Origin of the sequence: Kocuria sp. WN036 (genome assembly GCF_002287015.1) — a bacterium.
GTDB lineage: Bacteria > Actinomycetota > Actinomycetes > Actinomycetales > Micrococcaceae > Kocuria > Kocuria rosea.
On the sequence record NZ_NSKF01000020.1, the window covers coordinates 1 to 57,237 of the forward strand.

Annotated in this window: 48 protein-coding genes and 1 tRNA gene (1 of these 49 only partly in view); 31 read left to right on the top strand and 18 right to left on the bottom strand. The window is 74.2% G+C overall.

The window, feature by feature from the left end; all coding sequences use genetic code 11:
• From CK505_RS12745 to CK505_RS12765, 5 genes are all read left to right on the top strand, one after another.
• Positions 1–1,100: GTP 3',8-cyclase MoaA (locus CK505_RS12745; RefSeq protein WP_141246822.1), on the top strand; the 1,100-nt coding region annotated here is incomplete at its 5' end.
• 6 nt (positions 1,101–1,106) lie between these two features.
• A complete protein-coding gene (locus CK505_RS12750) occupies positions 1,107–1,376 on the top strand; it encodes a MoaD/ThiS family protein (protein WP_017834396.1) in 270 nt (89 codons plus the stop codon).
• A 4-nt stretch (positions 1,377–1,380) separates the two neighbouring features.
• The gene (locus CK505_RS12755; protein WP_035925839.1) at positions 1,381–1,974 is read left to right on the top strand and encodes a molybdenum cofactor guanylyltransferase; all 594 of its coding nucleotides are present in this window, start codon (positions 1,381–1,383) and stop codon (positions 1,972–1,974) included.
• 39 nt (positions 1,975–2,013) lie between these two features.
• On the top strand, positions 2,014–2,310 hold the full coding sequence (locus CK505_RS12760; protein WP_051063815.1) for a DUF6457 domain-containing protein: 297 nt from the start codon (positions 2,014–2,016) through the stop codon (positions 2,308–2,310).
• A complete protein-coding gene (locus CK505_RS12765; RefSeq protein WP_017834393.1) occupies positions 2,310–3,677 on the top strand; it encodes a molybdopterin molybdotransferase MoeA in 1,368 nt (455 codons plus the stop codon). Before CK505_RS12760 ends, CK505_RS12765 begins: the two co-directional genes overlap by 1 nt.
• A gap of 70 nt (positions 3,678–3,747) precedes the next feature.
• Here CK505_RS12765 and CK505_RS12770 read toward each other — a convergent pair whose 3' ends face one another.
• Complete coding sequence (locus CK505_RS12770; protein WP_095651299.1) at positions 3,748–4,248, bottom strand: DUF456 domain-containing protein; 501 nt, start codon at positions 4,246–4,248, stop codon at positions 3,748–3,750.
• 156 nt (positions 4,249–4,404) lie between these two features.
• On the opposite strand from CK505_RS12770, the gene CK505_RS12775 reads away from it, so the two are divergent.
• Positions 4,405–7,041 (top strand): multicopper oxidase domain-containing protein, encoded by a 2,637-nt coding sequence (locus tag CK505_RS12775; RefSeq protein WP_095651300.1) that lies wholly within the window; start codon positions 4,405–4,407, stop codon positions 7,039–7,041.
• 85 nt (positions 7,042–7,126) lie between these two features.
• Complete coding sequence (locus tag CK505_RS12780) at positions 7,127–7,735, top strand: lytic transglycosylase domain-containing protein (protein WP_035925826.1); 609 nt, start codon at positions 7,127–7,129, stop codon at positions 7,733–7,735.
• Between the two features lie 7 nt (positions 7,736–7,742).
• On the opposite strand, the gene CK505_RS12785 is transcribed toward CK505_RS12780, so the two are convergent.
• The 3 genes from CK505_RS12785 to CK505_RS12795 all read right to left on the bottom strand — a co-directional run bounded on the left by CK505_RS12785 (position 7,743) and on the right by CK505_RS12795 (position 14,830).
• Positions 7,743–9,185 carry an NAD(P)/FAD-dependent oxidoreductase gene (locus CK505_RS12785; RefSeq protein ID WP_035925823.1) on the bottom strand — a complete coding sequence of 481 codons (1,443 nt, stop codon included), beginning with the start codon at positions 9,183–9,185 and terminating at the stop codon, positions 7,743–7,745.
• An 8-nt stretch (positions 9,186–9,193) separates the two neighbouring features.
• Positions 9,194–14,116 carry an NAD-glutamate dehydrogenase gene (locus CK505_RS12790; protein WP_017834388.1) on the bottom strand — a complete coding sequence of 1,641 codons (4,923 nt, stop codon included), beginning with the start codon at positions 14,114–14,116 and terminating at the stop codon, positions 9,194–9,196.
• A 135-nt stretch (positions 14,117–14,251) separates the two neighbouring features.
• Complete coding sequence (locus CK505_RS12795; RefSeq protein ID WP_017834387.1) at positions 14,252–14,830, bottom strand: histidine phosphatase family protein; 579 nt, start codon at positions 14,828–14,830, stop codon at positions 14,252–14,254.
• 177 nt (positions 14,831–15,007) lie between these two features.
• Between CK505_RS12795 and CK505_RS12800 the strand changes: the two genes are divergently transcribed.
• Positions 15,008–16,390, top strand: a complete 1,383-nt coding sequence (locus CK505_RS12800) for a TIGR01777 family oxidoreductase (protein WP_095651301.1) — start codon at positions 15,008–15,010, stop codon at positions 16,388–16,390.
• A 107-nt stretch (positions 16,391–16,497) separates the two neighbouring features.
• Here the strand turns inward: CK505_RS12800 and CK505_RS12805 are convergent, their stop codons facing one another.
• Together CK505_RS12805 and CK505_RS18690 are read right to left on the bottom strand one after the other, a co-directional pair.
• A complete protein-coding gene (locus CK505_RS12805) occupies positions 16,498–18,693 on the bottom strand; it encodes a catalase (RefSeq protein WP_095651302.1) in 2,196 nt (731 codons plus the stop codon).
• Between the two features lie 280 nt (positions 18,694–18,973).
• Positions 18,974–20,044, bottom strand: coding sequence for a YsnF/AvaK domain-containing protein (locus tag CK505_RS18690; protein ID WP_217987553.1), 1,071 nt, complete (start codon positions 20,042–20,044; stop codon positions 18,974–18,976).
• A gap of 146 nt (positions 20,045–20,190) precedes the next feature.
• On the opposite strand from CK505_RS18690, the gene CK505_RS12815 reads away from it, so the two are divergent.
• From CK505_RS12815 to CK505_RS12825, 3 genes are read left to right on the top strand one after another with little or no spacing between them, the layout of a single operon-like run.
• Complete coding sequence (locus tag CK505_RS12815) at positions 20,191–20,454, top strand: PLDc N-terminal domain-containing protein (protein ID WP_035925812.1); 264 nt, start codon at positions 20,191–20,193, stop codon at positions 20,452–20,454.
• A gap of 43 nt (positions 20,455–20,497) precedes the next feature.
• Entirely contained in the window at positions 20,498–21,181 is a 684-nt protein-coding gene (locus CK505_RS12820; protein WP_095651303.1) for a tetratricopeptide repeat protein, read from the top strand.
• On the top strand, positions 21,178–22,134 hold the full coding sequence (locus CK505_RS12825; RefSeq protein WP_017834381.1) for an aldo/keto reductase family oxidoreductase: 957 nt from the start codon (positions 21,178–21,180) through the stop codon (positions 22,132–22,134). Before CK505_RS12820 ends, CK505_RS12825 begins: the two co-directional genes overlap by 4 nt.
• Before the next feature lie 15 nt (positions 22,135–22,149).
• On the opposite strand, the gene CK505_RS12830 is transcribed toward CK505_RS12825, so the two are convergent.
• Positions 22,150–22,920 carry an IclR family transcriptional regulator gene (locus CK505_RS12830; RefSeq protein ID WP_176475343.1) on the bottom strand — a complete coding sequence of 257 codons (771 nt, stop codon included), beginning with the start codon at positions 22,918–22,920 and terminating at the stop codon, positions 22,150–22,152.
• Positions 22,921–23,092: 172 nt separating this feature from the next.
• On the opposite strand from CK505_RS12830, the gene CK505_RS12835 reads away from it, so the two are divergent.
• Together CK505_RS12835 and CK505_RS12840 are read left to right on the top strand one after the other, a co-directional pair.
• The gene (locus tag CK505_RS12835) at positions 23,093–24,535 is read left to right on the top strand and encodes an MFS transporter (RefSeq protein ID WP_095651304.1); all 1,443 of its coding nucleotides are present in this window, start codon (positions 23,093–23,095) and stop codon (positions 24,533–24,535) included.
• Positions 24,535–26,400, top strand: a complete 1,866-nt coding sequence (locus CK505_RS12840) for a bifunctional sugar phosphate isomerase/epimerase/4-hydroxyphenylpyruvate dioxygenase family protein (RefSeq protein WP_095651305.1) — start codon at positions 24,535–24,537, stop codon at positions 26,398–26,400. Before CK505_RS12835 ends, CK505_RS12840 begins: the two co-directional genes overlap by 1 nt.
• Positions 26,401–26,424: 24 nt before the next feature.
• Here CK505_RS12840 and CK505_RS12845 read toward each other — a convergent pair whose 3' ends face one another.
• The gene (locus tag CK505_RS12845) at positions 26,425–26,898 is read right to left on the bottom strand and encodes a thioesterase family protein (protein ID WP_095651306.1); all 474 of its coding nucleotides are present in this window, start codon (positions 26,896–26,898) and stop codon (positions 26,425–26,427) included.
• A 211-nt stretch (positions 26,899–27,109) separates the two neighbouring features.
• Between CK505_RS12845 and CK505_RS12850 the strand changes: the two genes are divergently transcribed.
• Positions 27,110–27,757, top strand: a complete 648-nt coding sequence (locus CK505_RS12850; RefSeq protein ID WP_095651307.1) for an S-adenosyl-L-methionine-binding protein — start codon at positions 27,110–27,112, stop codon at positions 27,755–27,757.
• A gap of 77 nt (positions 27,758–27,834) precedes the next feature.
• Positions 27,835–28,122 (top strand): hypothetical protein, encoded by a 288-nt coding sequence (locus CK505_RS12855; protein WP_035925795.1) that lies wholly within the window; start codon positions 27,835–27,837, stop codon positions 28,120–28,122.
• Positions 28,123–28,147: 25 nt separating this feature from the next.
• Here the strand turns inward: CK505_RS12855 and CK505_RS12860 are convergent, their stop codons facing one another.
• The gene (locus tag CK505_RS12860) at positions 28,148–28,906 is read right to left on the bottom strand and encodes an alpha/beta fold hydrolase (RefSeq protein ID WP_095651308.1); all 759 of its coding nucleotides are present in this window, start codon (positions 28,904–28,906) and stop codon (positions 28,148–28,150) included.
• A 181-nt stretch (positions 28,907–29,087) separates the two neighbouring features.
• On the opposite strand from CK505_RS12860, the gene CK505_RS12865 reads away from it, so the two are divergent.
• On the top strand, positions 29,088–29,870 hold the full coding sequence (locus CK505_RS12865; protein ID WP_017834072.1) for a metal-dependent hydrolase: 783 nt from the start codon (positions 29,088–29,090) through the stop codon (positions 29,868–29,870).
• Positions 29,871–29,873: 3 nt separating this feature from the next.
• Here the strand turns inward: CK505_RS12865 and CK505_RS12870 are convergent, their stop codons facing one another.
• Entirely contained in the window at positions 29,874–30,731 is an 858-nt protein-coding gene (locus CK505_RS12870) for a formate/nitrite transporter family protein (protein WP_095651309.1), read from the bottom strand.
• Positions 30,732–30,878: 147 nt separating this feature from the next.
• On the opposite strand from CK505_RS12870, the gene CK505_RS12875 reads away from it, so the two are divergent.
• Positions 30,879–30,965, top strand: a tRNA-Leu gene (locus CK505_RS12875).
• A 91-nt stretch (positions 30,966–31,056) separates the two neighbouring features.
• On the opposite strand, the gene CK505_RS12880 is transcribed toward CK505_RS12875, so the two are convergent.
• Positions 31,057–32,247 (bottom strand): M14 family zinc carboxypeptidase, encoded by a 1,191-nt coding sequence (locus CK505_RS12880; RefSeq protein WP_095651310.1) that lies wholly within the window; start codon positions 32,245–32,247, stop codon positions 31,057–31,059.
• A 273-nt stretch (positions 32,248–32,520) separates the two neighbouring features.
• Between CK505_RS12880 and serA the strand changes: the two genes are divergently transcribed.
• The 3 genes from serA (at position 32,521) to CK505_RS12895 (ending at position 37,824) form a co-directional block, all read left to right on the top strand.
• Positions 32,521–33,717 carry a phosphoglycerate dehydrogenase gene (gene serA, locus CK505_RS12885; RefSeq protein WP_095651311.1) on the top strand — a complete coding sequence of 399 codons (1,197 nt, stop codon included), beginning with the start codon at positions 32,521–32,523 and terminating at the stop codon, positions 33,715–33,717.
• 50 nt (positions 33,718–33,767) lie between these two features.
• Positions 33,768–36,779 carry a glycosyl hydrolase family 65 protein gene (locus CK505_RS12890; RefSeq protein WP_095651312.1) on the top strand — a complete coding sequence of 1,004 codons (3,012 nt, stop codon included), beginning with the start codon at positions 33,768–33,770 and terminating at the stop codon, positions 36,777–36,779.
• Positions 36,780–36,936: 157 nt separating this feature from the next.
• A complete protein-coding gene (locus tag CK505_RS12895; RefSeq protein ID WP_017834077.1) occupies positions 36,937–37,824 on the top strand; it encodes an endonuclease/exonuclease/phosphatase family protein in 888 nt (295 codons plus the stop codon).
• Between the two features lie 3 nt (positions 37,825–37,827).
• Here CK505_RS12895 and CK505_RS12900 read toward each other — a convergent pair whose 3' ends face one another.
• The 4 genes from CK505_RS12900 to CK505_RS12915 form a co-directional block, all read right to left on the bottom strand.
• Complete coding sequence (locus CK505_RS12900; RefSeq protein ID WP_255250954.1) at positions 37,828–39,027, bottom strand: CapA family protein; 1,200 nt, start codon at positions 39,025–39,027, stop codon at positions 37,828–37,830.
• Positions 39,028–39,074: 47 nt separating this feature from the next.
• The gene (locus tag CK505_RS12905) at positions 39,075–39,800 is read right to left on the bottom strand and encodes a DUF1028 domain-containing protein (protein ID WP_017834079.1); all 726 of its coding nucleotides are present in this window, start codon (positions 39,798–39,800) and stop codon (positions 39,075–39,077) included.
• Positions 39,801–40,107: 307 nt separating this feature from the next.
• A complete protein-coding gene (locus tag CK505_RS12910; protein ID WP_176475344.1) occupies positions 40,108–40,875 on the bottom strand; it encodes an endonuclease/exonuclease/phosphatase family protein in 768 nt (255 codons plus the stop codon).
• Between the two features lie 83 nt (positions 40,876–40,958).
• Positions 40,959–41,522, bottom strand: coding sequence for a Dps family protein (locus CK505_RS12915; RefSeq protein WP_095651315.1), 564 nt, complete (start codon positions 41,520–41,522; stop codon positions 40,959–40,961).
• A 224-nt stretch (positions 41,523–41,746) separates the two neighbouring features.
• Here CK505_RS12915 and CK505_RS12920 point away from each other — a divergent pair, with 224 nt between their 5' ends.
• From CK505_RS12920 to CK505_RS12935, 4 genes are all read left to right on the top strand, one after another.
• Positions 41,747–41,971 (top strand): hypothetical protein, encoded by a 225-nt coding sequence (locus tag CK505_RS12920; protein ID WP_017834082.1) that lies wholly within the window; start codon positions 41,747–41,749, stop codon positions 41,969–41,971.
• Positions 41,972–42,000: 29 nt separating this feature from the next.
• On the top strand, positions 42,001–42,549 hold the full coding sequence (locus tag CK505_RS12925) for a hypothetical protein (protein WP_017834083.1): 549 nt from the start codon (positions 42,001–42,003) through the stop codon (positions 42,547–42,549).
• Between the two features lie 72 nt (positions 42,550–42,621).
• Positions 42,622–44,658, top strand: coding sequence for an NADPH-dependent 2,4-dienoyl-CoA reductase (locus CK505_RS12930; RefSeq protein ID WP_095651316.1), 2,037 nt, complete (start codon positions 42,622–42,624; stop codon positions 44,656–44,658).
• A 125-nt stretch (positions 44,659–44,783) separates the two neighbouring features.
• Complete coding sequence (locus tag CK505_RS12935; RefSeq protein WP_035930231.1) at positions 44,784–46,412, top strand: amidohydrolase; 1,629 nt, start codon at positions 44,784–44,786, stop codon at positions 46,410–46,412.
• 26 nt (positions 46,413–46,438) lie between these two features.
• Here the strand turns inward: CK505_RS12935 and rraA are convergent, their stop codons facing one another.
• From rraA to CK505_RS12950, 3 genes are read right to left on the bottom strand one after another with little or no spacing between them, the layout of a single operon-like run.
• On the bottom strand, positions 46,439–46,918 hold the full coding sequence (gene rraA / locus CK505_RS12940; protein WP_017834086.1) for a ribonuclease E activity regulator RraA: 480 nt from the start codon (positions 46,916–46,918) through the stop codon (positions 46,439–46,441).
• A gap of 41 nt (positions 46,919–46,959) precedes the next feature.
• A complete protein-coding gene (locus CK505_RS12945) occupies positions 46,960–48,522 on the bottom strand; it encodes an MDR family MFS transporter (protein WP_095651317.1) in 1,563 nt (520 codons plus the stop codon).
• A 4-nt stretch (positions 48,523–48,526) separates the two neighbouring features.
• Positions 48,527–49,273, bottom strand: a complete 747-nt coding sequence (locus CK505_RS12950) for a PepSY domain-containing protein (protein ID WP_095651318.1) — start codon at positions 49,271–49,273, stop codon at positions 48,527–48,529.
• A 172-nt stretch (positions 49,274–49,445) separates the two neighbouring features.
• Between CK505_RS12950 and CK505_RS12955 the strand changes: the two genes are divergently transcribed.
• The 7 genes in view from CK505_RS12955 to pknB are tightly spaced (at most 3 nt apart) and all read left to right on the top strand, a layout consistent with a single transcriptional unit that may run on beyond the window.
• Positions 49,446–50,222 carry a DUF3662 and FHA domain-containing protein gene (locus CK505_RS12955; protein WP_095651319.1) on the top strand — a complete coding sequence of 259 codons (777 nt, stop codon included), beginning with the start codon at positions 49,446–49,448 and terminating at the stop codon, positions 50,220–50,222.
• The gene (locus CK505_RS12960) at positions 50,223–50,720 is read left to right on the top strand and encodes an FHA domain-containing protein (RefSeq protein ID WP_095651320.1); all 498 of its coding nucleotides are present in this window, start codon (positions 50,223–50,225) and stop codon (positions 50,718–50,720) included.
• Between the two features lie 3 nt (positions 50,721–50,723).
• Positions 50,724–52,232 carry a PP2C family serine/threonine-protein phosphatase gene (locus CK505_RS12965; RefSeq protein WP_095651321.1) on the top strand — a complete coding sequence of 503 codons (1,509 nt, stop codon included), beginning with the start codon at positions 50,724–50,726 and terminating at the stop codon, positions 52,230–52,232.
• Positions 52,229–53,989, top strand: a complete 1,761-nt coding sequence (locus tag CK505_RS12970) for an FtsW/RodA/SpoVE family cell cycle protein (RefSeq protein WP_095651322.1) — start codon at positions 52,229–52,231, stop codon at positions 53,987–53,989. Before CK505_RS12965 ends, CK505_RS12970 begins: the two co-directional genes overlap by 4 nt.
• Positions 53,986–55,431 (top strand): penicillin-binding protein 2, encoded by a 1,446-nt coding sequence (locus CK505_RS12975; protein WP_095651323.1) that lies wholly within the window; start codon positions 53,986–53,988, stop codon positions 55,429–55,431. The genes CK505_RS12970 and CK505_RS12975 overlap by 4 nt, the downstream gene beginning before the upstream one ends.
• Entirely contained in the window at positions 55,428–57,173 is a 1,746-nt protein-coding gene (locus CK505_RS12980; protein ID WP_095651324.1) for a protein kinase, read from the top strand. The genes CK505_RS12975 and CK505_RS12980 overlap by 4 nt, the downstream gene beginning before the upstream one ends.
• Positions 57,174–57,176: 3 nt before the next feature.
• Positions 57,177–57,237, top strand: the beginning of a protein-coding gene (gene pknB / locus CK505_RS12985) for a Stk1 family PASTA domain-containing Ser/Thr kinase (protein WP_095651325.1). 1,982 nt of this gene lie beyond the right edge of the window; the window shows 61 of its 2,043 coding nt (coding positions 1–61); the start codon lies at positions 57,177–57,179; its stop codon lies beyond the right edge, outside the window.

Consider the following 57,237-nt stretch of genomic DNA (forward strand, 5'->3'; position numbering starts at 1 on the left):
TGGACCGCCACGGCCGCCGCGCCACCGACCTGCGCCTGTCGGTGATCGACAAGTGCAACCTGCGCTGCACCTACTGCATGCCCGCCGGCGGCCTGCCCTGGCTGCCCGCCGCCCAGCTGATGACCCCCGCCGAGATCACCCGCATCGTGCGCGTGGGCGTCGAGCAGCTCGGGGTCACCGAGCTGCGCCTGACCGGCGGGGAGCCCCTGGTGCGGGCCGACCTCGAGGAGATCGTGGCCGGGGTGCGGACCGCCCACCCCGAGCTGCCGGTCTCGCTGACCACCAACGGCATCGGTCTGGCCGCCCGCGCCCAGGGCCTGGCCGAGGCCGGGCTGACCCGGATCAACATCTCCCTGGACTCCCTGGACGCGGCGACCTTCCGCACCCTGGCCCGCCGGGACCGCCTCGCCGACGTGCTGGCCGGGGCCGAGGCGGCGGCCGCCGCCGGGCTGACCCCGGTGAAGATCAACGCGGTGCTGATGCGCGGGGTCAACGACCACGAGGCCCCCGACCTGCTCGCCTGGGCGCTCGAGCGCGGCTTCGCGCTGCGGTTCATCGAGCAGATGCCCCTGGACGCCGACCACGGCTGGACCCGGGCGGACATGGTCACCGCCGCCGAGATCCGCCACCGGCTCGCCGGCCGGTTCCGGCTGGCCCCGCACCCGGGGCCGCGCGAGGGCGCCCCGGCCGAGCTGTGGGACGTCCACCCCCGCACGGCCAGCGCCGCCCCCGTGGACTCCGGCGCGACCTCGGACGCGACGTCCGCGGCGCCCCCCGCCGCGTCCTCCGCTCTGCGCCCCGGCGCCCAGGACCCGCCGCTGGGCACGGTGGGCGTCATCGCCTCCGTGACGGAGCCATTCTGCGCCGACTGCAAGCGGACCCGGATCACCGCCGAGGGCAGGATCCGCTCCTGCCTGTTCTCCCACGAGGAGGTCGAGCTGCTGCCGCTGCTGCGGGCTGGTGCCACCGACGCCCAGCTGGCCGAGCGCTGGCGGGCGGCGATGTGGGCGAAACCGGCCGCCCACGGCATGGACCACGTAGGCCTGGACTCCCCCGACTACGTCCAGCCGGAGCGCTCGATGAGCGCGATCGGAGGCTGAGCAGGGATGCTGATCCGCTACTTCGCCGCCGCCCGCGCTGCGGCCGGCACCGACGCCGAGACCCTGGAGGTCCCCGACGACCGGCCCTGCACGCGCCGGGACGTGGAGAACCTGCTGGCCCGGGCCCACCCCGAGCCGCCACCGGGACAGCCTCCGCTGGCGCAGGTGCTGGCCCGGTCCAGCTTCCTGCTCGACGGCGTGGCCTGCCCCGATCCCGACACCCCGGTCCCGTCCGGGGCGGTGCTCGACGTCCTGCCGCCCTTCTCCGGCGGATGAGCGCGTGAGCGCCCCGGGACCGGCCCCGGTCTTCCACGCCGTGGTCCTGGCGGGCGGCCGCTCCGCCCGCCTGGGCGGCCGGCCCAAGGCCGGTCTGCGGCGAGCCGGGCGCACCCTGCTGGAGCTCACGCTGGACGCGGTCCGGGAGGCGGCGGGCGTCGTCGTCGTCGGCCCGGCGGACCCGGCCGTCCCCGCGCACGTGCTGCGCACCCGGGAGGACCCGCCGTTCTCCGGCCCGGCCGCGGGCATCGCCGCCGGGCTGCGCGCTCTCGACGCCCTGCCCGCCGCGCAGTGGACCCTGACCCTGGCGTGCGACATGCCCGGGGTGTCACGGGCCGTGCCCCTCCTGCTGGAGGCGGCCCGGACCGGTGACGGCGCCGCCGGCTACGTGTCGGTCCCGCCCGACGGCCACCGCCAGCCCCTCGCCGCCCTCTACCGCAGCGACGTGCTGCGCCGGGCCTTCGCGGGGCAGGACGCCGCGGACCGGTCCGTGTTCTCGTTCGTGCGCGAGCTCCCGCTCCGGGACGTCACCGTGCCCGAGGACGCCACCGCGGACGTCGATACGTGGGACGATGTGCACAGGCACCACCTGACCTGACCACGAGCGGGCGGCCCCACCGCCCGGGAGGAGCGGCGCATGCCCAAGGACCTGAGCCCGTCCGAGCACGAGATCCTGGAGCGGTGGGTCGAGGCCGTGCGGGCGGCCCTGGACGTGCCCGACGCCGGCCTCCCCCTGGACGCCGTGCTGGGACTCACCGGCAGGATCGCCCACGGCACCGTGCGCCCCGCCGTCCCGCCCACCGCCTACCTGCTCGGCTACCACGTGGGCCGCGCCGCGGCCGCGGGCGAGGACGAGCGCCGCGTCCTGGACCGCGCGCTGCAGACCGTCGACGGTCTCGTCCCCGCCGCCCGCCGAACCCCCGAGGAGAACTGATGTCCGGACTGCCCCTGCCCCACGACACCAACAGCCCCTACACGCACGCGCTGCCCGTCATCGAGGACGACAGCGGCACACCCGAGAGCGCCCCCGAGGAGGTCGAGACCGTCCACGACGCCGACTGGCACCGGGCCCGGCAGTTCTCCTACGACATCGCCACCGCGCTGCCCAGCCACTGGCTGCCCCTGCAGGAGGCGCTCGGCGAGGTCCTCGCCGAGGACGTCACCGCCCCGATCCCGGTCCCGCACTACGCCTCCTCCGCCATGGACGGCTACGCCGTGGCCGGCCCCCAGCCGTGGACGGTGGTCTTCCCCGAGCCCGTGGAGACCGACCCGCGCAAGATGCTGACCATCCCGCCGCGGGAGCTCTACCGCCCGGTGCTCAATCTCGAGCCGGGCGAGGCCACCCGCATCGTCACCGGCGGACTCGTCCCCGCCGGGGCCCGGGCCGTGCTGCGGGACGAGTACGCGCAGCTGTCCGAGGAGGGCACCGTGCTCACGATCGCGGCCCACGCCCCCTCGGCCGAGGACATCCCCTACGGGCAGAACATCCGCCGCACCGGCGAGGAGGTCGCGGCCGGGGACGTCATCCTGCACGCCGACTGCCTGCTCAACCCGGCGCACATCGCCTTCGCCGCCGTCAGCGGCCACGACATGCTCCCGGTCCGCCGCCGTCCGCGCGTGACGATCCTGCTCACCGGCAGCGAGGTGGTCGAGGACGGGATCCCCGAGCCGGGCCAGGTCCGGGACGCCTTCGGCCCCCAGCTGCCCACGTTCGTGGAGATGCTGGGCGGGTCCGTGGACCAGCTCCGGCGCGTCGAGGACACCGCGAAGGCGATGCTCTCCGCCCTGACCGAGGCGCCCTCCGGCATGGCGTCGGTGCTCGACGCCCGCACCGAGGTGGTCATCACCACCGGCGGGACCGGGCACTCCGACGCCGACCACGTCCGCTCGGCGCTCCAGGAGCTCGGGGCGGTCTTCCTGCTCGACGGCCTCGCCCAGCGCCCGGGCCACCCCACGTTCCTGGCACGGCTGCCCGAGGACGGCCCCTTCGTGGTGGGCCTGCCCGGCAATCCGCTGGCGGCGATGACCAGCATCTTCACGGTGGCCCAGCCGCTGCTCGCCAAGCTGCACAGCGACCGGCCCCCGGCCACGCGCACCCTGCCCGCGGCCGAGGACCTGCCGGGCCAGAAGGTCACCGCCCTGGTGCCCGCCTACCTCCGGGACGGGACGGTCGCCCCCCGGGACCGGGTCGGCGCGAACATGCTCCGCGGGCTCGCCCACGCGGACGTCATCGCCGTGGTCCCGCCGGGCGGCGTGACCGCCGGGCAGGACGTCGAGGTGGTCCCCCTGCCCTGGCGCTGACGCGCCGCGACACGCCGAGGGCCCGGACACCGGTGGTGTCCGGGCTCTCGGCGTCCCCGGCTTCGCGGGCTCAGTCGGTCGTGAAGAGGACCAGCGCGCCCAGCACGAAGACCGTGGAGGCGGCGAGCGCGCACGCGAACTCCACGACGATCCCCAGGCCCGCCGCCTTGAGACCCGCCCAGCTGGAGTCCAGCGCCGCCCGGAGGTCCCGCTGGCGGGCGGTCTCGCTCAGCAGCAGGCCCACGAAGAACCCCACGAAGATCCCGACCACCGGGATCACGAACAGGCCCACCACGGCGCCGGCCGCGGCGTAGAGGAGGGAGCGGTTGGGGATCTGCCGGCGCTTGAGCCGGGTGCCGGTGAGCACGGCGCTCGCGGCCATCCCGGCGATCGCCAGCGCGGAGCCGATCCCCAGCACGGTCCAGCCCTCGACCGCCTGGACCGTGAGGGCCCAGACGAGGAGGCCGACCACGATCAGGATCGAGCCCGGCAGCACCGGCACGATGATGCCGAGGCACCCGACGACGAGCAGGGCGGCGGTGATGAGGGTCGCGATGATCTCGGTAGTCACGCCCTCATCGTAGGCGGCACACCCGGCGACAGCCGCACCGTATACTAGTATCTGATCCGCAAATTAAATGGGCAGGTGAGCTCCGTGCACGCATCCGCACGCCCCCGGGGACGGACGTCCTGGCACCGCCGGGCCGGCAGACCGGTCCGTCTGTGGATGGCGGCCCTGCTCCTCGTCGTGCTCTTCCACCGCTGGCTCCCGGAGACGCGGTGGCTGCTGGTGCACCTCGTCACCCTGGGGCTCGTGACCAACTCGGTCCTGGTGTGGTCACAGCACTTCACCGACTCCCTGCTGAAGAACCGGGTGCCCGACGACGCCCGGGGTCGGCAGCTGGCCCGGATCGGGCTGCTCAACGCCGGCACCGTGCTGCTCGTCGTGGGAATCCTCACCGGCTGGTACGTGCTGGTGCTCTTCGCCTCGACCGCCGTGGGCGCCGCGGTGGCCTGGCACGGGGCGGCCCTGCTCCGGCAGCTGCGCACGGCGCTGCCGTCCCGGTTCGCCGTGACCGTGCGCTACTACGTGGTCGCGGCCTTCCTGCTGCCGGTGGGCGCGGTCCTCGGCGCGCTCCTGGCCACCGGCCCCGCCGGCGCCTGGCACGCGCGCCTGCTCCTCGCCCACGAGGTCACCAACGTCCTGGGCTTCGTGGGCCTGACCGTCGCCGGGACCGCGCTCACCCTGTGGCCCACGATCCTGCGCACGCGCATGCCGGAGCTCTCCACCCGGGTCAGCACCGCGGCGCTGCCCGTGCTGACCGGGGGGCTGGTGCTCACCGGGACGGCGGCACTGGCCGGGTCCCCCGTGCTCGCCGCGGCGGGCCTGGCGGTCTACGCGGCGGGGCTGGGCGCCGTGGTCGCGGTCATGGCCCGGACCGCGGTGCGGGCCCGTCCCTCCGACTACGCGGGCTGGTCCGTGGCCGCCGGCGTCCTGTGGTGGACGGTCACCGTGGTGGCCGCCGTCCTCGTGGTGGCCCTGCACGGCTTCGACGCGGCGGCGCTGGGACAGCTGACCGTCCCGTTCGTGGCCGGCTTCCTGGTACAGGTGCTGCTGGGGGCCATGACCTACCTCCTGCCGGTGACCATGGGGGGAGGGCCGGCGACCGTGCGGGCGGCCCACCGGGCCATCAACCGCGCCGGGACGTTCCGCGTGGTGGTCGTCAACCTGTGCGTGCTGCTCTTCGCGCTCCCACCGGGCGCGGTGCCCTCCTGGGTCCGGGCCGTGGTCTCCGTCCTGGGCGCGGCGGCGCTCTTCGCGTTCGTCCCGCTCATGGTCTCCGCCGCCCGGACCTCGCTGGCGGGGCGCCGGGCGGCCATGGCCCGCCGGGCCGGGGAGCCGGTGCCCATGCCGGAGGCCGTCGCCCCCGCCGCGCCTCCGCGGCCGGCCCGCGAGGCGCTGGCGGGGGTGCTCGTGGTGGCCCTGGGCGTCGCGGCGGGCATCGCCGTGAACCCCGCCGCGGCGGGGTTCGACCTGCGCGGCGGCGGCTCCGGGGCCCCGGCCACGGGCGGGACGACCACCGTGCAGGTCAGTGCCCGGGAGGGGATGCGCTTCGAGCCCTCCGTCGTGGAGGTCCCGCTCGGCGACGAGCTCGTGATCGAGCTCACGAACGACGACCCGACCAACGTGCACGACCTCATCCTGGCCTCCGGCACGAGCTCCGGGCGCGTCGGCCCCGGACAGACGGTGACCGTGGAGGCGGGTGTGGTCGACGGACCCCTGGAGGCGTGGTGCTCGATCGTCGGGCACCGCAGCATGGGGATGACCCTCGACGTCGTCGCCGTCGGCGCGGACGGCGCTCCCCTCGACGCGCCCTCCGCGGCCGGCCAGCGGCGCGGGGCGCCCGGCGTGGTCCCCGCCGGCACCGATCCGGCCGACGGCGCGGACCTCGGGGCCGCCCCGGGAGAGGGCGTCGAGGTCCGCTCCCCCGTGCTCGAGCCCGTCGGCGCGGGCGTCCAGGAGGACGGCCGGCGGGTGCACCGGGTGGACCTCGACGTCTCGGAGGGCGAGCACGAGATCGCCCCCGGCGTCCGCATGCGGGCGTGGACGTACAACGGCCGCTACATGGGGCCCACGCTGCACGGGGAGGTCGGCGACGTCTTCGAGATCACGCTGACCAACGGCGCAACGATGGGCCACTCGGTGGACTTCCACGCGGGCACGGTGGCGCCCGACGAGAACATGCGCACCCTCGCCCCGGGGGACTCCCTCGTCTACCGCTTCGAGGCGGTACGCTCCGGCATCTGGCTCTACCACTGCTCCACCGCGCCGATGAGCACGCATGTGGCGGCCGGCATGTTCGGCGCCGTGGTGATCGACCCGCCGGGGCTCCCGGAGGTGGACCGCGACTACCTCCTCGTGCAGAACGAGACGTACCTGGGCCCGCCCGGGGAGGACGCCGGCGACGGGACGGGGGTGGACGCCGCCGTGGACCCGGCCAGGATCCCGGGCGGGGTCCCCAGCTTCACGGTCTTCAACGGCCACGCCACCCAGTACCTGCACGAGCCGCTGACCGCCCGCGCCGGGGAGCGGGTGCGGATCCGGGTCCTCGCGGCCGGGCCGTCCACGGGGCTGAGCTTCCACGTGGTCGGCGCTCAGTTCGACACCGTGCACAAGGAGGGCGCCTACCTCCTGGAGCGCGGCGGCGCGGGATCCGGCGGGGCCCAGGCCCTCGACCTCGCCCCTGCCCAGGGCGGCTTCGTGGAGCTGGAGTTCTCCGAGCCCGGCACCTATCCCTTCGTGAACCACTCCCTCGTGGAGGCCGAGCGCGGAGCCCGCGGCCTGATCGAGGTCACCGGCTGACCCTCCCGTCCACCGGGCGGGCGTGGAGGCTGTCCCCCCAAGAGGCCGCAGACCGGGGCGGGCGGGCCGCCCTAGCCTGGAACAAATGGCCACCACCGTCCTGGACCCCGCGCGCCCCGGCACCGAGGAACTCGCCCCGCGCGGTTCCCGGTGGTTCCTGCTGGCCTCCGTGGTGCTGCTCCTGATCGGCACCGGCGGGCTCTTCCACGCCAACGCCCCCGGGTGCTGCGGGGCGTCCCTCGGCGAGGAGCCGATCCGCACCGCGCCCGTCCCGGAGCCGTGGGGCGATGACGTCCTGGCCGCCGCCGAGCTCTCGGGGCTCCCGCCCGAGATCGTCGCCGCCCAGCTGGACGTCGAGAGCCGCTGGGACCCCCGGGCCGTCAGCCCCGCCGGGGCGCAGGGCCTCGCCCAGTTCATGCCGGACACGTGGAAGCGCTACGGCCGGGGCGACCCGTTCGACCCGCGGGCCGCCATCCGGGCCCAGGGCCTCTACCTCAAGGACCTGCGGCGCATGGTGCGGGGACTGGCGCCCGCCTCGGCCCGGGAGGAGATCGACCTCGTGCTGGCCGCCTACAACGCCGGGCCCACGGCGGTCCTGCGGCACGGCGGGATCCCCCCGTTCGCGGAGACCCGCGGCTACGTGGCGCAGATCCGCGAGCTCGCGGCCACGACGTACGCCGGGGTCGGCGCCTGAGCGCTCGTCAGCCGGCGGGCCGCCGGCTCCTCGCGAGGCCCCGCAGCGCCCTGCGGGCGGCGTGGTACCCGGCCATGCCGTGCACCCCGCCGCCCGGGGGCGTCGACGACGAGCACAGCCAGACCCCCGGCACGCCGGTGGCGTAGGGGTCGGCCTGCACGGCCGGCCGGAACAGCTGCTGCAGCCCGTCCAGGGAGCCGCCGCCGATGTCCCCGCCCACGAGGTTCGCGTTCCACGCCTCCAGCCCGGCCGGGGAGGTGTCCACGCGCTCGCGGATCCGGTCGCGCACCCCGGGGGCGAAGCGCTCGAGCTGCCGGAGCACCCGCTCCCCCGCCCGGGGGTCGTCGCACCCGTGGGGGACGTGGGCGTAGGCCCACAGCACCTGCCGACCCGCGGGGGCCCGGGACGGGTCGGCGGCCCCCTGCTGGGCCACGAGCACGAACGGGCGCTCCGGCAGCCGGCCCGCCCGCGCCTGCTGCTCCGCGGCGCCGATCTCGGCGAGCGTCCCGCCCACGTGCACGGTCCCGGCCTCCGCCACGCGCGGGTCCCGCCACGGCACGGGGCCGTCCAGCAGCAGGTCCACCTTGTAGGAGGCCGTGCCGTAGCGCCACCGGGCGAGCGCCCGCCGGTACCGGTCCGGCAGCTCGAGCCCGCGCAGGCCCAGCACCTGCCGGGGCGTGAGGTCCAGCAGGACGACGTCGGCCGGCCGCACCTGGGCGAGGTCCGTCACCGGGGAGTGGACGAGCACCCGCCCGCCGTGCTCCTCGAGATCGGCCACCAGGGCGTCGACGACGGCCTGGGTGCCGCCGCGGGCCACCGGCCACCCCGTGGCGTGGGCGGCGGCGCCGAACAGCGTCCCGAAGGCGGAGGTCAGCGCGTGCCGCGGGGGCAGCACCGCATGGGCGGCGGACCCGGCGAAGAGCCCCCGGGCCTGCTCGGTGCGGAACAGCGCCCGCGCCGTGGCCGCGGCGGGCCACGGCGCGCGCAGACCGAATGACGCCAGTGCCCGCGGGTGCTCGGGCACGCGCACGAGCGGGCCCAGCACCGACTCGACCGTCTCCTCCCAGCGCTCCACCACGCCGCGGTGCAGCAGGGACCACGCCCGGCCGTCCGCGCCCAGCCCCGCCGCCGTGCGCTCGAGCGAGCGGTGCAGCAGGCCCGGCGGGCCGTCGTCGAGCGGGTGCGCGGCCACGACCGGCGGGTGCAGCCACTCCAGGCCGTGCCGGTGCAGGCCCAGCTGCGCGAACAGCGGGCTGGCCACGCCGAAGGGGTGGACGGCGGAGCCGAGGTCCACCACCGTGCCGGGGCCGAGCACGGCCGCCGAGCGGGCCGCGCCGCCGGCCGAGCCCGCCGCCTCGTGGACCGTGACGTCGAGGCCCGCGCGGGCCAGCACCACGGCCGCGGCGAGCCCGTTGGGCCCCGAGCCGACGACCGCGGCCGTCCCCTGCACGGGCCGTCCTAGCCGACCAGGGCGCTGCGCATGGTCCGCAGCGCCACGGACAGGGACGCGAGCTCCGCGGAGGCCTCGCCCGTGTCCTCGGCCTCGATCTCCCCCAGCACCTCGCGCAGCCGGCCCAGGCGGGACTCGTTGCTGGACTCCCAGGACTCCACCTTCTCCCGCGCGTCCCGGCCGGGGGCCTCGAGCGCCTGGTCGGCGAGGGCCACCAGGGTCGCGTACACGTCCTCCCGCATGGACATCCGCGCGAGGTTCTCCCAGCGGGTGGTCTGCGGCAGGCCGGTGATGCGGTTGAGCAGGCTCTCGATGCGGTAGCGGTCGTAGAGCCGGAAGTAGACCTTGGCGATGGTCTTGATCTGCTCCTCGTCGAGGCCGCCGTCCTCGGCGATCGCCTCGCCGGAGGCGTGGGCGAGACGGGCGACGTCGAGCAGCGCGAACGCGTCCAGCAGCTGAGACCACTCCGTGGCCAGCGCCCCGGGGACGCCCTGCCGCGCGGCGGCCTCCGCCCGCGAGTCGACCCGCTGCCGGGAGTCCTCCCCGAGCAGCCGGTCCTCGAGGAACCGGATGTCCACGGTGGGCTTGTAGCGGTCGATGACCTCGGCCACCGGGTTGGCCGTCTCCTCCCGGTTGATGAGCCAGCGCACCACGCGGTCCAGCAGGCGCCGCATGTCCAGGAACATCCGGTCCCACACCTCGGTGGGCACCTCCGCGGGCAGCTCCCGGTGCTGGTGGGCGTAGCGGTCGATCTCGTAGATCTGCACGGCCGCCACGAAGGCCCGGGCCACCTCCACGGGCCCGCACCCGGTCTCCTCCATCACGCGGTAGACGAACGGGATGCCGCCGTAGTTGACCATCTGGTTGGCCACCATCGTGCAGATGATCTCGGCGCGCAGGGGGTGGGTGCCGACGAGCTCGCCGAAGCGCTGGGTGATCTGCTCCGGGAAGTAGGCCTCCAGGACCTCCCCGAACCACGGGTCCTCGGCGAGACCGCCCTCGACCAGCGCCTCCGAGAGCTGGATCTTGGCGTAGGCCGCCAGCACGGACAGCTCCGGGGACGTGAGCCCGTGGCCGGTGCGGACCCGCTCGCGCAGCTGCTCGTCGGAGGGCAGGAACTCGATGCCCCGGTCGAGGTCGGCCTCGTCCTCGAGCCAGTGCAGGAACCGGATGTAGGCCTCGTTGAGGGCCCGCACGCGCGAGCGCTCCGTGGTGAGCAGCACGTTCTGCGCCACGTTCGTCTCGAGCACCAGTCCGGCGACCTCGTCGGTCATGGCCTCGATGAAGCCGGCGCGCTCCGCCGCGGAGAGCTCGCCCGCCACGACCATGCGGTCCACGAGGATCTTGATGTTGACCTCGCGGTCGGAGGACTCCACGCCGCCGGAGTTGTCGATCGCATCCGTGTTGATCAGCACCCCGTTCAGCGCGGCCTCCACGCGGCCGAGCTGGGTGCAGCCCAGGTTGCCGCCCTCGCCGACGACCTTGGCCCGGAGGTCCCCGCCGTCGACGCGGATCGGGTCGTTGGCCTTGTCCCCCACGTCCGTGGAGGTCTCCTGCGCCGACTTCACGTACGTGCCGATCCCGCCGTTGTACAGGAGGTCGGCGGGCGCCGTCAGGATCGCCCGCATCAGCTCGATCGGGGAGAGCTCCTCGACGCCGTCGTCGAGGTCGAGGGCCTCGCGGACCTGCGGGGAGATCGGCACGGACTTCGCGGTGCGCGAGTACACGCCGCCGCCGGCCGAGATCTTCTCCGGGTCGTAGTCCTGCCACGAGGAGCGCGGGCGGCCGAACAGCCGCTCGCGCTCGGCGTAGGAGACGGCCGGGTCCGGGTCGGGGTCGAGGAAGATGTCGCGGTGGTCGAACGCGGCCAGCAGCCGGATGTGCTCGGACAGCAGCATGCCGTTGCCGAACACGTCGCCGGACATGTCCCCCACGCCCACCACGGTGAAGTCCTCCGCCTGGGTGTCGACGCCCAGCGCGAAGAAGTGCCGCTTCACCGACTCCCACGCCCCCCGGGCCGTGATGCCCATGGCCTTGTGGTCGTAGCCCACCGAGCCGCCCGAGGCGAAGGCGTCCCCGAGCCAGAACCCGTACTCCGCGGAGATCGCGTTGGCGGTGTCCGAGAAGGACGCCGTCCCCTTGTCCGCGGCCACCACCAGGTAGGAGTCCTGGCCGTCGCGGCGCACCACGTTCTCGGGGTGCACGACGACGTCCTGGCCGGACGCGTCGCGGACGAGGTTGTCGGTGATGTCCAGCAGGGAGGCGATGAACAGCTTGTACGCCTCCCGGCCCTCCGCCACCCAGGCGTCCCGGTCCGCGGCCGGCTCGGGCAGCTGCTTGGGGTAGAACCCGCCCTTCGCCCCGTTGGGGACGATCACCGAGTTCTTCACCATCTGCGCCTTCACCAGGCCCAGGACCTCGGTGCGGAAGTCCTCCCGGCGGTCCGACCAGCGCAGGCCGCCGCGGGCCACGGGCCCGAAGCGCAGGTGCGTGCCCTCGACCCGCGGGGACCACACCCAGACCTCGAACATGGGGTGCGGCAGCGGGGCCGTGCTGATCCGCCGCGGGTCCAGCTTGAACGCCATGGTGGGGCGGTGCCGGTACACGTTGGTGCGCAGCGTGGCGGCCATGCACTCGGCCAGCGCCCGCAGCAGCTTGTCGGCGTCCAGGGTGGGGACCTCGTCCAGGGCCTCGGTGAGCCGCCCCTGCGCGGCGTCGCGCTGGGAGCCGCGCACGGCGTCGTCGAGCGCCGGGTTGAAGCTCGCGTCGAAGAACTCGACCAGCGCCCGGGTGACCCGCGGGAAGCCCAGGAGCGTGTCCGCGATGTAGTCGAAGGAGTTGGGGTGCCCCAGCTGCAGGAGGTACCGGACGTAGGAGCGCAGCACGGCCACGGTCCGCCACGTCATGCGCTCCGTCAGGACCAGCCGGTTCAGGGAGTCGGACTCGGAGCGCCCGGACAGCACCGCGCACAGGGTGTCCTCGATGAGGTCCTCGGTCTTGGCGTCCTCCGGGCCGGTCGCGTCCACGCCCTCCGGCAGCCGCACCCCGAAGTCGTAGAGCTGGAAGTGGCGGCCGTCGGCGGGGGTGACCTCGTACGGCTTCTGGTCCAGGACCGTCAGGCCGAGGTTCTGCAGCATCGGCAGCAGCTCGGTCAGGGACAGGGAGCGGGTGAGGTAGATGTTCAGCCGCACGCCCCCGGGGTCGTCGACGACGCGCACCTCCGCGGGCAGGTCCGGGTCCCGTCCCCACAGCTCCTCGCAGCGCTGGAGGTCCTCGACCGCCTCCTCGATCTCGTAGTCCGCCCGGTAGGCGTCCGGGAACGCCTCCGCCCAGTTCTCGGCGTGCGTCCGCGCGAGCTCCTCCGAGAAGTCCCGGTGGATCGCGCGCGCCAGCGCCTCGGACCAGGACCGCACCGCGGCCCGCAGCCGCGCCTCCAGGCCCGAGCGGTCGAAGGACTGCACCTGACCGGTGTAGGGCAGCCGGATGCGGAAGAACAGGCGGGCGAGCGTCGAGGAGGTGAGCCGGGCGTCGAAGTCGATGGACTCGGCGTCGAAGGTGCGCTTCAGCTCGGCCTCGATCCGCCCGCGCACCGACGTGTTGTACCGGTCGCGGGGCAGGAAGACGACCGCGGACATGAACCGCCCGAAGTGGTCCTGGCGCAGGAACAGCCGGGTCTGCCGCCGCTCGTCCAGGCCCATGACGCCGCGCATGATGTCGTAGAGCTCGTCCGCGGTCATGTGGAACAGCTCGTCGCGCGGGTAGTCCTCGATGTTGCCCATCAGGTCCCGGGCCGAGTGCGAGTCCTCGAGGAAGCCGAACCGCTCGGCGACCTCGGCCATCTTGTCCTTGATCAGCGGCGTCTCGCGGGCCGGGGTGTTGTAGGCGCGGCGGGTGAACAGCCCCAGCACGAGGTACTCGCCCACGATCCGGCCCTCGTCGTCGTACTTCGCGACGCCGATGTAGTCGAGGTACTCCCTGCGGTGGATCGAGGAGCGGCGGTTGGCCTTCGTGATGAACAGCGTGCCGGCCTCGCGCGCGTGCTCCCGGCCCAGCCCGGTCAGGACCTGCCGGTGCGGCTTGCGGTCGTGCTCCACGAGCAGGCCCAGACCGGTCCCGGGACGGCTGACCAGGGAGAGGCCGTCGCCGGAGTCCTCGAGGTCGTACTCCTTGAAGCCCATGAGGATGAAGTTGCCCCGGACCAGCCAGCGCAGGAACTCCTGGGACGGTCCGACCAGCGGCGGGTGCCCGCCCTCGGGCAGGTCCAGCCGCCGCAGCCGGTCGAGCTCGTCCGCGAGCCGTCCGACGCGCTCCTTGAGCTCCACCTGGTCGTCGTCGACCCGCTGGACGTCCTCGAGCAGGCTCGTGAGCCGGTGCACCAGCTCCTGGGCGGTCTCGTCCGAGATCTGCCGGGAGAGCTCCACGGAGATCCAGGACTCCACCACGTGCGTGGTGCCCCCGTCCGAGCGGAACCCGGCCAGGCTGGGCAGCGCGGTGGTGTCGCCGCTGGAGGTGGCCGAGAAGTCCGGGACCTGCTGGAGCTCGCGCAGCTCGTGCGTCCCGGCGTCCCGGGCGGCGACGAGCACGGGGTGGATGAGCAGACGGGCGCCGCCCCACTTGGCGGCGATCTCCGCGGACACGGTGCTCACGAGGTAGGGGACGTCTTCGGTGACCACGAAGACCACGGAGGTCGAGTCCTCCTGGCGCACGCCCACGGCGATCTCCCGGGGCGCGCGGACCCGGCCCACCTCGTGGTGGTGGTCGGCCCGCTCGCGCAGCTGGTCCTCGGTGCGCGCGAGCAGGTCCTCCTGGGGCACGTGGCGGTAGTACTCGTTGATCCACGCCCGGTCCCCGGACCACTCGGGGGCCCGCGGGATCACCTGCAGCGCCTCGGTCCGGTCCTCGTCGGGGATCGTGTACTGGTCAGAGGCCACAGCCGCATCACGCCTTCGTCGCCGTGGACGGCAGGGGGCACGGTCCGTGCGCCGCCCTCGCCGCCCCAGGGGGTGGACGGCACCTCGTGGGACCGTCCCTGGTGGGTCCCAGCTTATTGAACGAAGCCGGGACTGTCAGGGTGCGGTGGACTCCGACGCGTCATCTCGCAGGCGCGCGGCGCCGAGGGCCTCCGTCCGCACGGGGACCACCTCGCAGTTGCCGACCCGGGGATGGGCCTCCCCGTTGAGCTCGGAGACCGTCAGGCGGATGAGCGAGCCGTGCGCCACCACCAGCACGCGGCGCCCGGGGTGGTCGGCGCGGATCCGGCGCAGCGCCGCCAGACCGCGGCGGACGACCGCCTCCGGCGGCTCCCCGGCGGAGAGCACCTGCTCCCGCGCGGCGCCCTCGAGACCCGCCAGGCGCGAGCCCTCGAGCGGGCCGAAGCTGCGCTCCACGAGCTCGTCGTAGGTCGCCGCGAGCTCGAGGCCCAGGGCCTCGCCGATGATCCGGGCGGTCTCCACGGCCCGGCCGAGCGGCGAGGAGACCAGGACGTCCCAGCCGAGGGCCTCGGCGTGCAGGTGGCGGGCGACGACCCGGGCCTGCTCCCGCCCGGCGTCGTTGAGCGGGACGTCCGTGGCGCCCTGGAGCCTCTCCTCGAGGTTCCAGTCGGTCTGGCCGTGGCGGATGAGCACGATGCGTCCGGGGGTGTTCACGTCCCCCACTCTGGGCGACGGCCCGCCGGGGGGCAAGCGGGACGGCGGGAACCCCGGTCCGCGGGGGCCCGGGCACCGCACCGCACCCGGCCGCCGCCGGCCCTCCGGGCCAGGACACGGACGGCCCGCGGCCCGAGGTCCTGGACGAACCGGGGCAATGCGGGTTGAGTGGCACGCATGACCACCTTCACGTTCAGCTCCCGCGTGCCCCACCCCGTCGAGGACGTCTTCGCCTGGCACGCCCGCCCGGGGGCGCTCACCCGGCTCACGCCCGCGTGGACGGGCTCCGTGGTGGAGGAGTCCTCGCCCCCGCTGCAGGACGGGACGCGGTCCCGGCTGCGGGTGGCCGTGCCGGGCTCCTACGGGCTGGCCTCGGTGCCCTGGACCGCGGAGCACCACGGCTTCGTCCCCGGCCGGGAGTTCCGGGACCGGATGGTGAAGGGCCCGCTCGCCTCGTGGGAGCACCACCACCGGTTCGACGACGACGGGCACGGCGGGACCGTGGTCACGGACACCGTGGAGTACGCGGCGCTGCCGGGCAGCAGGGCGTTCGGGGACCGGCTGATGAGCCCGGCGCTGGGCCGCCAGTTCGAGGCCCGCGCCCGGCGGCTGGCCGCCGACCTCGACCTCCACAGCCGCTATCCCGGCCGGCCGCTGACCGTCGCCGTCACGGGGGCCTCGGGCACCATCGGCGTGCAGCTGGCCGCGCTGCTGAGCACCGGGGGCCACACGGTCCTGCGCTTCGTGCGCCGCGAGGCGCGCACCCCCCTCGAGATCTCGTGGGACCCGGCGGCCGGGGAGCTGGACCCCGCCGCGCTGCGGGGGGTGGACGTCGTGGTGAACCTCGCCGGGCGCAGCATCGGGGGGCGGCTCACGGACGCCGCGAAGGAGCAGATCCACGACTCGCGGGTGCTCGGCACCCGGCTGCTCGTCCGCGCCTTCGTCGCGCTCGGCGACGAGGCCCCCGCCGCGCTGGTCAACGGCTCCGCGATCGGCTACTACGGGGCGGACACGCACGGGGAGAGCGTCACGGAGAAGTCCCCGCCGGGCGACGACTTCCTCGCCGAGGTCTGCACGGCGTGGGAGCGTGCCGCCCAGGAGGCCGAGGCCATCGGCACCCGCGTGGTCACGGTGCGCACCGGGGTGGTGCAGAGCCCCGCCGGCGGCGCCCTCAAGGCCCAGCTGCCCCTGTTCCTCGCGGGGCTGGGCGGGCGGCTCGGCTCCGGGGACCAGTGGCTGAGCTGGATCTCGCTGGACGACACGGTGGGTCTGTTCGCCCACGCGGTGCTCTCCCCCGGCCTGCACGGGCCCGTCAACGCCGTGGCCCCGATGCCGGTGACGGGCCGCGACTACGCCCGGACCCTCGGCAAGGTCCTCGGCCGGCCGGCCCTGCTGCCCACCCCGGGGTTCGGGCCGAAGCTCGTGCTCGGCTCCGAGGGCGCCGAGCTGATGGCGCTCGCGGACCAGCGGGTCTCGGCGGACCGGGCCATCGACCGCGGCTACCGGTTCCGCCACCCCGACCTCGGCTCGGCGCTGCGGGAGGAGCTGGGCCGCTTCTGACCCGCCCCGGCCCGCCCGCCGCCGCCGGGACCACCACCTCGGCCCGGGCACCCCGCGGATCCGCGGGGTGCCCGGGCCGACGTGGCGGGTCAGCGGCAGGACGGTCGTCAGAGGCGGCCGGAGACCGGGAACCGCTCCCAGGCGCGGTGGCTCTTCATGAGCGTGACCACCTGCTCGACCACGGCGGCGGCGTCCTTGCCGGAGACCACGCCGGGCGCGCCCTCGGGCAGGCCGGCCGCGGCGAGCACCTGGCCCTTGGCGCCCCAGGTGCCGATGGCCTTGGCCTGGCGGAACACCTCGCCGAGCAGCAGGTGCACGCGCGGGTCCACGCCGCCGGGGGCGACGGCTCCGGCCTTCGCGTCGAGGCCCTGCCGGGCGTCCGGGGCCGGCGGGACGGCGCCGGCCACCAGCACCGAGTCGAACTCGACGGAGCGCGCCGTGAGGTAGGTCCGGTGGGCCACGACCTTCCCGCCGCGCCCGACCGGCCCGCCGTGCGGGGCGATGACCAGCGGCACCATCCCGGCGTCGTCGATCGCGGAGACCACGGCCAGGAGGTCGTTCTCGTCGGGGTCGGGGCCCACCACGATCCCGACCTGCCGGCCGTCGAGGGGCCACTGCCCGCCGACCTGGGACAGGGCGGGGCTGGGCTTGATCCTCCCGTGCTTGACGGTCGGCTTCGGCGCCGGAAGGCCCAGGCCCTGGGCGACCACGGCGCACAGCTTCTCGTCGATGTTGGCCAGGGCCTGCAGCTGGCGCTCCTTGACCGCCTGCTCCCAGCACTTGCCGAGCTCGAAGGTGTACGCCTGCGCGATGTGCTCCTTCTCGACGTCGCTCATCGACAGCCAGAACAGGCGGGTCTGGGTGTAGTGGTCCTCGAAGGTCACGGGGTTCCCGCGCTCCTTGACCGACTCCGCGACCGGGGCCGGGTGGTCGATGAAGGGGCGGGCCGGCTCGTCGGCGGGGAAGGGGTTGTTCCCGTCCAGCGAGTTCGGGTGGTAGGGCGCCACCCCGCTGTGCACGGCCGTCTGGTGCATCCCGTCCCGGAGCATGTCGTTGACCGGGGCGTGCGGGCGGTTGATCGGCAGCTGGGTCCAGTTGGGCCCGCCCAGCCGGCTGAGCTGGGTGTCCAGGTAGGAGAACAGCCGGCCCTGCAGCAGGGGGTCGTTGGTGACGTCGATGCCGCGGACCAGGTTGTTCGGGTTGAAGGCGACCTGCTCGGTCTCGGCGAAGTAGTTGGACGGGTTGCGGTTGAGCGTCATCAGCCCGACCGGCTCCACGGGCGCGAGCTCCTCCGGGACGATCTTCGTGGGGTCGAGCAGGTCGATGCCCTCGAAGACCTGCTCCTCGTTGTCCTCGAAGACCTGCACCCCGAGCTCCCACTCGGGGTGGGCGCCTGCCTCGATGGCGTCCGCGAGGTCCCGGCGGTGCACGTCCGGGTCCATGCCCATCGCGATCTGCGCCTCCTCCCACAGCACCGAGTGCACGCCGAGCTTCGGCTTCCAGTGGAACTTCACGAGCACGCTGCGGCCGGCGTCGTCGACGAGCCGGAACGTGTGGACGCCGAAGCCCTCCATGGTGCGGTAGGACCGGGGGATGCCGCGGTCCGACATGTTCCAGATCGTGTGGTGCTGCGCCTCGGTGTGCAGGGAGACGAAGTCCCAGAAGGTGTCGTGGGCGGACTGCGCCTGCGGGATCTCCCGGTCGGGATGAGGCTTGCCCGCGTGGATGACGTCCGGGAACTTGATGGCGTCCTGGATGAAGAACACGGGGATGTTGTTGCCCACGAGGTCCCACGTGCCCTCGGAGGTGTAGAACTTCGTGGCGAAGCCGCGGGTGTCCCGGGCGAGGTCGGCGGACCCGCGCGAGCCGAGGACGGTGGAGAAGCGCACGAAGACCGGGGTCTCGACGTCCTTGCCGAACACGGCGGCGGAGGAGATCCTGCTCGCGGTGCCGTAGGAGCGGAACACGCCGTGGGCGCCGGCGCCGCGGGCGTGCACCACGCGCTCCGGGATGCGCTCGTGGTCGAAGTGGCTGATCTTCTCCCGGAAGTGGTGGTCCTGCAGGAGCACGGGACCGCGCCGGCCCGCCTTCAGGGAGTGGTCGGTGTCGGCGCGCCGGGAGCCGTGGGCGGTGGTCAGGTGCTCGCCGCCCTGGGCGTTGAGGGTCGGGTCGATCCCGGTGTCCTGGCCCGTGGGGCTCACCGGCTCCGGCGTGCCCTGGTCCGGCTTGGGCGGCAGCGGCGGGCGGGGCGTGGTGGGCTCCGCGAGCGGGGCGGTCTCGCTGCCGGGGACGCCGGGAGCCATGGGCGCCTGCCCCTCGGTCCTCTGCCTCTTCCTGTTCAGCCTCTTGCGCATGATGGACCTCCCGGTCGTCGAAGTGCGGTCGACACCGGCCGGTCCCGGTCCGGACGGACGGGAACGACCAGCTCACTTACCATTAGTGCACTCCCGTGAGGCAGGGCACAAGTCACCGGACCCGCCTCCGCGCTGGGTGAACAGCCGACCGCGCCCCGGGCGGACTCCCCGGACGGAGCGGAACGGACCCCCTCGGCGCCGTGGCCGAGGGGGTCCGGGACGGAGGGGCTCAGTCCTCCTCGACGTCGACCCGCTCCTGGCGCACGGTCTCCTCGACCACCTCCGTACGCTCCGTGCGGCGCACCACCAGGCGCACCCGCTCGTAGGGCACGCGCACCGTCTGCACCACGGGCACCTCCCGGTAGAGGATGACCTCGTCCTCCCCCACCGGCAGCTCCCGGCCGGCGAGGAACGCCTCGCGCTCCTCCTCGGTGACGGGGGTGCGGACCTCCTCGACGTCCTCGGACGCCAGGGTCTGCTCCGCGCGCACCGGCTCCTCCACCACGTACTTGCGCAGCCGGGCCCGCCCGGACTCGACGCGCTCGGTCCCGACCTGCAGCCGCTCCTCGTGCCGGACCACGGAGGGGGTCTCGCCGGAGCGACCACCGACCCCGAGGTCACCGGTCGCGTCCCCGGCGGCGTGGCGGCCGGCACCGCGCTCCGCCCCGGCCCGGGTCGTGGTGTCCCGGTCCGTGGTGTCCCGGGTCGTGGTGTCCGGGGTCGTGGTGTCCGGGGTCGTGGTGTCCGGGCCGGTGGCGTCCCGCTCCACGGTGTCCAGGTCGGCAGTGTCCAGGTCGGCGGTGTCCGGGCCGGTGACGTCCCGGCCGGTGGCGTCCCGGCCGGTCGCCTCCTGGTCGAAGGCCCCTCCGCCGGCGCCGGACGGCTCGTCGCGCCGGCCGTGGTCGCGCCGGTCGTCAGGCCGATCGTCGCCCACGCTCTCGCGGTCGTGGCCGGCCGTGGCGTCCGCCCCGGTCAGCGACTCGCCGGTCCCGCGCACGGGCGAGCCGTCGTCGCGGCCTGAGTCGTCGCCGTGACGGACGGCGTCGTCGTCCCCGGCGTCGATGTTGTAGGCGGGAGCCCCGCCGCGCGGGTCGCGGGTGTCGGTGGCACCCGAGGTCGCGGAGCCGCCGATGTCGCCGTCCTCCCGCCCGTAGGCGTTGTGGTCCCAGAGCTCGGTCGCCGAGCTGGGCGGGTGGCGCTCCACCCCGGTGTCGTCCGCGTCCCGCCCGCCGGCGCGCCCGGCGGTGGGCTCCTCGTGGGCGGACTCCTGGTCGTACGGGCGGTCGTCGGAGGTGGACATCGTGGACTCTCCTCGGGGTTGCAGTCGACAGCCACATTTTATCAGCGTGCTGAGCTGTGGCGCATTCCACTCTACGGGGGACCGGGGACCGGCGCGCCGGAGCGCCCGCCCTTGTCCGCCCGGGCCCACGGTGCGAGGATCGATGCATGAGCACCTGGACCGCCCTCGCGGCCGGCGGCGCCGAGGCCGTGCGGACGGGGGCGTGGGAGAGCGGTGCGACGGTGGCCGGAGCGGTCGTCGTCGTGCTGATGGTGGCCGCCACGGTCTCCCTGCTGCGCAGCCCGGCCCTGGATCCCGTGCTGCGCCTGCTGTGGCTGCTCGTGATCCTCGCGTTCCCCGTCGCCGGCGCGGGACTGTGGTTCGCGCTGGGCCGCCGGGCCCCGCGCCCGCAGGACCCGCACCCCGCGTAGCCCGCCGACACCCCCGCAGGACCCGGCCGAGAAAGGACTCCGCATGAGCTACACCCAGGACGGGCACGGGTTCTTCACCCGGGCCCTGGACGCCGAGGACCGCGGACGGCTCGACGAGGCCGAGACCGCCTACCAGCAGGCCATCGTGCTCTTCGAGGAGGAGGGCGACTCCCTCCAGGAGCAGGCCGCCTGCCACTACAACCTGGGTCATCTCTACCTCGGGATGAACCGCCCCGGCCGGGCCGTCACCGCCTACGAGAACGCCCTCGGGCTGTTCTGCCGCATCCCCGGCAGCGGCAAGCACCTGGCCCGCACACACCTGATCCTGGGCAGCCTGCTGCTCGAGCTGGACCGCGCCCACGACGCGGAGGAGCACCTCCTCGACGCCCTGGGCCAGTACCTCGACGCCCCGCACGAGGCGCAGGACCAGGCGCAGTGCCACGTCAACCTGGGACGGGTGTACGAGCTGGGCGAGCGCCACACCCAGGCCATCACGGCCTACAACCGGGCGCTGGACTTCTACCAGGAGACCGAGGCCACGGCCACGGACCAGGCGGAGTGCTTCACCGCCCTGGGCCGGCTCTACGAGCGCGCGGGCCGGATGAAGGAGTCCGGGGCCGCCTACGCGGCGGCCGCCCGCCTGCGCTGGTCCGCCGAGCAGCAGCGCCTGGAGCAGCAGAGCCCCGCCCGGGACGCCGGGGTGCCCGACGGAGAGGACCGTTCATGAGCTCGCGCCTGATCTACGGCTGCATGACCATCGGGGGGTCGTGGGACGACGCCCCGCCGAGCGCAGGGACCGTGGACCGTGCCCGGGCCGCGGTGCACGCGGCGCTGGACGCCGGCATCACCGACTTCGACCACGCCGACATCTACGCCCACGGCAAGTCCGAGGAGGTCTTCGGCGAGCTCCTCGCGGAGGACCCGGAGCTGCGCCGGAGGGTGCGCCTCCAGACCAAGTGCGGGGTGCGCCTGCCGGGCAACACCGCGGCACCCGGCGCGCCGACCCACTACCGGCTGGACCGGGACACGATCCGGCGCGGCCTCGAGGGGTCCCTCCGCCGGCTCCGCGTGGACTCCGTGGAGCGCTTCATGCTGCACCGGCCGGACCCCCTGGCCGATCCCCGGGAGGTCGCGGGGGCCCTGGACGAGCTGCGCAAGGAGGGGCTGATCCGCTCCGTGGGCCTGTCCAACATGTCGACCCGCCAGGTGTCCCGCTACCAGCAGGTGCTCAGCACGCCCGTCACCGCGGTGCAGCTCGAGCTGAGCCTGCGGCACCGGAGCTTCGTGGAGCAGCAGATCCTGGCCAACCACCCCGAGGGCGCGGAGCACTCCTTCCCGGAAGGGCTCCTGGAGTACTGCGCGGCCGACGGCATCGAGGTGCAGGCGTGGGGCGCCCTGGCCCGCGGCCTGTACACCGGTGCGCCGATCCCGCCGGAGGACCAGCACGCCGCGGCCACCGCCGAGACGGTCCACCGGATCGCCTCGGCGCACGGCGTCCCCGGCGAGGCGGTGGTCCTCGCGTGGCTCATGAAGCACCCCGGCGGGATCCGCCCGGTGCTGGGGACCACCGACCCGGAGCGGATCGCCGCGTGCGCCGCGGCGGAGGAGCTCGCGTCCCGGCTCGGCCACGAGGACTGGTACGCGCTGCTCACGGCGGCGCGGGGCCAGTCCGTCCCCTGAGCCCGCCCCGGCCGCTCAGCCCGTGAGCCGCGCGCCCAGCTCGCCGGCCGCCTCCCGGAGGGCGGGCACCATGTCCACGAGGTCCTCCAGCCGGTGCCGGAACACCGGCGCGGACAGCGCGAGCGAGCCGATGCAGCCCCCGCCCGGCCGCAGGACGGGCACCGCGACGGCGACCATCCCCACGTCGTGCTCCTGGTCCTGGGTGGCCCAGCCCTCCCGCCGGATCCGCTCGACCCGCCGGCGCAGCTCGTCCCGGTCCGTGAGCGTGGCCGGGGTGCGGGCCTCGAGCTCGATGGTGCCGAGCAGGTGCTCGCGCACGTCCTCCGGGGCGAACGCGAGCAGGCACAGCCCGAGGGCCGAGGAGTGCAGCGCGCCGCGGTAGCCGGGGTCGGAGGTGACCCGGAAGTCCGGCCCGTCCTCCTTGGCGAGGGTGTGGAAGCGGTCGCCGTCCAGGACGGCGAAGAGGCAGGACTCCCCCGTGCGCTCGACCATCCGCCGGAGCACGGGCACGACCGTCCCCGTGATCCCGAGGCGCTGGGCCACGCTGTGGGCGGCGTGGAAGATCTTCAGCCCCAGGACGTAGCGCCTGTCCTCCTGCAGCTCGGCGAAGCCGTCCCGGACGAGCGCGTTGAGCAGCCGGTAGGTGGTGCTGAAGGGGTAGCCGCAGATCTTGGTGGCCTCGGCCGCGGTCAGCCCGTCCGGGTGCTCCCCCAGCAGCTCGAGCAGCCGGAGGGCCTTGCCCACCATGTCCTGGCGGGCGGCCCCCGCCGGCGCCGGGGCCGTCACCGGGGGCCCCCGGCGCCGGGGAGGGCGGTTCTGATCGACGTTCGCACAGCAGCGCTCCGTCCGTCCTGCGGTTGACATGTGGACCAGCTCACAGAGATCATGATCACACAGTAGCAGTGACTTCCACAATATGAGAACCAGATCGCGTTGTGGACCGACCCGAAGGACCTCCATGAGCTCAGCAGCGACGACCGCCGGGACCACGGCCCCGCCGCCCTCCGGCCGGACGCCCCGCAAGGCCGCGCTGGCCAGCTGGATCGGCAGCGCCCTCGAGTACTACGACTTCGCGGTCTACGGCACCGCCGCCGCCCTGGTGCTCAACCACCTCTTCTTCCCCGCCGAGACGTCCCCCGGCGTGGCCATCCTCTTCGCCATGGGCACCGTGGGCGTGGCGTACGTCGTCCGCCCCCTGGGGGCCCTGGTCATGGGTCCGCTGGCCGACCGGTTCGGCCGCAAGTTCGTGCTCATGCTGACCCTGTTCATGATCGGCGGGGCGACCTTCGCCGTCGGCTGCCTCCCGACCTACGACCAGGTGGGGATGCTGGCCCCGGTGCTGCTCGTGCTGTGCCGCGTGGTCCAGGGGCTGTCCGCCGCGGGCGAGCAGGCCAGCGCCATCTCCATGTCGCTCGAGCACTCCGACGAGGACCGCCGCGCGTACACCACCAGCTGGACCCTGCAGGGCACCCAGTTCGGGACCCTGCTCGCCACCGCCGTGTTCATCCCGTTCACCCTCCTGCCGGAGGAGGCGCTGTTCAGCTGGGGCTGGCGCGTGCCGTTCTGGCTCTCCGCCGTCGTCGTGGTGGTGGCCTACCTGATCCGCCGCCACCTGGAGGAGCCCCCGGCCTTCCGGGAGGCCCGCGCCGAGACCCCCGCCGAGCAGCCGGAGTCCCCGCTGCGCGTGCTCCTGCGGCACCACCGGGCCGCCGTGGTCCGGATCGCCGCTGCCGCCATGATCAACACCGTCAACGTGGTGTTCACGGTGTGGTCGCTCTCCTTCGCCACCTCCGTGGTCGGCCTCGAGCGCTCCACCATGCTGTGGGTCTCCGTGCTGGCCAACGCCGTCGCCCTGTTCGTGATCCCGGTCGTGGCCGTGCTCGCCGACCGCATCGGCCGCAAGCCCGTCTTCCTCGCGGGGGTCCTCGGCCCCGCCGTGCTGATGTACCCCTACCTCTCGGCGGTCCACGCCGGGAACTGGCCGCTCATCTTCGTGCTCGGCGCCGTCATGTCCGGGTGCTTCTACTCGATGGCCAACAGCATCTGGCCCTCGTTCTACGCCGAGATGCTGCCGCTGCGGGTCCGGGTCACCGGCCTGGCCCTGGGCACCCAGATCGGCTTCGCCGTCTCGGGCGGCTTCGCGCCCGTCCTCGCCTCCGCCGTGGCGGGTCCCGCCGGCGACAACTGGCTGGGCGTGGCCGTGTTCGTCACGGTCGCGTGCCTGATCTCCGGCGGCGCCGCGCTCACCGCGAAGGAGACGGCGCGGAAGTCCCTCGACGAGATCGACGCGCTGCACACCTCGCGCACCGAGGCCGCCGAGCTGCGCGCCCTCGACGCCCGGGGCCGGGGCGCCGCGGAGGAGGGCGCCGCGGAGCCGGCCGCCGCCGGGGCGGCACGCTGATGCGCACCTCGATCGCCACGGTCTGCCTCTCGGGCACCCTCGAGGAGAAGATGCACGCCGCCGCGGCCGCCGGGTTCGACGGCATCGAGGTCTTCGAGCAGGACCTGGTCGTCTCCCCCTCCTCGCCCGAGCAGATCCGGGAGCTCGCCGCGCAGCTGGGCCTGAGCCTGGATCTCTACCAGCCCTTCCGGGACTTCGAGGCCGTGGGCCCCGAGCGGCTGGCCGCGAACCTGCGGCGCGCCGAGGCCAAGTTCCGGCTGATGGACCGGCTCGGCACGCAGACCCTGCTCGTGTGCTCCAACGTGGCCACCGCCGAGATCGACGACGACGAGGTCATGGCCGACCAGCTGCACCGGCTCGGCGAGCTCGCCGCGCGCCACGGCGTGCGCCTGGCCTACGAGGCACTGGCCTGGGGGAGGTTCGTCAACGACTTCGAGCGCGCCCAGCGGATCGTGGACCTCGCCGACCACCCGAGCGTGGGGACCTGCCTCGACAGCTTCCACATCCTCTCCCGCGCCTGGAACCCGGCCCCGATCGAGGACATCGCGGCGGAGAAGATCTTCTTCGTGCAGCTGGCCGACGCCCCGCTCCTGCACCTGGACGTCCTGTCCTGGTCCCGCCACCACCGGGTGTTCCCCGGGCAGGGCGACTTCGACATGGTCGGCTTCATGTCCCACCTGGTCCGCGCCGGCTACGACGGCCCCGTGTCCCTGGAGATCTTCAACGACGCCTTCCGCCAGGCCGACGTCAACCGCACGGCGGTGGACGGGCTGCGCTCCCTGCGCTGGCTCGAGGACCAGACCCGGCGGGCCCTGGCCGGGGAGCGGACCCGGGACACGCTCGAGCTCCAGCCGCTGCCCGCGGTCGAGGAGCCGGCCGGCCACGACTTCGTGGAGATCCGCACCGGGCGGCTCGGCGAGACCACCCGGCTCCTGCACCAGCTCGGCTTCGCCCTGGGCGGGCACCACCAGTCCAAGGAGAACGTGCAGGTGTGGGTGCAGGGACCGGTGCGGGTCGTCGTCAACGACGCGGTCCCGGACGGCTCCCCCACCGAGGTCGCCGCGCTCGGCTTCGACGTCGCCGACCCGGACGCCGCCGTCGACCGGGCCGCCCGGCTCAAGGCCCTGCCCGTGCCCCGCTCCCAGCGCGACGACGAGCAGGTCCTGCGCGGGGTGTTCGCTCCGGACGGCACGGAGATCTTCTTCTGCGAGCGCACGGCGGACGGGGTCCCGGCCTGGCTGGGCGAGTTCGGCGCGGACGACGAGCTGGACACGGGGGCCCTGGTCACCGGGGTGGACCACGTCAACATGGCCCAGCCGTGGCAGCACTACGACGAGGCCGTGCTGTTCTACACCTCGGTGCTGGCGCTGGAGGCGCAGGCCGCCCAGGACGTCCCCGGCCCCTCGGGGCTGGTGCGCAGCCAGGTGATGCGCTCGGCCAACGGGGCGGTGCGGATGCCGCTCAACGTGGCCCCGGCCGCCGCGGAGCAGGGCTCCTTCGTGGGCGCGGCCTACCCCGAGCACGTGGCGCTGTCCTGCACGGACGTCTTCGCCGCGGCCCGGCGGGCCCGCCGGCGCGGGCTGCGGTTCCTGCCCGTGCCGCAGAACTACTACGAGGACCTCGACGCCCGCTTCGACCTCGACGCCGGGTTCGTTGCCGCCCTGCAGGAGCTGCACCTGCTCTACGACCGGGACGCCGCGGGCGAGTTCCTGCACTTCTACACGGAGACCCTGGGCACGGTGTTCTTCGAGGTGGTCGAGCGCCGCAACGGGTACTCCGGCTTCGGCGCGCCCAACGCCCCGGTCCGGCTCGCGGCGCAGTACCGGCGCTCGCAGGCGGCCCACCGGGCGCGCACGGAGGCCTGAGCACCCCGCCGCGGGGCGCGCGGGTCAGCGGAAGACGCGCGGGCCCGCGTGCGGGGCGAGGAGCTCCTGCTGCTCCGCCGAGATGCGCAGCACCGTCCCCGTGGCGGGCACGAAGAACGCGAGCTGGGTCTCGGCCCGCACGCACGCCCGGCGCGAGACCACGTCGGTGATCTCGAAGCCCAGCGTCAGCGCCCCGCCGCGGGCGGAGACGACCCACACCCGGACCTCCACCGGCGTGTTGCGGTACTCGAGGGGGCGGAGGTACCTGATCCGGTTCTCGGTGATCAGCGCCTGGGTGCCCTCCGGCAGCGCGGAGAAGAACGGGATCAGCGGGGGCTCCACCTGATCGCCGGTGCCCACGGGCACGCCCAGGGCCGCGATCCGCGACTCCTCGAGCAGCCGCACGACCTCCACGTTGTTCACGTGCCCGTACGGGTCCATGTCGCCCCAGCGCATGGGCACCCGGCACAGCACCCCGGCCTCGTCCTCCACCGTCATGCGGTCCGTCCTCCTCGGTCCTCGACCTGCCGTGCGCACGGCACGTCCGCGCGGCACGCCCGCGCGCACCGCACCGGCGTGCTACATCGTAGGCCCGCACCGGCCCGCCCGGGCGGCCTCGGCCCGTCACACGGCGGCCGCGCCCAGCGGCGGGTGCGACAATGTCGGCTGATCCGGCCTCCGTCCCCACGACCGGCGAGGAGCGGCCCCGATGCCCCGCAGTGCCCGCACCACCCGCCGCCCCGTCCACCGCTCCGCCCGGGCGACCTGGGTGCTCGTCCCGGTGCTCGCGCTGCTCCTGGTCTGGCTGGTCGCCGGCTGGACGGCGTTCCAGCACCCCCGGACCGACGCTCCGGCGCGCTCGGACGCCCACCTCGTGCTGGGCCCGCCGGACCGGACCCGCATGGCCGAGGCGCTGCGGCTGATGGACGCCGGGGTGGCGCCCGTGCTGGTCGTGGCGAACCCCGGCACCGGCGACCTCGGCGACGCCTCGGGCCGGGTGTACTACACGCGGGCCGCGCAGACCTGCGCGGGGGACGGCGAGCAGGACTACGAGGTGATCTGCTTCCGCCCCGACCCCTCGACCACCCAGGGCGAGGCCATGGAGCTGCGCGCGCTCAGCGAGCAGCGGGGGTGGGAGCACGTCAGCGCGCTCACCTACCGTCAGCACGTCGCCCGCTCCCGCCTGCTGCTGGAACGCTGCTACGCCGGGGAGCTGGACGTGCTCTCCTTCGACTACCCGGCCGTGCCGCGGGGTCACCTGCGGGAGTTCGTCTACCAGTCCGGCGGCTTCGTGAAGGCCTGGCTCACCCCCGGCTGCGACCAGCAGCTGCCGTGGCGGCCCAAGTCCCTGGACTGAGCGGTCGGCCGGGACCGGTGGCCGTGCTCTGCGGCTCCCGCCTTCCCCCGCCGCGGCCCGAGGGGAAGACTGGGGTCATGACCGACCTGCAGTGCCCGGCCACGGCCGTCCTCCTCGACGACGCCGTCCCTCCCCCGCCGTGGACCGCGCGCCTGCGCGTGGCCGAGCGGTTCACGGCCCGCGGCGCCGAGGAGCTGGTCTCGCTCGTCGAGGACTCCGCCGACCTGTTCCGCGGCGAGACCTTCGTGGTCGCCGCCCCCGCGGGTGACATCGAGGCGGCGCTGCGGCGGCGGAGCGTGCGCGGCCGGGCACCCGTCGTCGTCGAGGTGGACTCCGCGGGGTGGCGGTCCGTGGCAGCCCCCTGACGCCCCGCTCCCCGACGGGGGCCGGTCAGGCAGAGCGCTCGAGCTCGTCGGCCACCCAGCCGTGCACGATGCCCGCGAAGGTGTGCGGGTCGGTGAGCACGCCCATGTGCGCGGTGTCCGTGACGATCCGCGTGACATGGTTCTCCTCCGGGTCGAGGGCGTCGATCGCGGGGTCGTCGTCCCCCTGGATGAGCAGCACCGGCAGCTCGGTGTGCTCGAGCAGCAGGGGTGTGCGGTCCGGCCGGTCCCGCATGGCCTCCAGGGCCCGGACCACGGCGTCCTCCGGCCAGTCCCGGGCCTGCCGGAGCGCGGCCTCGACGTCCTCCTCGCGGGCGTCCTCCCGGAACGTCCGGGGCATCTGCCGGTCCGCGTAGGCGGCGACGCCGTGCTCCCGCACGGCGTCGATCCCCCGGTCCCGGCCGGCGCGGGCCGACGCGTCGTCGGCCTCGGTGGTGCTGTAGGCCAGGACGGCGTGGCTGATCCGATCGGCGTGGCGCTCCAGGGCCGCCGCCAGCACGTAGCCGCCCAGCGAGTGCCCCACCCACACGCAACGCTCGATCCCCTCGGCGTCGAGCACCTCGCACACCCGGTCCGCGTACGCCTCCAGGTCGGCGGCTCCCTCCGGGAGGTCGCCGCCGCCGACGCCCGGCAGGTCCACCGTGAGCACGTCGTGGAAGGCCTCGAGCAGCGGCCGCGCCCGGTCCCACAGCCGCTGGGTGCACAGCAGCCCCGGGAGCAGCAGCAGGGTGGGCGCCCCCGAACCGGAGCGATCGGATCGGAGCACGGCGCTGTCCTTCCGTCGGCGGAGTCCTGGCCGTCAGCCTACGGACCCGGGCGATCCGGTGTCACCGGGCGCCCGTCGGGCAGCCCCCGGCGCTGTGCTGTCCGGCCGGGACCCTAGTGTTTCCGCTGGTGAGGTCGCCCTGACCCCACCGCACCGAAAATCCGAGGAGGACATCACTCTCATGATGGGACCGAGCCATGCGGCCTGCGGGGCGGCCGCATGGGTGGCGCTGACCGCCGACTACCAGCTGCACCTCCAGGACCTCACCGTCCCGATCGGCTGGGGCGTCCTGGACGTCGGCGACGCCGGTGTGCTCACCGGCGCGCTCGTCACCGCCGGGGCGGCGCTGCTGCCGGACCTCGACCACCCGGACGGGACCGTGGCCCGGTCCCTGCGCCCGCTGTCCACCTGGCTGGCCCGCGGGATCTGCCGGCTCTCCGGCGGGCACCGGCGCGGCACCCACTCCGTGCTGGGCGTGGCGGTGTTCACCGGCCTGGCCGCCGCGGCGCAGAAGATCGGGATCCCGGTCGAGGGCCTCGGCTGGGTGTGGCCGCTCGCCGCGGTGATGTCCGTGCTCCTCATCGCCTTCGCGGTGCAGGTGCTCGCCTTCGTGCCGGACCGGGTCGCGAAGCTCAACTGGGTCGTGGGGATCGGGCTGGGCGTCCTGGTGGGGCTGCACCCGCCCGCCCACGAGTGGTGGTTCGCCGCGGCCGTGGCCACGGGGGTGGTCGCCCACCTGGCCGGGGACCTGGTGACCACGCGCGGGATCCACCTGCTCTACCCGCTGCGGATGCCGCTGCCCCTGCCCCGGTCGGTGTACAAGAACCGGTCCTTCCTCACGGTGCCGCTGATCGGCAACGCCGGCTCGGCCGCGGAGATCGCGCTGCTCGCCCCGATCACCCTCTTCGCCCTGACGGGCCTGTGGGGGGCCTTCGCCCTGACCACCGGGCTCGTGGTCGCCTGAGCCTCAGACCACCCGCCCGTCGGCGGCGTGCTCGCGCACCTGCTGCCCGCGCTCCTTCTTGATCAGCTCGAGCGTGCGGATGAGCCGCGGCATCGTGATGATGACGAGCCCGCCCACCATGTTCAGCGGGATGACCCACAGCATCCACACCAGCCACTCCGTGTAGGAGATGTCGGCGCCCGCGTGCATCGCCCCGAAGATGACCGCCGAGTTCAGTGCGCCGTGCAGCATGCCCAGCCCGACGACCAGCAGGCCGTCGATGAGCGCGATGGCGGTGTGCACCACCTCGTTGCTGGATCCCTGGCTCATCCGCGTCCCGAGCGTGATGGTGCTGCCGGCCAGCAGCGCCAGAGCGGCCGACTCCACGGTGAGGCCCCCCTCGAGGTACTTGGTCGCCGACTCCTCAAGGACGTCGTGGAACTGCGGGAACCCCGCCACGATCAACCAGGTGAACAGCCATCCGCCCAGGAGGTTGGTCAGCAGGGTCACCGTCCAGAAGCGCGCCAGCTGCCACCAGGTGCTGTGCCGGGAGACGACGGCGTAGATGGGCACCAGGAAGTTCTCCGTGAACAGCTCCGAGTGGGCGAGCTGGAGCGCGAGCAGCCCGAAGCCGAACGCCGCGCCGGCCAGCAGGTCCGATCCGGTGGCCTCCTTGACCGCCAGGTAGGCGAGGATGCCCACCCCCACGTCGATGCCCCCGAAGAGTCCGGTGATGGTCATCGCCCGCCACGTGCGGGTCAGGCGTTCCGCGCCCTCGGTGACCGTGTTCTCGAACTCCTCGACCAGCTCGTCCTCGAGCGGCTCGTCCGTCCTGCCCAGCTCCTTGCGCTTCTCCTCGAGATTCTCCCTGTCGGGTTCCATCCGTGCCCCCTGTGTGCCCTCGTCGACCCCTGACCGGGATGCGGCAAGCCTACTGACAGCAGGCCGGAGACCACGATTGGCCAACGGGGGCGACTGTGGGTAGGATTGTCGTCGTTGCCCACAGCGGTCCGCCGCTGTGATCCATCAGCGCGAGTGGCGGAATAGGCAGACGCGCACGGTTCAGGTCCGTGTGCCCGAAAGGGCGTGGGGGTTCAACTCCCCCCTCGCGCACCACACAGGCGAAGCGGGACATCCGACGGATGTCCCGCTTCGCCTTTTTGATGCCCCCGGACCGGCCGGAGCAGCCGGGCCCCGGCGGCCGGGCTCAGCCGACCGGGATCACCCCGGCGTAGTCGGTCTGGTAGCCGGTGACCGGGGCGTGCGGGATCTCGTCCCAGCGCTCCGGGTCCTCCTGCTGGACCTCCCCGGTGGCCAGGCCGAGCAGCAGCTCCTTCACGGCGAGCACGTTCTGCCGCACGCTCTTGCCGCGGGCCTTCTGACCGAGGCTGCCGTCCGAGGAGTTGCCCGAGGTCTCGAAGAACACCACCGGGTGGGAGTGCCCCTCGGGGTTGAGCCCGCCGTGGTCCAGGCCGAGCATCATCGCCGAGACGACACCGCCCTTGATGTCGATCTCGTAGCTGCCGCCCACCTGGTAGCGGTCGATGTTGATGGAGCCGTACTTCGAGAGCTCGTCGTAGACGTGCACGTTCATCTGCCGGGTGAGCCGGTCGTAGGCGCCGCCCTCGAGCCCCGGCAGGGTCGGTCCGCCGGGAGCGAGGGAGATGCCCAGGGACAGGGTGACGTCGTCGCTGGTCCCGTACTGCGTCTTGAGGCCCTGGTGGTGGATGTCCACGCCCCAGGCCGGGTCGACCGTCGTCCAGTACTCGTAGAAGGCGCGGGACTCGTCGGCCGCGAAGCCCTCGGCCGTCCAGTCGCGGTTGAGGTCGATGCGCTGCGGCGTCCCGCCCTCCGGCGCGCCGGAGACCTGGTCCCACAGGACGGTGTGCCGGATGTTGGCCTCGGCGCCGTCCGGGTTGTACATGGGGATGATGTGGAAGGTGAACCTCGAGCGCAGCAGCTCGTACTCGGACGAGCCGTTGGTGCCGAGCTCCTTGAGCAGGCTCAGCAGGGCGTCGGTGCCGTAGGGCTCGTTGCCGTGGATCCGGCCCTGGAGCCACACGTGCTCCGGCCCCGAGCCGACGGTCGCGACCCACAGGTCCCGGCCCTGCTCGGAGGTGCTCACCTCCATGCCGGCCTCGGCGAGGGTGAAGGCGTCGACACCGTGGCGGCTGGTCCGCTCCAGCTTCTGCAGCTCCCGCTCCACGTCGTCGGGGGTCAGCATGCTCGAGATGCTGGTCCTCCCCTCCGTGGCGGGGAAGTTCGCGTCCGCGGCGGCAGGTGCGGCGGCACCGAGGGGAAGGGCGACGGCGAGCGCGAGCGCCGCCGCGGTCCGGCGCCGGCGGCGCGGGCGGTCCGAGGAGCGTGCGGTCGCAAGGTCGCGGTGCTGAGGGATCATGTGCTGGTCCTCCTGGGGGATGGGGCTGCCGGTGCGGCCCGGGGGGCCGCGCCTGAGGGGGTGCTCGCGATGCTATTCGCGATGGCACACGTCCGTCACCGGCCGGCCCGCAACAGTGGAAGTACTGCTCGGTAGACCTGCGTCCGCCGGCGGAACGTCCACGGGCTCCGCGCGGGCCGGTCCCCCACGGAGCCCGGTGATCCGGGCCACATCGGCCGCGGGGTGACGCCCGGCGTCGCGGTCCCCTGCGCCGTAGCCATAGACTGGGCGACTGTGAAAGCACTGCTCCTGGAGAACGTCCACCCCGAGGCCGAACGCATCCTGTCCGAGAAGGGCATCGAGGTCGAGACCCGCAAGGGCGCCCTCGACACCGGAGAGCTCGTCGACGCCCTCGAGGGCGTCGAGCTGCTCGGCATCCGGTCGAAGACCCACGTGACCCGGGAGGTGTTCGAGGCCCACCCGCAGCTGCTGTCCGTGGGCGCCTTCTGCATCGGCACGAACCAGATCGACCTGGCGGCCGCCACCGAGCACGCCGTGACGTGCTTCAACGCCCCCTACTCCAACACCCGGTCCGTGGTGGAGCTCGCGATCGCCGAGATCATCTCGATGGCCCGGCACCTCACGGACAAGAACAAGGGCATGCACGAGGGCGTGTGGGACAAGTCCGCCGAGGGCGCCCACGAGGTCCGCGGCCGCACCCTCGGCATCGTGGGCTACGGCAACATCGGCTCCCAGCTGTCCGTGCTCGCCGAGACCCTCGGCATGCGGGTCTACTACTACGACGTGGTGGACCGCCTGCCCCTGGGCAACGCCCAGCGCTGCGACACGCTGGAGGAGCTGCTGGAACGGGTCGAGACCGTCTCGCTGCACGTGGACGGGCGCACCAGCAACAACAACCTCTTCGGCCGGGATCAGTTCGAGCGGATGCGCCCCCGGTCCCTGTTCCTGAACCTGTGCCGCGGCATGGTGGTCGACTACAACGCACTGCGCGACGCCCTGGTCAGCGGGCACATCGCCGGCGCCTCGGTGGACGTCTTCCCCAACGAGCCCAAGGTGGCCGGGGACCCGTTCACCTCGGTGCTGCAGGGCCTGCCCAACGTGATCCTCACCCCGCACATCGGCGGCTCCACGCAGGAGGCGCAGGTGGACATCGGGCGGTTCGTGGCAGGGAAGCTCTCGTCCTTCGCGACCTCGGGCTCCACGACCCTGTCGGTGAACATGCCGCAGGTCCAGCTGGACACCGCCGTCAACGGCACCCGCATCCTGCACCTGCACCGCAACGTCCCGGGCGTGCTGGCGACCGTCAACAGCGTGCTCGGCGACCACGGCATCAACATCGACCGTCAGCAGCTGTCCACCCGCGGGGACACCGGCTACCTCGTCACGGACGCCGGCAACGGCGTGACCCGGGAGGTCATCGAGCAGATCCTGGGGCTGCCCGAGACCATCCGCCTCAGCACCATCAACTGACGCACCGCCTGCCTCCGGCTCCTGACGGAGGCAGGTGGCACAATGACCGCATGAGCGGCGTCCTGGAGCAGCCTGCCGTCCACGGCAGGAGCACCTACGGAGCGGTGGTGCTCGCCCTCGCACCGGCGGGGGCCGCACCGGGCCCCGACGACACCGCCCGCGCCGGCGACGACGCCGCCCCGGTCCCGATACGCCCCGCCGGCGGAGTCCTGCACCCGCGCCACGAGGCGGGGGCCGTCGAGCTCTTCGCCCGCCTGCGCGCCGAGGGCGTGCTCACGGCCCTGGTCACCACCCGCCCGGAGCTGGGCGCGGGACCGCCGGCGGACATCGTGGTCGCGGCCGATCCGCCGCGGGACGGCACCGCGGGGCGGGACGGGCCGGACCCGCACCCGCCGGCCGCCTCCCTGCTGCTCGCCTCCCGCCGCCTGGCGGTGGAGCCCGAGCACATCGTGGTGGTCAGCGACAGCGACCGCCTGGTGCGGACCGCCGTGACCCACGGCTTCGGGCTCGTCGTGGGGCTCGACGGCGCGGGCCGGCGGGGCCGGCTGCTCGCCGCCGGCGCCCACCTCGTGGTGGACGACCTCACGGACCTCGACATCCCGGTCGCCACCGCCCCGGGGGACTCCGACTGGGCCGGCGGCTGCGGCGGGGGCAGCCCGTGGAACCTGACCTACGCCGACCTCGACCCGCCGCGCGAGGGGATGCGGGAGTCGCTGTGCACCCTCGGCAACGGGTACATGGCCGTGCGCGGCGCCGCGAGCGAGTCCCGGGCCGACGGCACGCACTACCCCGGCACCTACCTTGCGGGCGTCTACAACCGGCTGCGCTCCGAGGCCGCCGGTCTCGTCCTGGAGCACGAGGACCTCGTGAACGCCCCCAACTGGCTGCTGGTGCAGTACCGCGTCCAGGACGGCTACTGGTTCGAGCCCACCCCGGACAACGTGCTGGAGCACCACCAGGACCTCGACCTGCGCACCGGGGTGCTGACCCGCACCCTGCGCTTCCGGGACGAGGCCGGGCGCACCACCCGCGTGACCACCCGCCGGTTCGTCTCCCAGGACCAGCGCCATCTGGCGGGGCAGGAGACGGTCTTCGAGGCCGAGGACTGGAGCGGGACCCTGACCGTGCGCAGCCTCGTGGACGCCGACGTCCGCAACCGCAACGTCGCGGAGCACGCCGCCCTGGCCGGCCGGCACCTGGCCGACGCCCGGCTCGAGGACCTGGGCCACGGGACCGCACGGGTCGAGGTGGCCACGTCCTGGTCCGGCGTCCGGATCGCCGTGGCCGCCCGCACCCGGGTGCTCCGCAGCGGCACGGAGGACCGGCTGCTCTCCCGGGTCCCGTCCCGGCCCGCGCCCGGCGTGGTGGGCCACGAGCTGCGGCTGCGGATGGACCCGGGGCGGGCCGTGCGGGTCGAGAAGGTCGTCGCCCTCGTGACCTCGCAGGACCGGGCGATCGCCACGCCCGCGCACGCCGCGTCCACGCTGCTGGAGCGGGCGGGCGGCTTCGACGAGCTGCTCTCCGCCCACGTGGTCGCGTGGCAGGCCCTGTGGTCCGCCTTCGCCGTGGCCACCGACGCCGGCGGCCAGCAGGGCCTGGCCGTGAACCTCAACACCTTCCACGTCCTGCAGTCGGTGGCGGCCGCGCACCCGGACCTGGACGCCGGCGTCCCGCCCCGCGGGCTGCACGGCGAGGGCTACCGCGGCCACGTGTTCTGGGACGAGATGTTCGTCTACCCCATGCTCACCCTCCGCCGGCCCGAGTGGACCCGGGCGCTGCTGGCCTACCGGTACCGGCGCCTGCCCGAGGCGCGGGCGGCGGCCCGCGCGGCCGGCCACGAGGGGGCCATGTTCCCGTGGCAGAGCGGCAGCGACGGCCGCGAGGAGACCCCGCGGGCGCTGTTCAACCCCCGCACCGGCCGGTGGATCCCGGACCACTCGCGGCTGCAGCGCCACGTGGGGCTGGCGGTCGCGCACAGCGTGTGGCAGTACTACCAGGCCACGGGCGACACCCGCTTCCTGATCGAGCAGGGCGCCGAGCTCGTGGTGGAGATCGCCCGGTTCTTCTCGAGCCTCGCGGTGCACGACCCCGAGGACGACCGGTACGTGATCACGGGGGTGATGGGCCCGGACGAGTTCCACGACGGCGCCCCGGGCGCGCCGGGCTCGGGGCTGCGCAACAACGCCTACACCAACGTCATGACGGCGTGGCTGCTCGCGCGGGCGGTCGAGATGGTCGAGCGTCTCGGCCAGGACTACGGCGGGCCCCTGTGGCGGCGCCTGGGCCTGCGGGAGGACGAGGTGGCCCGCTGGGAGCGGGTCCGCACCCGGCTGCGGGTGCCGTTCCTGGCCGGCGGCGTCCTCGCCCAGTTCGAGGGCTACGAGGAGCTGCCGGAGCTCGCCTGGGAGGACTACCGGGCCCGCTACGGCTACATCGGACGCCTCGACCTCATCCTCGACGCCGAGGGGCGCTCCACGAACGACTACCGGCTGGCCAAGCAGGCCGACGTCCTGATGCTGCTGTACCTGTTCTCCGCGGAGGAGCTGCGGGAGCTGCTGGGGCAGATGGGCTACGACTTCCCGGCGGAGGCGGTCCGGGCCACCGTCGCCTTCTACTGCGACCGCTCCTCGCACGGGTCCACGCTCTCCAACGTGGTGCACTCCTGGGTCGAGGCCCGCCGGGACCGCCCCAGCTCCTGGTCCTTCCTCACCCGGGCGCTCAACAGCGACCTCGTGGATGCCCAGGGGGACACGGTCCGCGAAGGGGTGCACCTGGGGGCCATGGCCGGCTCCGTGGACATCCTCACCCGCTGCTACACGGGCCTGGAGGTCCGGGACGACATGCTGTGGCTGCACCCGGCGATCCCCCCGCAGCTGCCCAAGGTGTCCTTCTCGATCAGCTACCGGGACCAGCCCATCCAGGTCGAGGTCACCCGCGCCGGGCTGCGGCTCTACCTCGCCCCCGGCCCCGCCGAGCCCGTGCGCGTGAACGTCGACGGCGAGGTCCACGAGCTCGCCGCCGGGCAGATCCGGCACTTCCCCGTGGCGGTGACCGATGCCTGAGCCGTGCACCGCCGGCCACGGGGCCGCGGTCCCCGTGGAGGACCCCACGAGTTCACCGGATGATCACCGGGGGTTCCCCCTCGGTGGCACCGTGGTCGGGCCGCCCGGTCCACCATGGGACGACGACGCCCCCGCACTCCCCCACCCTGGAGCAGTGATGTCCTCAGACACCGTCCTTCTCGACCGTTCCACGACCCCCGGCGTCGCCGATCCCGCGGTGCCGCTCATCGGTCCCGCCACGGGCCGCGCCCTGCACGTGATGAGCTACAACATCCGCTTCCACCACAGCGGCACGCACGCCGGGAACCCGGACCACTGGCCCGACCGCGCGCCCCGGCTGGCGCGGCTGCTGCAGCTCGAGCAGCCCACGCTGCTCGGGGTGCAGGAGGCCCTCCACCACCAGCTGCCGGCGGTGGAGCGGGCGCTGCCCGCCGGCTACCGGATGGTCGGCTACGGGCGCGCCGGGGGCAGCAAGGGCGAGTACTCCGCGATCTTCTACGACGCCCGGCGCCTGGAGCTGGTGGAGTGGGACCAGTTCTGGCTCTCCGGCACCCCGGAGCTCATCGGCTCCACCACCTGGGGCAACGACATCCCGCGCATCGTCACCTGGGGCCGCTTCCTGGACCGCGGCACCGGCACCGACCTCGTGCTCGTCAACACCCACTTCGACCATGACTCCGAGACCGCCCGGGACCGCAGCGCGGAGGCCCTGGTCGAGCTCGTGCACAGCTTCCACCCGCACACCCCCACCCTGGTCACCGGGGACTTCAACGCGGAGGCGGGGGACTCCGGGGCTTACGAGACGCTCGTGGGCTCCGGGGTGCTCGCCGACACCTGGACGGCCGCCGAGGAACGGCTCACCCCCGCGTGGGGCACCTTCCCGGACTACGGCGAGGCCGTGGAGGGCGAGGAGCGGATCGACTGGGTGCTGGCCGGCCCCGGCGTCCGGGTGCGCCGCGCCGCGATCAACACCGCCCGCTTCGCGGGGGGCCACCCCAGCGACCACGCCCCGGTGCAGGCGCTCGTCACCCTCGACCGGGACTGAGCGCTACTCCCCTGCGGGACCGAGGGCGAGCGGGCGCCACGGGCGGGCGCCGTCGGCCTCCGCCCCCATCGACCCCACGGTCCGCGCGGTGCGCGCCAGGGACGCCGCGTCCTCCTCGCGGGAGCGGCAGACGTCCTCGGCCGGCAGCGCGCACCACCGGATCGGGTCCAGGGTGAGGATGTGCGGGGTCCACACCGGGTCCCCGGCCACCCACTCCCCGTCCTCGCGCGCGAAGGACATGCTGACCGTCAGGCCCTCGTTGTTGACCGGCACCCGGGTGGCGTGCTCCGAGACGCTGTTGCCCAGGCCGTGCACGATCCAGGTGTCCCCGCGCTTCTCGATCGGCAGCACCGAGTGCGTGTGGTGGCCGTAGACGAAGTCGAACTCCCCGCTGTCGGCGAGCGCGTGCGTGACCTCGAACTGCTGCCGGTCGGGCGCCGAGGAGTACTCCTCGCCGGCGTGCACCGCGGCCAGCACGATCTCCGCCCCCGCCGCCCGGGCCGCGCGCGCCTTGCGGACCATCTCGGGGACGTCCAGCAGGTCCACGCGCCACGCGGCGTCCGGGACGTTGCCGTTGAGCCCGTAGGTGCCGGTCACCAGGCCCACCCGCACGCCGTCCGCGTCCAGGACCAGCGGCTCCCGCGCGTCCTCGGCGGCGCGGTACGTGCCGGTGGTCGCGATCCCGGCGTCGGCCAGGACGTCGAGGGTCCGCTCGAGGCCCTCCGGGCCGGCGTCCACCGCATGGTTCGAGGCCGTGGTGCACGCGTCGTAGCCGAGGTCCGCCAGCGCCGGGACGATCTGCGGCGGAACCTCGAACGAGGGGTACCCGGAGAAGGGGCCCTCGGCCGCGGCGAGCGGGGTCTCCATGTTGCAGACGGCGAGGCCGGCGTCCTCCGTGAACGGGCGCAGGCCCTCCACGAGCGGGCCGAAGTCCAGCTCCCCGTCCCCGTCCGCCTCGGCCTGCGCCCACAGCCCCGGGTGGAGCAGGACGTCGCCGGTGACCACGACCTCCAGCCGGTCCGGGGCCGCCTCCGGCGCTGCGGGGGCCGACGACGCCGCCCCGGTCCCGTCCGGAGCGCTCGCCGGCGGCCCGGCCGGCTCCGGGGAGCAGCCGGCGAGGACCGTCGCCCCCGCCAGGAGGACCGCGGCCAGGCCCGCCGCGGGGCCGTAGCGCACCGGCGGGAGGACACGACGAGAACTCATGGACCGAGGGTAGGCCACCCCGGCGGGGGCCGCCCACCCGCGGAAGGTCAGGACAGGACCGTCGACCAGAGCCCCTCGTCCTCGGGACGGTGCGGGACCTCGGTGCTGGGCACCACCTCGGCCGGCGCCGGATGGGCCCTGCCCTTCAGCGCCAGCATCTCCTCCAGGTCCTCCAGCGGGGTGGGCGAGTTGTCGGCCCGCAGGTCGACGTCGAGCAGCACGGGGTACTGGAAGCCCGCGAGCGTGTCGGCCACGAGCACCGCGGCGCTCTGCTGCCCCCGGCTGTCCCCACCCGCGTCCCGGCCCGCGCGCAGGCAGGCCAGGAGCGCGCCGGCCATCTCGGTGCTGGTCGGCCCGGACCCCGTGAGCGCCTCGTCCATCGCGGCGCGCATCGACTCGACGACCTCCGGGCCGGTCAGGTAGTTGCCGATCACCACGAAGTCGGCCCCGGCCACGCCCCCCGCCCAGGGCGTGCACAGGCTGCCGGTGAGGTGGGCGCCGGGCCCCGCCACGGGCAGGACGGCCACCTGGCGCAGCGCCAGGTCCGGGTCGGCGTCGGTCAGGGCCGCGATCGCCTCCTCGGCCGTGCCCCCGTGGTGCAGGGTGCGGAGCATCTCGAAGCGCAGCCGCCGGTTGGTCCACGCCTGGGAGGCGACCACCCCGGCGGTGGGCACGAGGGCCGGCACGGCGTTGCCCACGGCGAGCGAGCAGCTCGCCGTGGCGGCGCCGAGCAGGCGGGAGTCCGCGCTCCGGGCGATCACGGTGTAGGTCACGAGCACCTCCTGGCCGGCACGTCCGTGCCGGCCGGTTCGTTGTCGATGGATGCCCCGCGCGGACCGGGGCGGGACGTCCTCCGCCCCGGCACGCCGGGCCCGCGGTGCTGGTGGCGGGCCGTCCCGGGTGCACAGGGTGGGACGACACCCACGACCGGGTGCGCACCGGCAGGGCGGCCGCACGCAGCACCTGCCGGGTGCTCCCGGGCGGACGGCTCATTCCTACCACCGGGAGGCGGCGGATGGCACGCGGAGCGCGGATCGCCGGCCTGGGGAGCGCCGCGTGCCGGGCACGGCGGCCCCGGCCTCAGGAGGCGGGGCCGCCGTCGTGCTCGAGCTCGGCCAGCACCGGGAAGTGGTCCGAGGCCCACACCCCGCGCGGGCGCTCGGCCAGGACCCGGGCGTCGAGCACGCGGACCGGGCCGCCGTACAGGATCCAGTCCAGGCGCGGCGTCCTGGCCCCGGGCTCCCGGTAGCGGGGGAAGGTCCCCGCGGCGTCCGGGGGCAGGGTGTCCCGCAGCCCGCCGGCGAGCGCGGCGTCCCAGGTGCGGGAGCGGCCTGCGGCCGCGTTCATGTCCCCGAGGAGCACCAGGGGGCCGTCCCACCCGAGGAGGAGGCCCTGGAGCGCGGCCAGCTGGCGCAGCCGCGCCCGCTCCGGCCACGGGTCGAGGTGGGTGACGCCCACCCGCCAGGCCACTCCCGTGCGCCGGTCCGTGAGGTCGGCCAGCACCAGGGTGCGGGGGAAGAGGTCCCCCGGCACCTTCGATCCCGGGACCTCCGGCAGCGCGGACAGCCACCGCTGCTGCCAGCGCTCGATCCGGAAGCGGGTGGTGTCCACGGCCAGCAGGCACCGCTCGCCGCCGCCGTCGGCGTCCCGGCCCCCGCCCAGGAGGACGTGGTCCGGCCCCAGGGCCTGCTGCAGGGGGTGCAGCTGCTGCGGGAGGACCTCCTGGAGGGCGACCAGCTCCGGCCGGTGGGCCCGGAGCACGGCCTGCACGGCGGGGGCCCGGGTGAACCACGCGTCCGGCGCCGTCCGGCCGTACTTCGGCAGGGGGCGCCGGACGTTGAAGGTCATGGCCGTGAACGCGCCCCGGCCCCGCGGACCACGGGGGTCGGCGGGGCCGGGGCGGGCGTGGGCTGCCACGGTCGCGGGGCGGACTACTGGGCGGCGGACTCCGCCGCGCCCTGCTCCGTGCGGGCGCCGCCGTGCTGGAGGTCGCCGCCGCTGTTCTCGAGGTGGGCGCGCATGAACCACTGGAAGAGCTCGAGCTCCTTGACCTGGCCGATGAGCATGTCCTCCGTGACGGGGTCGAGCTCGCCGACCTTCTGGATCGCGTCGCGGTGGTCCTCGATCACGCCGTTGTAGACGATGTCGAGGGCGGCGAGGTGCTCCACGCTGGTCGCACGGTGGACCGAGTAGTCGTCCCAGGTGCGGGACTGCACGAGGTCGCCCGGCAGGCCGGAGGGGCCCACGCCCAGGGTGGCCATGCGCTCGGCGAGCTCGTCCACGAAGCCGCGCACCAGCTCGATCTGCGGGTCCAGCATCTCGTGGACCGAGATGAAGTTGGGGCCCACCACGTTCCAGTGGGCGTGCTTGAGCGTGAGCTGGAGGTCGTTGAGGGCGTGCAGGCGCTGCTGGAGCGTCTGGGCGACCTCGTGGCCGTTCTCGGTGGACAGGCCCGGCACGGTGTAGGGGGCGGTGCGCTGGTTCGGGGTGGCCATGGGTACGTCTCCGTGTTTCCGGCCGCCACGGGCGGCGGCCTGGCTCGACAACTGCGGGCGGCCCGCGGGACGGGCCTCTGCCCCCACTATGGCACGACCCCCACCCACTGTCAGCACCCTGTCCATTCGCTTCGCTGTCCGCGATATCCGGGGGATGCGCGCCCGCCGGAGGACGCCTGATCGGGGCCTTGCCAGGACGCGGAGCCACTGATTGGCTGGGGCCCATGGACACGACTCCCGCCTCCGGCGACCAGCTCCCCGACGACCCGCACCTGGCCGACGACGTCGGCGTCCCCGACACCCCGGCGCGCGACCTCGAGACGGCCCCGGACCCCCTGGGCCAGACCAACGCCGGCCAGCGCGTGCCGAGCGCGGGGGACGCCGCGGACCCCGCCGACCCGGACTTCGGCGCGGGCGCAGGCGGCCCCGGCCCCACGGCCGGGGACTGACCCGGCGCGCCGCCGCTGCCCTGGGTCCCATGAGCACCCGCAGCACCAGCACCGCCGGGATCGCGCGGGCCACCGGCGTCCCGTGGGAGACCTGGACGGCCCGGCTCGACGAGCTCGGCGCCCGGACGATGGGCCACGCCGAGCTCGCCCGCCGAGTGGCCGAGCAGCTCGAGGGCGCCGTCGACAACCACGAGTGGTGGGCGCAGGCCGTCGCGGTGGCCTACGAGCAGCACACGGGCGCCCGCCGGCCCGGTCAGGCCGGGGACGGCACCTTCGGGGCGAGCGCGAGCCGCACCGTGACCGGCACCCCGGAGGAGGCGCTCGCCCGGTGGAGCGCGCTCATGGCCGGCCGCACGGAGGTCGGCGGCGTCCCGTTCCAGCAGCCGCCCACCACCGCCGCCACCGCGAAGTGGCGCTACTGGCGGGCTCGCCTCGCCGACGGGTCCAGGGTCTCCGCGAACATCGGCGCCAAGGCCGGTGGCCGCGCCACGGTGGCCCTCGCGCACACCGGCCTGGCCTCCGCGGAGGACGTCGTGCGGTGGCGCGCGGCCTGGAAGGACCTGCTGGCCGCGCTCTGAGCCCGCGCCGCGCTTGTGAGGCGGCTCACTCCTCGCCTACGGTGACCAAGTACCTGAGACGAGGAGTATCAGATGACCGTGCCCTATCCGCGCCTGCTCGCACCCCTGGACCTGGGCTTCACCACCCTGCCCAACCGGGTGCTCATGGGATCGATACACACCGGTCTCGAGGAGCTGCCCGGAGGGTTCGAGCGGCTCGCGGAGTTCTACGCGGAGCGGGTGCGGGGCGGGGTGGGACTCATCGTCACGGGCGGCGTGGGGCCGAACCCCGAGGGCGCCACCCGGGCCGGGGGTGCTCTCCTGCGCACCCCCGAGGAGGTGGCCCGGCACCGCCTGGTGACCGGCGCCGTGCACGCCGAGGGCGGCAGGATCGCCCTGCAGATCCTGCACTCCGGCCGCTACGCCAAGGCCCCGGCCGCCGTGGCCCCGAGCTCCCTGCGTGCCCCCATCAGCCCCGTGGTGCCGCACGAGCTCACCGCGGAGGAGATCGAGCGGACCATCGAGGACTTCGCCCGCACCGCCGCGCTCGCCCGGGAGGCCGGCTACGACGGCGTGGAGATCATGGGCTCCGAGGGCTACCTCATCAACGAGTTCGTCGCCGCCGAGACCAACCACCGCACCGACGAGTGGGGAGGGTGCTACCCGAACCGGATGCGCCTGCCCGTGGAGATCGTCCGCCGCGTCCGCGAGCGCACCGGCCCGGACTTCGTCCTCATCTACCGGCTCTCCATGCTGGACCTGGTCCCCGGCGGCTCCACGCTCGAGGAGGTCGTGGCACTGGCCCGGGCGGTCGAGGCCGCCGGCGCCACCCTGCTCAACACCGGCATCGGCTGGCACGAGGCGCGCATCCCCACGATCGCCACGGTCGTCCCCCGCGGCGGCTTCTCCTGGGTGACGCGCCGGCTCAAGGGCGAGGTCGGGATCCCGCTGGTCGCCGTGAACCGGATCAACACCCCGGAGACCGCGGAGCGGATCCTGGCGGACGGGGACGCCGACATGGTGTCCCTGGCCCGGCCCCTGCTCGCGGACCCGGACTTCGTGGTCAAGGCCGCGCGCGGCCGGGCGGACACCATCAACACGTGCATCGCGTGCAACCAGGCGTGCCTGGACCACACCTTCGCGGGCCGCACGGCGTCCTGCCTGGTCAACCCGCGGGCCGGGCACGAGACCCTGCTGCGCCTCGGCCCCACCCGCCGGGCCGAGCGGATCGGCGTGGTCGGCGCGGGCCCCGCGGGGCTGGCCTTCGCCGTCGGCGCCGCGGAGGCCGGGCACGCCGTCACCCTCTTCGAGGCGGCGGACCGGATCGGCGGGCAGTTCCTGATGGCGCTGCGCATCCCCGGCAAGGAGGAGTACGCGGAGACGCTGCGCTACTACGGGGTGCGGCTCGCCGAACTGGGGGTGGAGGTGCGGCTCGGGACGGAGGCCGGGCCCGGGCACCTGCGCGGCTTCGACCGGCTCGTGCTCGCCACCGGCGTGGAACCGCGCGTGCCCGCGATCGAGGGGGTGGAGCACCCCTCGGTCGTGGGCTACCGGGACGTCCTGCAGCACGGGGCGCCCGTGGGACGCCGGGTCGCGGTCCTGGGCGCCGGGGGCATCGGCTTCGACGTCGCCGAGTTCCTCCTGCACTCCGCCGGCACGGACTTCTACCGCGCGTGGGGCGTCGACACGACGCTGTCCGCCCGGGGCGGGCTGGTCGAGCCCCGGCCCGGGCGCCCGGCGCGCGAGGTGACGCTGCTGCAGCGCTCCCCCGGCAAGCTCGGGGCCGGCCTGGGCCGCACGACCGGCTGGATCCACCGGACCTCGCTCCGGGCCGGCGGCGTCCGCACCCTGAGCGGGGTCGTGTACCGGCGGATCGACGACGACGGGCTGCACCTCACCGCGCCGGGACCCGACGGCACGGAGCCGGTCGAGCAGGTGCTGCCGGTCGACACCGTGGTGCTGTGCACGGGCCAGGAGCCGCTGCGGCGGCTGCACGACACGCTGCTGGGGACCGGCCACGACACCGGCGCCGTACCGGTGCACCTCATCGGCGGGGCGGACGTGGCGGCCGAGCTGGACGCCAAGCGGGCGATCCGGCAGGCCACGGAGCTCGTCGCCGCCCTGGGCTGACCGCTCCCGGCCCGGGCCCGGCCTGGCGGGGCAGGGCCGGGCCAGGAGCGGGCCGCGCCGTGCGGCGATGTGCGGGACCGGGCCCCGGGTGCCACGATGGGGTCACTCCCGCGGAAAGGATCCCCATGCAGCTCGACCTCCTGCTCGTCAACGCCACGGTCCTGACCATGGACCCGGACCGCCCGACGGCGTCGAGCCTCGGCGTGCACGGCGGGCGGATCGTGGTCCTCGACGACCCGGACGTGCCGGCGGCCGAGACCGTGGACCTCGGCGGGGCCACCGTGCTGCCGGGGTTCGTGGACGCGCACTGCCACACCGCGTGGTTCGGGCTCGGCCTGGCGGAGGTGGACCTCTCCGGCTGCACATCCCTGGACGAGCTGTACGCGGCCCTGGAGCGCGGCATGGCCGCGAAGCCGCGGGACGAGGAGTGGCTCATGGCCACCGGCTTCCTCCCCGCCACCGTGGGCGGGTCGCTGCCCGACATCGACGTCCTCGACCGCATCACGGGCCGCACGCCGCTGTTCGTCCGGCACACGTCCGGCCACGCGGCGGTGGTGAACTCCGAGGCGCTGCGGCGGGCGGAGATCTTCACCCCGGGGACCCCGGACCCGGTGGGCGGGCGGGTGGTGCGGGACGACACCGGCCGCGCCACGGGCCTGGTCGAGGAGACCGCCCAGGCCGTGGTGCAGGAGCTGTTCCGCCCCTACCCGGTGGACCGGATCGTGGCGGCGCTCGACCGCGCCACCGCCCGCTACGCCGCCGAGGGCATCACCACGTTCGCCGAGGCGGGGGTGGGCGCCGGGTGGATCGGGCACAACCCCTCCGAGCTGCAGGCCTACCAGCAGGCCCGGGACGCCGGCGTCCTGCACGCCCGGGCCCAGGTGATGCCCGTGCTGGACGTCCTGCACGGGATCAGCGGCCTCGGGGACGGCTCCGAGCGCGGGCTCGACCTCGGGCTGCGCACCGGCTTCGGCGACGACGAGCTCAGGCTCGGACCGGTCAAGGTGTTCGTGGACGGCTCGTTGCTCGGGGAGACCGCCGCCGTGACCGAGGCGTTCTGCGGAGGCCACTCGACGGGCTACTTCCAGGAGAACCCCGAGCAGATGGCCGAGGCGATCCACGCGGCGTACCGTGCGGGCTGGTCGGTGGCCGCCCACGCGATCGGGGACCGGGCCATCGACTTCGCGATCGACGTGATCACCCGCTGCCAGGACGAGCACGGGCGCCACCGGCTGCCCAACCGGATCGAGCACGCGAGCATCACCCGCCCGGACCAGCTGCCGCGGCTCGCGGCCGCGGGGATCGTGGTGACCCCGCAGATCGGCTTCCTGCGCCCCATGGCCGCCCAGTTCCGCCGGCTCCTGGGCCCCGAGCGCACGGACTGGACCTACCGGGGCCGCAGCTTCCTCGACGCCGGGGTGCGGCTGGCGGGCAGCTCCGACCGGCCGGTCGCCGACGGCGACGTGCTGCGCTCGGTCCAGGCCTGGACCGACCGCCTCGACGGTGACGGACGGCGGTTCGGGCCCGCCGGGGAACGGCTCGACGTGCTGCAGGCCCTCGCCGCCTACACGTCCGAGGCCGCGAAGGCGCTGGGGATGTTCGACCGGATCGGCTCGCTCGCCCCGGGCAAGCTCGCGGACCTGGTGGTGCTGGAGGAGAACCCCCTCGAGGTGCACCGGCGGGGCGGGTCGGTGGAGCACATCGGCGTGCGCGCGACCTACCGCGGCGGCCGGCTCACCCACCGCGCCGGCTGAACGGCGCCGGACGGAGCGGACAGCGCTCAGCCCTCCACGAGGATCCCGTCCTCGTCGGCCCACACCGTCCGGCCCGGGCGGAAGGTCACGCCCTCGATGACGACCGGCACGTCCTGCTCCCCGACGCCGTCCTTGGCGGACTTGCGCGGGTTGGAGCCCAGGGCCTTGACCCCGAGGGGCAGCCCGGCCAGGGCGACCCGGTCCCGCACGGGGCCGTTGATGATGACCCCGGCCCACCCGTTGCGCACCGCGGACTCGGCGATCATGTCCCCCATGAGCGCGGTGCCCATGGAGCCGTGGCCGTCCACGACGAGGACCGCGCCCTCCCCCGGGGAGTTGAGCACGGCCTTCACCAGGCCGTTGTCCTGGAAGCAGCGGACCGTGCGCACCGGCCCGGTGAACGCGGCCGTCCCGCCCAGGTCGAGGAACTGGCGCGGGCAGGACATCAGCTGCTCCCCGCGCTCGTCGTAGAGGTCGGCGGTGGTGAACGGGCGCGGATCGGTCATGAGCTGCTCCTGAGGCATCCGGTGGTGGTTCCGGCACCAGCCTAGCCAGCGGAACCGCCGCGCTCGGCCCCGGCGGGCGCCGCGGCCGGCCCCGGCGCCTCCTCCCGCGCGGCGGGCACGGTCGTGCCCAGCGGGATCTCCTCGATGAGCAGGGACAGCACGAGGCACGCCGCCGCGACCGGGAGACCCCACAGGAAGATCGGCGGCAGCGCCTGGGCGAAGGCCTGCGCGACGGCCTCCTGCACCGGGGCGGGCAGTCCCGCGAGCACCTGGGGGCTCAGGGCGTCGAGGTCGAGGGCGGGCACGGCGCGGCCCCCGAGCGCGTCGTCGAGCCGGGCGACGAAGACGGAGCCGAACACGGCGATCCCGAAGGACGCCCCGATCTGGCGGAAGAAGTTCGACGACGACGTCGTGGCCCCCAGCTCCGCGGGCGGCACCGCGTTCTGCACGATCAGGACGAGGTTCTGCATGAGACAGCCGATGCCGAGACCGGTGACGGCCATCCCCGCGGCCGTCAGGGCGTACGGGGTGGACTCGTTGATCAGCGAGAGCAGCGCGAGCCCGGCGGCCATCACCGCGGAGCCCAGCACGGGCCAGTGCTTGTAGCGCCCCGTGCGTGCGATGCGGCGGCCGGTGCCGATCGTGCCGACGAGCATCCCGGCCGTCACGGGGATCATCATCAGGCCGGCGGTGGTGGCCGAGGCGCCGTCGACCATCTGCAGGTAGGTGGGCAGGTAGGTGATGGTCGCGAACATGATCACGCCCATGCCGACGGCCGCCGCGGTGGGCACCACGAAGTTGCGCACGCGGAACAGGTGCAGCGGGATGATCGGCTCCGCGGCGCGGCGCTCCACCAGCACGAACAGCACGCCGAGCACCAGGACCGCCCCGGCGAGGCCGAGGATCCGCGGGCTCGACCACGCGTACGCCGTGCCGGCCCACGTGGTGAGGAGCACGAACGCCACGCTGCCCAGCGCCAGCAGCGCCGTGCCCAGCACGTCGAGGCGCACCCGTCCCCGGGGGACGTGCGGCAGGTGCAGGAAGCGGGGGATGAACAGGAGCGTCACCAGGCCCAGCGGCAGGTTGATGTAGAACACCCACCGCCAGCTCACGAGGTCCGTGAGGAACCCGCCGACCAGCGGCCCGCTCACCGAGGCGAGACCGAAGGCCGCCCCGATCACGCCCATGTACCGGCCGCGCTCGCGGGCCGGCACGAGGTCCGCGATGATCGCCTGCGCCCCGATCAGGAGGCCGCCGCCGCCCAGGCCCTGCAGCGCGCGGAGGACGATGAGCTGCGTCATGTCCTGGGCGGCGCCCGAGAGCACGGAGCCGAGCAGGAAGACCACGACGGCCACCAGGAAGATCCGCTTGCGCCCGTAGAGGTCGCCCAGCTTCCCGTAGACCGGCAGGCCCACGGTGGCGGCGAGCACGTACGCCGTGACCACCCAGGAGATCCGGTCGAGCCCGTCCAGGTCCCCGACGATCGAGGGCAGCGCCGTGGCCACGATCGTCTGGTCGAGGGCGGCCAGCAGGACCGCCATGAGCAGGCCCAGGAACGTCAGCCGCAGCCGGCGGCGCTCCGTGCGGCCGGGGTCCGCGACCACGGGGTCAGCGGTCGATCTTCAGCACGGAGCCGTCCTCGACGTTGACGAACACGTCCACGGAGTTGCCGTCCGGCTCGTCGATCTCGACCTCCCACACGGTCGTGCCGTCCTCCGTCTCGAGCTGCGCCTCGTCGACCGTGCCGTTGACCGTCTCCAGCGCCGTGGCCAGCCCCTCGTCGAGGGGCACCCGGACCTGGGCGAGCTTCTCGCCGTCGTCGCTGTCGAGGCCGCCCTCCTCCTCCTGGCTGATCACGTCCTCGCCGTCCTGCGAGACGTACACCTGGTGCTCGCGGTCGTCGGCGGCGACGGTGACCTCCCAGCTGGCCGGGCTGTCCTCCCGTCCGATCTCGAAGGCCTGGGCGTCACCGCCCACCGCGTCCTCGGCCGCGGCGACCGCGGAGGCCACGACGGCTGCCTCGCCGCCGGACCCGCCGGTGGCGTCGTCGGTGGGGCTCTCCGAGGGCGAGGCCGAGCCGGAGGCCGTGGCGGTGCCGTCGTCGTCGGGGCTCGCGCTGTCGTCAGGGGTGGCGGTGTCGTCCGGGCTCGCGCTGTCGTCGGGGGTGGCGGTGTCGTCCGGGCTCGCGCTGTCGTCGGGGGTGGCGGTGTCGGCCGGGGCGCCGGTCTCCGCCGGGGCGGTGGTGCCGTCCCCTCCGGCGCCGCCGTCACCCCCGTCGCCGCCGCAGCCTGTGAGGAGCAGGGCGGAGAGGGCGAGCGCCGCCAGGGACAGGTGCCTTCGGTCAGTGTGCTTCATACCCGGGATTCTTCTCCCCTGCGGACCCCCTGGCAAGGACGTGACCGGGGCGCTGACCCGCCCGGCGCGGACCCCCCACCGGGCTCACAGGCGTCGCGTCTACTATCCTGGAGAACGCCTGACCCGGGACCGGGTGCATGCGCACCGTGATCGACGCCAGGAAGGAGGCGGCATGGGATTCCTCGAGAGCCTCGAGAAGAACATCGAGAAGGCCGTCCGCGCCACCTTCTCCACCGGCTCCCGGAAGCGGGTGGAGGCCGTCGAGATCGCCAGCGCCCTCCGGCGGGAGCTCGACCAGGAGGCGTTCACGATCTCCGCCGGCCGCACCATGGCCCCCAACGTCTTCGTCGTGGAGTTCTCGGACGAGGACTTCCCGCGCGCCCAGGACTGGGGCACGCCGCTCGCGGAGGAGCTGTGCGACGTCGTCATCAAGCACGCCCGCAGCCAGGCCTACACGCTCCAGGGGGCGGTGAAGGTGTCCTTCACCCGCAACCCGGAGGTGGAGGCCGGCGAGTTCCGCGTCCACTCCTCGGCCCAGCGCACCGCCGAGTCCCCCAACACCCCCGCCACCCCGAGCGGGCAGCGGATCGCCCGCGGCCACCGCCGGGAGGAGGACGAGGGGGAGCCGACGCGCTCCGTGCCCGCGCAGCACTGGATCCCGGTGCTCGACGTCGACGGCGCGCGCTACTCCCTGAACGCGGACTCGATCGTGCTGGGCCGCTCCGCCGAGGCGGACATCACCGTGGAGGACACCGGCGTGTCCCGCAAGCACCTCGAGATCCGGCGGCAGGGCGAGCACTTCGTGGCCGTGGACCTCGGCTCCACCAACGGTTCCTACGTGGACGGGGAGCGGGTGATCGGCCGCACCGAGCTGGTCAACGGCTCCGTGATCACCATGGGTCGGACCAGGATCACGTTCCGCCTCCTGACCCCGAAGGGGAACCGCTGAATGTCCGAACTCACCGTCACCCTGCTCCGCTTCGGCTTCCTGGCGCTGCTCTGGATCTTCATCTTCAGCATCGTCGCCAGCCAGGGTCGTGACCTGGCGGTCGGCGGGAAGCTCCCGGCGGCGCTCACGAGGTCCCGCGCCGAGCGCCGGGGCGCCGCGGAGGACCCGGCGCCGCCCGCCGCGGGCCCCAGCACCGGGCAGCGCTCCCGTCCCCAGACCCTGGTCGTCCTCGACGGCCCGCTCCGCGGCCGCAGCTACCCGCTGGGCAACGCCCCGGTGCTGCTGGGCCGCTCCCCCGAGGCCACGGTGCCCCTCGGGGACGACTACGCCTCGGGGCGCCACGCCCGGCTGTTCCCGCAGGGCTCCCGCTGGTTCCTCGAGGACCTCGGCTCCACCAACGGCACCTTCGTCGGCCAGCAGCGCCTCTCCCGGGCCGTGCCACTCGACCCCGGGACCCCGTTCCGGGTGGGCAAGACCGTCCTGGAACTGAGGTCCTGACGCATGGCGATCGCCTTCCGCTACGCGGCGCGCTCCGACGTGGGCCGCGTCCGCTCGAAGAACGACGACTCCGCCTACGCGGGCCGCCACCTCGCCGTGGTCGCCGACGGCATGGGCGGGCACGTGGGCGGGGACGTCGCCTCGGCCTCCGCGGTCATGGACCTCACGAGCCTCGACCGCCCGGACCACCACGGCGACGGCGCCACCGTGCTCACGGACGAGATCCAGAACGCCAACCAGAACCTCGCCAAGCTGGTCCTGGGCAACGCCCGCCTGGGCGGCATGGGCACCACCGTCACGGCCCTGCTCGCGGACCAGGACGAGCTCGTCGTGGCCCACATCGGGGACTCCCGCGCGTACCGGCTGCGGGGCGACGAGTTCCGCCAGGTCACCAAGGACCACACCTTCGTCCAGCGGCTCATCGACGAGGGCCGGCTGCGCCCGGACGAGGCCGAGTCCCACCCGCACAAGAACGTCCTCATGCGCGTGCTCGGGGACGTCGACGCCTCCCCCGAGATCGACGTGGAGACCCTCCGCCCGGAGCGCGGCGAGCGCTGGCTGCTGTGCTCCGACGGGCTCAATGCCGTGGTCCGCCCGGAGACCATCCACTCGGTGCTGGGCTCCACCGACGACCTCAACCAGATCGTGGACACGCTCGTGGAGCTGACCCTGGACCGCGGGGCCCCCGACAACGTGACCGTGGTGGTCGTCCAGGTCTTCGAGACCGACGACACCGCCCCCGTGCCGCAGGCCGGCGAGGCCCGCGGCGCCGTCCCGGACCCGGAGTTCGCCCGCACCTCGGACGAGATCACCGGGGACGCCGGGACGCCGGGGACCGCCGAGGCCGAGTCCTCGGCGGCCGCGCTGCGCCGCGACCTCGCCGCGCGCCCGCACCTGCTGGTGGGCGCCGCCGCCAACGCCACCCAGACCGGGCGCATCCCCACCGTGAGCGACAGCGTCCTGGAGCGCCGCGCGACCCTCCTGCAGACCTCCGCCCCCGACACGCTGGCCGATCCGCGGGACGTCGAGTCGGCGCTGCACCGGGCCGGCGCCACCGTCCCGTCCCCGCGCCGGCGCCGCCACCGGCGCGCCGTGGCCGTGCTCGCGCTGGCCACGGCAGGGCTGCTGCTCGTGGCCGGGGGCTGGCTCACGAGCGGCTGGATCAGCTCCCAGTACTACGTCGGCGAGCAGCAGGGCAACGTGGCGATCTACAACGGCGTCTCCCAGTCGCTGGGGCCCGTGAGCCTCAGCGACCTCGAGCGCGCCACGGATCTCCGGGTCGAGGACCTCCCGGGCTTCGCCCAGGAACGGGTCCGCAACGCCATCCCCGCCGGCAGCCTCGAGGAGGCGGAGCGGATCGTGCGCGAGCTGCGCGAGTCCGTGCCCGAGGAGACGCCCGGCCCGGAGCCGCGCCCCACGGGCACCGTCCAGCGGGCCACCGCCTCCCCCACCGCCTCCCCCACCGCCTCGCCCACCCCCTCGCCCGCGGCCTCTCCCGGGGGTGACGGATGAGCGCCCCCGCCGCGACCTCCGCCCGGGAGGAGCAGGTCGAGCCCCGCCAGAAGCCGCGGCGGCTCACCGAGCTGCTCCTGCTCGTGCTCGCCGTGGGCATCGGCGTGGGCGCGAACGTCCTCGTGGACCCCGACCAGCTGGGCTCGGGGGACCCGCACCTCCTCGTCTCCGGGCTGGTCCTGGGCATCGGCGCGCTGGTCCTGCACGTGGTGCTGCGGCTGCGGGCCAAGTACGCGGACCCCTATGTCCTGCCGATCGTGGTGGCCCTCAACGGGCTGGGCATCGCCATGATCCACCGGATCGACCTCACCACGGACCAGACGGCCGCGGGCTCCCAGGTGGTGTGGACGGCCTTCGCCATGACCGCCGCCTGCCTGGTGCTCTGGTTCCTCAAGGACCACCGGGTGCTGCGGCGGATCACCTACATCTGCCTGGTGCTCAGCGGGCTGCTGCTGCTCCTGCCCCTCCTGCCCGGTCTCGGCCTGGAGCTCAACGGCGCCCGGATCTGGATCTCCGTGGGCGGTCGAACCTTCCAGCCCGGGGAGGTCGCCAAGATCACCCTGGCCGTCTTCTTCGCCGGCTACCTCTCGACCAACCGGGACCTCATCCTGCTGGCCGGCAAGAAGATCGGCCCCGTGCGCCTGCCGCGGTTCCGGGACATGGCGCCGATGTTCGCGGCGTGGATCATCGCGATCGGCGTGCTGGTGTTCCAGCGGGACCTCGGCTCCGCGATCCTGTTCTTCGGCCTCTTCCTGGCCATGATCTACCTCGCCACGAGCCGGCTCAGCTGGATCGTCATCGGGCTGCTGCTCGTGGCCGTCGGAGGGTTCTTCGCGAGCCAGACCTTCGGCCACGTGGCGGCACGCCTGGACTCCTGGCTCAACGCGTTCGACCCGGAGGTGTACAACCGGGCCCCGGGCGGCTCCGGGCAGATCGTCCAGGGCCTGTTCGGGCTCTCCTCCGGCGGGCTCTTCGGGCAGGGGCTCGGCCAGGGCCGGCCGGACCTCGTCTCCTACGCCAACTCGGACATGATCATGACCGCGTTCGGCGAGGAGCTGGGGCTCATCGGCCTGAGCGCCGTGCTCGTGCTGTTCTTCCTGTTCGTCACCCGGGGCTTCCGGGCCGCCCTGGGCACCCGTGACTCCTTCGGCAAGCTGCTGGCGGCGGGGCTGTCCGCGGTCATCGTGCTGCAGCTGTTCGTGGTGGTGGGCGGGGTCACCCGGCTCATCCCCCTGACCGGGCTGACCACCCCGTTCATGTCCGCGGGCGGCTCCTCGCTGCTGTCCAACTGGATCATCGCGGCGATCATCCTGGCGATCTCCCACACGGCCCGCCGGCCCGTGGTCACCGGTCCGGCCACCGAGGCCGACCTCGCCGAGATCGCCGCCCACGAGGCCGCGCTGCGCGAGGCGGCGCGGCGCGACGAGCAGGAGCGCGCCGAGCGCCCGGGACGCCGCCGGGACCGCCGTCCCGGGACGGATCCGGACGGGCCCGAGCAGGACGCGGGGCAGGCGGACGGGGTGGACCGCGCCACCGGAGGGCGGGGCACCGGGGCCGACACGGCCCGCGGCCCGGCGGTGCCCGCCGACACCGCCGCCACCGAGCCGATCGCCGCCGCGGGCCTCGACGGGCACCGGGACGCCGAGGACGCGGACCACCACGGCGGCACCCCCACCGAGGCGATGTCCCGCCTCACCGACAAGGACCGCAGGGGCCCCGGCGGGTCCCGGAGCACCGAGAACGGAGGAGCATCGTGAACCGGGCGATCCGACACACCTGGGTGGCCGGCGTGGCGATCTTCACCGTGCTGCTCCTCGCGCTGACCTACGTGCAGTTCGTCGCGGCGCGCACCCTCGAGGCGCACCCGTGGAACAACCGCAGCCTCTACGACCAGTTCGGCGCGGACCGCGGGGCGATCCTCGTGGACGGGGACCCGAAGGCGTCCTCCGTGCCCTCGGAGGACGACTTCGAGTACCAGCGCGTCTACGCGGACCCGCTGACGTACGGGCACCTCACGGGCTACTTCTCCCTCGTCTACGGCGCCACCGGGCTCGAGGCGGCCCTCGGCGAGGAGCTCTCCGGCGCCTCCGACGAGCAGTTCTACGACCGCGTGGTCTCCATGTTCTCCGGGAACCAGCCCACGGGCGCGTCGGTCGAGCTCACCATCGACCCGGTGCTGCAGCAGACCGCGGCCGAGGTGCTCGAGGGCCGGAAGGGCTCGATCGTGGCCCTCGACCCGGAGACGGGCGCGATCCTCGCCATGGTCTCCACCCCGGGCTACGACCCCAACGAGCTGGCCTCGCACGACTCGGGCTCCGTGATCGCCGCCGCGGAACGGCTCAACGAGGACCCCGACGCGCCCCTCGTCAACCGGGCCGTCGCCGGTGACCTCTACGCCCCCGCCTCGACGTTCAAGATCATCGACACCGTGGCCGCCCTCGAGTCCGGGGACTACACCACGGAGACCCTGATCCCGAACCCCCAGGAGCTGCCCCTGCCCGCCACCGACGTGACCCTGCCCAACTACGTGGGCGGCGGCTGCACCGCCCGTGCGGAGGCGGACCTGGAGTTCGCGCTCGAGCAGTCCTGCAACACGCCGTTCGCCTCGATCGCCCTGGACCTCGGGGAGGACGCGATCCGGGAGACCGCCCGGAACTTCGGCTACGGGGAGCCCCTCTCGGTGCCGCTCAAGGTGACCCCGTCGGTGTTCCCCGAGGAGCTCAACGAGGCCCAGCTCGCGCTGTCCTCGATCGGCCAGTACGACGTGCGCACCACGCCCCTGCAGGTGGCCATGATGAGCGCCACGATCGCCAACAACGGCGTGCAGATGAAGCCCCAGCTCGTGCGCACCGTGCGCTCCGCCGACCTGTCCGTGATCGAGGAGCTCAACCCGGAGCAGCTGCGCCGTTCCACGAGCGCGGACGTCGCCGGGACCGTCTCGGACCTGATGGTGCAGGTCGTCGAGGACGGCATCGCCCGCGGCGCGGCCGTCCCGGGGGTCGAGGTGGCCGGGAAGACGGGCACCGCCGAGATCGGCTCGGACGAAGGCCTCAACGACTCCTGGTTCACGGGCTTCGCGCCGGCCGACGACCCCCAGGTGGCCCTCGCCGTCGTCTTCGAGGACGTGGACGTGGCGACGGGCGCCTCCCTGACCAGTCCCGGTGCCAAGCGACTCTTCGAGGCGGTGTTGAACAAGTGAGACCATCGTCGAGCACCGTCCTGGGCGGGCGCTACGCACTGACCGATCGGATCGCGATCGGCGGCATGGGTGAGGTGTGGAAGGCCAAGGACCGGGTCCTGGGCCGGATCGTGGCCGTGAAGATCCTCAAGGAGGAGTACAACGGGGACCCGAACTTCCTGCAGCGCTTCCGCGCCGAGGCCCGGCACACCGCGCTCCTGAACCACCCCGGGGTGGCCAACGTCTTCGACTACGGCGAGGAGGAGGGCTCCGCCTTCCTCGTGATGGAGCTGGTCCCGGGCGAGCCGCTGTCCAACATCATCGAGCGGCAGAAGACGCTCGCCCCGGACACCGTGCTCAACTACATCGGGCAGACCGCACGGGCGCTGGCGGCCGCGCACGCCCAGGGCCTGGTGCACCGCGACGTGAAGCCCGGCAACCTCATCATCACCCCGGACAACCGGGTGAAGGTCACGGACTTCGGCATCGCCCGCCTGGCGGACCAGGTGCCCCTCACGGCCACCGGGCAGGTCATGGGCACCGCCCAGTACCTCGCGCCCGAGCAGGCCACGGGTCAGACCGCCACGGGGTCCTCGGACATCTACTCGCTGGGCATCATCGGCTACGAGTGCCTGGCCGGGCGCCGCCCGTTCACCGGGGAGTCGCAGATCGCGATCGCCCTCGCGCAGGTCAACGACCCGCCGCCGCCGCTGAAGGACAGCGTGCCCGAGACCGTGCGGGCGCTGCTGATGTCGATGCTGGCGAAGGACCCCAAGGACCGCCCGGCCACGGCCGGCGCCCTGGCCACCGCCGTGGACGCCATCCGCCGCGGGGACGAGGACGCGGCGGTCGCGGCCGTCCCCGGGATGCGCCCCTTCCTCGACCTGCCCGACGACGACGCCACCCAGGCGTTCGAGCCCGTGCGCGACGAGCCGACGCAGGTGCTGGACCGGGACCGCACCGCGGCCGCCGCGGCGACCGGAGCCGCCGCCGCCGGCGGGCCACGGCCCATCACCGCCGAGCTGGACGTCGTCGACGGCCCGGAGGGCCCCGGGGAGGACCCCGGCACCGGTCCGGCCCGTCCCGAGGAGCGCCGGGAGCGCCGCTCGGTGTGGGCCTGGCTGCTGCCGGTGCTCCTGGTGCTGCTCCTCGTGGCAGGGCTGCTGTGGTTCTTCCTGCTGCGCGAGCCGGCGCCCGTGAGCCAGGAGCCCTCCCCCACGGGCACCGTCTCGACCTCGACGGTGCCCGGCGAGCCGACGCCCCCGGCGGCGGAGCAGCCCGGCGCGGACACCGTGGAGGTCCTCGCCGCCCGCTACGAGGGCCGGCCGGTGGACGAGGTGGTGCAGGAGCTCTCCGACCTGGGCTTCCCCGTGGAGCGCGAGGGCCGCACCGCCGACGAGGAGCAGAACACCGTCCTGTCCCTGAACCCCGTGGGCCAGGTGGCGCGGAGCACCACCATCACGGTGGTCTACTCGACCGGCCCGGACACCGTGGAGCTGCCCTCCGGGATGGTCGGCCGCCCGGCCGACCCGCTGATCGACGAGATCCGGCTCCTGGGCGTGAACATCATCCGCTACGACGAGACCACCGAGGACGCCGAGCCCGGGACCGTGCTGCGCACCCAGCCCCTGGGCGGGTCCACCGTCCGCCCCGGCGACACCATCGAGATGTGGGTCGCCGCGGCGCCCGAGACGACCACCGCCCCCACCACCGGATCGCCCTCGCCCACCGCGACACCGACCGGGCCCGGCCAGGAGGGCTGAGCCGTGCCGGGCCGGAACCCCGTCCCCTCCCTCATCAACGACCGCTACGAGGTGGGCGAGACCA

Excerpts from the sequence above, each read along its gene's own strand:
- CK505_RS12870 (WP_095651309.1), bottom strand. The coding sequence starts at position 30,731 with ATGGAACCCGACAGGGAGAATCTCGAGGAGAAGCGCAAGGAGCTGGGC.
- CK505_RS12950 (WP_095651318.1), bottom strand. The coding sequence starts at position 49,273 with ATGAAGCACACTGACCGAAGGCACCTGTCCCTGGCGGCGCTCGCCCTC.
- CK505_RS12910 (WP_176475344.1), bottom strand. The coding sequence starts at position 40,875 with ATGACCTTCAACGTCCGGCGCCCCCTGCCGAAGTACGGCCGGACGGCG.
- CK505_RS12815 (WP_035925812.1), top strand. The coding sequence starts at position 20,191 with ATGAGCACCTGGACCGCCCTCGCGGCCGGCGGCGCCGAGGCCGTGCGG.
- CK505_RS12845 (WP_095651306.1), bottom strand. The coding sequence starts at position 26,898 with ATGACGGTGGAGGACGAGGCCGGGGTGCTGTGCCGGGTGCCCATGCGC.
- CK505_RS12935 (WP_035930231.1), top strand. The coding sequence starts at position 44,784 with ATGCAGCTCGACCTCCTGCTCGTCAACGCCACGGTCCTGACCATGGAC.
- CK505_RS12920 (WP_017834082.1), top strand. The coding sequence starts at position 41,747 with ATGGACACGACTCCCGCCTCCGGCGACCAGCTCCCCGACGACCCGCAC.
- CK505_RS12900 (WP_255250954.1), bottom strand. The coding sequence starts at position 39,027 with ATGAGTTCTCGTCGTGTCCTCCCGCCGGTGCGCTACGGCCCCGCGGCG.
- CK505_RS12765 (WP_017834393.1), top strand. The coding sequence starts at position 2,310 with ATGTCCGGACTGCCCCTGCCCCACGACACCAACAGCCCCTACACGCAC.
- CK505_RS12835 (WP_095651304.1), top strand. The coding sequence starts at position 23,093 with ATGAGCTCAGCAGCGACGACCGCCGGGACCACGGCCCCGCCGCCCTCC.
- CK505_RS12915 (WP_095651315.1), bottom strand. The coding sequence starts at position 41,522 with ATGGCCACCCCGAACCAGCGCACCGCCCCCTACACCGTGCCGGGCCTG.
- CK505_RS12805 (WP_095651302.1), bottom strand. The coding sequence starts at position 18,693 with ATGGCTCCCGGCGTCCCCGGCAGCGAGACCGCCCCGCTCGCGGAGCCC.
- CK505_RS18690 (WP_217987553.1), bottom strand. The coding sequence starts at position 20,044 with ATGTCCACCTCCGACGACCGCCCGTACGACCAGGAGTCCGCCCACGAG.
- rraA (WP_017834086.1), bottom strand. The coding sequence starts at position 46,918 with ATGACCGATCCGCGCCCGTTCACCACCGCCGACCTCTACGACGAGCGC.
- CK505_RS12865 (WP_017834072.1), top strand. The coding sequence starts at position 29,088 with ATGATGGGACCGAGCCATGCGGCCTGCGGGGCGGCCGCATGGGTGGCG.
- CK505_RS12750 (WP_017834396.1), top strand. The coding sequence starts at position 1,107 with ATGCTGATCCGCTACTTCGCCGCCGCCCGCGCTGCGGCCGGCACCGAC.
- CK505_RS12930 (WP_095651316.1), top strand. The coding sequence starts at position 42,622 with ATGACCGTGCCCTATCCGCGCCTGCTCGCACCCCTGGACCTGGGCTTC.
- CK505_RS12955 (WP_095651319.1), top strand. The coding sequence starts at position 49,446 with ATGGGATTCCTCGAGAGCCTCGAGAAGAACATCGAGAAGGCCGTCCGC.
- CK505_RS12925 (WP_017834083.1), top strand. The coding sequence starts at position 42,001 with ATGAGCACCCGCAGCACCAGCACCGCCGGGATCGCGCGGGCCACCGGC.
- CK505_RS12965 (WP_095651321.1), top strand. The coding sequence starts at position 50,724 with ATGGCGATCGCCTTCCGCTACGCGGCGCGCTCCGACGTGGGCCGCGTC.
- CK505_RS12895 (WP_017834077.1), top strand. The coding sequence starts at position 36,937 with ATGTCCTCAGACACCGTCCTTCTCGACCGTTCCACGACCCCCGGCGTC.
- CK505_RS12850 (WP_095651307.1), top strand. The coding sequence starts at position 27,110 with ATGCCCCGCAGTGCCCGCACCACCCGCCGCCCCGTCCACCGCTCCGCC.
- CK505_RS12760 (WP_051063815.1), top strand. The coding sequence starts at position 2,014 with ATGCCCAAGGACCTGAGCCCGTCCGAGCACGAGATCCTGGAGCGGTGG.
- CK505_RS12825 (WP_017834381.1), top strand. The coding sequence starts at position 21,178 with ATGAGCTCGCGCCTGATCTACGGCTGCATGACCATCGGGGGGTCGTGG.
- CK505_RS12820 (WP_095651303.1), top strand. The coding sequence starts at position 20,498 with ATGAGCTACACCCAGGACGGGCACGGGTTCTTCACCCGGGCCCTGGAC.
- CK505_RS12800 (WP_095651301.1), top strand. The coding sequence starts at position 15,008 with ATGACCACCTTCACGTTCAGCTCCCGCGTGCCCCACCCCGTCGAGGAC.
- CK505_RS12840 (WP_095651305.1), top strand. The coding sequence starts at position 24,535 with ATGCGCACCTCGATCGCCACGGTCTGCCTCTCGGGCACCCTCGAGGAG.
- CK505_RS12960 (WP_095651320.1), top strand. The coding sequence starts at position 50,223 with ATGTCCGAACTCACCGTCACCCTGCTCCGCTTCGGCTTCCTGGCGCTG.
- CK505_RS12970 (WP_095651322.1), top strand. The coding sequence starts at position 52,229 with ATGAGCGCCCCCGCCGCGACCTCCGCCCGGGAGGAGCAGGTCGAGCCC.
- CK505_RS12780 (WP_035925826.1), top strand. The coding sequence starts at position 7,127 with ATGGCCACCACCGTCCTGGACCCCGCGCGCCCCGGCACCGAGGAACTC.
- CK505_RS12775 (WP_095651300.1), top strand. The coding sequence starts at position 4,405 with ATGGCGGCCCTGCTCCTCGTCGTGCTCTTCCACCGCTGGCTCCCGGAG.
- CK505_RS12880 (WP_095651310.1), bottom strand. The coding sequence starts at position 32,247 with ATGATCCCTCAGCACCGCGACCTTGCGACCGCACGCTCCTCGGACCGC.
- CK505_RS12890 (WP_095651312.1), top strand. The coding sequence starts at position 33,768 with ATGAGCGGCGTCCTGGAGCAGCCTGCCGTCCACGGCAGGAGCACCTAC.
- CK505_RS12855 (WP_035925795.1), top strand. The coding sequence starts at position 27,835 with ATGACCGACCTGCAGTGCCCGGCCACGGCCGTCCTCCTCGACGACGCC.